Source organism: Bradyrhizobium sp. ISRA442 (assembly GCF_038085055.1).
Classification (GTDB): domain Bacteria; phylum Pseudomonadota; class Alphaproteobacteria; order Rhizobiales; family Xanthobacteraceae; genus Bradyrhizobium.
The window spans coordinates 111,101-165,573 of record NZ_JALGCN010000011.1 but is presented as its reverse complement, the minus strand read 5'-3'; the positions used below and the strand labels follow the sequence as shown (position 1 = coordinate 165,573).

At 64.2% G+C, this 54,473-nt stretch carries 57 protein-coding genes and 1 pseudogene (2 of these 58 running past the window's edge); 28 read left to right on the top strand and 30 right to left on the bottom strand.

Going from position 1 to position 54,473, the window contains the following annotated elements; translation table 11 throughout:
• Nucleotides 1-1,539: the 5' portion of a serine hydrolase gene (locus MTR72_RS23420; protein ID WP_341511113.1), read on the bottom strand. Its footprint begins 276 nt before the window's first position; 1,539 of the gene's 1,815 nt are visible here — the first part of the coding sequence; the start codon lies at nt 1,537-1,539; its stop codon lies off the left edge, out of view.
• 391 nt (nt 1,540-1,930) lie between these two features.
• Here MTR72_RS23420 and MTR72_RS23415 point away from each other — a divergent pair, with 391 nt between their 5' ends.
• Nucleotides 1,931-2,269 carry a phasin family protein gene (locus MTR72_RS23415; protein WP_280970453.1) on the top strand — a complete coding sequence of 113 codons (339 nt, stop codon included), beginning with the start codon at nt 1,931-1,933 and terminating at the stop codon, nt 2,267-2,269.
• 100 nt (nt 2,270-2,369) lie between these two features.
• Here the strand turns inward: MTR72_RS23415 and MTR72_RS23410 are convergent, their stop codons facing one another.
• From MTR72_RS23410 to MTR72_RS23400, 3 genes are read right to left on the bottom strand one after another with little or no spacing between them, the layout of a single operon-like run.
• On the bottom strand, nt 2,370-2,963 hold the full coding sequence (locus MTR72_RS23410) for a TadE/TadG family type IV pilus assembly protein (protein ID WP_341511112.1): 594 nt from the start codon (nt 2,961-2,963) through the stop codon (nt 2,370-2,372).
• Entirely contained in the window at nt 2,960-3,520 is a 561-nt protein-coding gene (locus MTR72_RS23405) for a TadE/TadG family type IV pilus assembly protein (RefSeq protein WP_341511111.1), read from the bottom strand. Before MTR72_RS23405 ends, MTR72_RS23410 begins: the two co-directional genes overlap by 4 nt.
• A gap of 9 nt (nt 3,521-3,529) precedes the next feature.
• Entirely contained in the window at nt 3,530-4,933 is a 1,404-nt protein-coding gene (locus MTR72_RS23400) for a TadE/TadG family type IV pilus assembly protein (RefSeq protein WP_341511110.1), read from the bottom strand.
• Nucleotides 4,934-5,419: 486 nt separating this feature from the next.
• On the opposite strand from MTR72_RS23400, the gene clpS reads away from it, so the two are divergent.
• The 4 genes from clpS to MTR72_RS23380 all read left to right on the top strand — a co-directional run bounded on the left by clpS (nt 5,420) and on the right by MTR72_RS23380 (nt 9,751).
• The gene (clpS, locus tag MTR72_RS23395; RefSeq protein ID WP_280970955.1) at nt 5,420-5,752 is read left to right on the top strand and encodes an ATP-dependent Clp protease adapter ClpS; all 333 of its coding nucleotides are present in this window, start codon (nt 5,420-5,422) and stop codon (nt 5,750-5,752) included.
• A gap of 280 nt (nt 5,753-6,032) precedes the next feature.
• On the top strand, nt 6,033-8,441 hold the full coding sequence (gene clpA, locus MTR72_RS23390; protein WP_280970457.1) for an ATP-dependent Clp protease ATP-binding subunit ClpA: 2,409 nt from the start codon (nt 6,033-6,035) through the stop codon (nt 8,439-8,441).
• Between the two features lie 142 nt (nt 8,442-8,583).
• Nucleotides 8,584-8,958 (top strand): hypothetical protein, encoded by a 375-nt coding sequence (locus MTR72_RS23385; RefSeq protein ID WP_280970458.1) that lies wholly within the window; start codon nt 8,584-8,586, stop codon nt 8,956-8,958.
• A gap of 151 nt (nt 8,959-9,109) precedes the next feature.
• Nucleotides 9,110-9,751 carry a glutathione S-transferase family protein gene (locus tag MTR72_RS23380; RefSeq protein ID WP_341511109.1) on the top strand — a complete coding sequence of 214 codons (642 nt, stop codon included), beginning with the start codon at nt 9,110-9,112 and terminating at the stop codon, nt 9,749-9,751.
• Between the two features lie 173 nt (nt 9,752-9,924).
• On the opposite strand, the gene MTR72_RS23375 is transcribed toward MTR72_RS23380, so the two are convergent.
• Both MTR72_RS23375 and MTR72_RS23370 read right to left on the bottom strand, forming a co-directional pair.
• Complete coding sequence (locus MTR72_RS23375; RefSeq protein ID WP_341511108.1) at nt 9,925-10,161, bottom strand: hypothetical protein; 237 nt, start codon at nt 10,159-10,161, stop codon at nt 9,925-9,927.
• A 94-nt stretch (nt 10,162-10,255) separates the two neighbouring features.
• Nucleotides 10,256-11,212 carry an AraC-like ligand-binding domain-containing protein gene (locus tag MTR72_RS23370; protein ID WP_341511107.1) on the bottom strand — a complete coding sequence of 319 codons (957 nt, stop codon included), beginning with the start codon at nt 11,210-11,212 and terminating at the stop codon, nt 10,256-10,258.
• Nucleotides 11,213-11,412: 200 nt separating this feature from the next.
• Here MTR72_RS23370 and MTR72_RS23365 point away from each other — a divergent pair, with 200 nt between their 5' ends.
• Together MTR72_RS23365 and MTR72_RS23360 are read left to right on the top strand one after the other, a co-directional pair.
• A complete protein-coding gene (locus MTR72_RS23365; RefSeq protein ID WP_341511106.1) occupies nt 11,413-12,429 on the top strand; it encodes a carbon-nitrogen hydrolase family protein in 1,017 nt (338 codons plus the stop codon).
• A 39-nt stretch (nt 12,430-12,468) separates the two neighbouring features.
• Nucleotides 12,469-13,509, top strand: coding sequence for a phenylacetaldoxime dehydratase family protein (locus MTR72_RS23360; protein ID WP_341511105.1), 1,041 nt, complete (start codon nt 12,469-12,471; stop codon nt 13,507-13,509).
• A gap of 3 nt (nt 13,510-13,512) precedes the next feature.
• On the opposite strand, the gene MTR72_RS23355 is transcribed toward MTR72_RS23360, so the two are convergent.
• Both MTR72_RS23355 and MTR72_RS23350 read right to left on the bottom strand, forming a co-directional pair.
• The gene (locus MTR72_RS23355; RefSeq protein WP_341511104.1) at nt 13,513-14,151 is read right to left on the bottom strand and encodes an HAD family hydrolase; all 639 of its coding nucleotides are present in this window, start codon (nt 14,149-14,151) and stop codon (nt 13,513-13,515) included.
• A gap of 69 nt (nt 14,152-14,220) precedes the next feature.
• Complete coding sequence (locus MTR72_RS23350) at nt 14,221-15,240, bottom strand: TRAP transporter substrate-binding protein (protein WP_341511103.1); 1,020 nt, start codon at nt 15,238-15,240, stop codon at nt 14,221-14,223.
• A gap of 160 nt (nt 15,241-15,400) precedes the next feature.
• On the opposite strand from MTR72_RS23350, the gene MTR72_RS23345 reads away from it, so the two are divergent.
• From MTR72_RS23345 to tsaA, 4 genes are all read left to right on the top strand, one after another.
• Nucleotides 15,401-16,378 (top strand): lytic transglycosylase domain-containing protein, encoded by a 978-nt coding sequence (locus tag MTR72_RS23345; RefSeq protein WP_341511102.1) that lies wholly within the window; start codon nt 15,401-15,403, stop codon nt 16,376-16,378.
• 235 nt (nt 16,379-16,613) lie between these two features.
• On the top strand, nt 16,614-17,354 hold the full coding sequence (locus MTR72_RS23340; protein ID WP_280970956.1) for an AzlC family ABC transporter permease: 741 nt from the start codon (nt 16,614-16,616) through the stop codon (nt 17,352-17,354).
• Nucleotides 17,351-17,701 (top strand): AzlD domain-containing protein, encoded by a 351-nt coding sequence (locus MTR72_RS23335; RefSeq protein WP_341511101.1) that lies wholly within the window; start codon nt 17,351-17,353, stop codon nt 17,699-17,701. Before MTR72_RS23340 ends, MTR72_RS23335 begins: the two co-directional genes overlap by 4 nt.
• Nucleotides 17,702-17,730: 29 nt before the next feature.
• The gene (gene tsaA, locus MTR72_RS23330; RefSeq protein ID WP_341511100.1) at nt 17,731-18,222 is read left to right on the top strand and encodes a tRNA (N6-threonylcarbamoyladenosine(37)-N6)-methyltransferase TrmO; all 492 of its coding nucleotides are present in this window, start codon (nt 17,731-17,733) and stop codon (nt 18,220-18,222) included.
• Nucleotides 18,223-18,339: 117 nt separating this feature from the next.
• Here the strand turns inward: tsaA and MTR72_RS23325 are convergent, their stop codons facing one another.
• From MTR72_RS23325 to MTR72_RS23310, 4 genes are all read right to left on the bottom strand, one after another.
• The gene (locus tag MTR72_RS23325) at nt 18,340-18,768 is read right to left on the bottom strand and encodes an HIT family protein (RefSeq protein ID WP_280970468.1); all 429 of its coding nucleotides are present in this window, start codon (nt 18,766-18,768) and stop codon (nt 18,340-18,342) included.
• A gap of 50 nt (nt 18,769-18,818) precedes the next feature.
• Complete coding sequence (locus MTR72_RS23320) at nt 18,819-20,060, bottom strand: GNAT family N-acetyltransferase (RefSeq protein ID WP_341511099.1); 1,242 nt, start codon at nt 20,058-20,060, stop codon at nt 18,819-18,821.
• 176 nt (nt 20,061-20,236) lie between these two features.
• Nucleotides 20,237-20,983: a glycerophosphodiester phosphodiesterase gene (locus tag MTR72_RS23315; protein ID WP_280970470.1), complete on the bottom strand. Its 747-nt coding sequence runs from the start codon at nt 20,981-20,983 to the stop codon at nt 20,237-20,239.
• 18 nt (nt 20,984-21,001) lie between these two features.
• On the bottom strand, nt 21,002-21,469 hold the full coding sequence (locus MTR72_RS23310; RefSeq protein ID WP_280970471.1) for a RidA family protein: 468 nt from the start codon (nt 21,467-21,469) through the stop codon (nt 21,002-21,004).
• 249 nt (nt 21,470-21,718) lie between these two features.
• On the opposite strand from MTR72_RS23310, the gene MTR72_RS23305 reads away from it, so the two are divergent.
• The 3 genes from MTR72_RS23305 to MTR72_RS23295 all read left to right on the top strand — a co-directional run bounded on the left by MTR72_RS23305 (nt 21,719) and on the right by MTR72_RS23295 (nt 23,570).
• Nucleotides 21,719-22,564: a cell envelope integrity EipB family protein gene (locus tag MTR72_RS23305; RefSeq protein WP_280970472.1), complete on the top strand. Its 846-nt coding sequence runs from the start codon at nt 21,719-21,721 to the stop codon at nt 22,562-22,564.
• Between the two features lie 180 nt (nt 22,565-22,744).
• Complete coding sequence (locus tag MTR72_RS23300; protein WP_280970473.1) at nt 22,745-23,146, top strand: RidA family protein; 402 nt, start codon at nt 22,745-22,747, stop codon at nt 23,144-23,146.
• A gap of 268 nt (nt 23,147-23,414) precedes the next feature.
• Nucleotides 23,415-23,570 carry a hypothetical protein gene (locus MTR72_RS23295; RefSeq protein ID WP_198024740.1) on the top strand — a complete coding sequence of 52 codons (156 nt, stop codon included), beginning with the start codon at nt 23,415-23,417 and terminating at the stop codon, nt 23,568-23,570.
• Nucleotides 23,571-23,587: 17 nt separating this feature from the next.
• Here the strand turns inward: MTR72_RS23295 and MTR72_RS23290 are convergent, their stop codons facing one another.
• Both MTR72_RS23290 and MTR72_RS23285 read right to left on the bottom strand, forming a co-directional pair.
• Nucleotides 23,588-24,877 (bottom strand): DNA polymerase IV, encoded by a 1,290-nt coding sequence (locus MTR72_RS23290; RefSeq protein WP_341511098.1) that lies wholly within the window; start codon nt 24,875-24,877, stop codon nt 23,588-23,590.
• On the bottom strand, nt 24,874-25,185 hold the full coding sequence (locus tag MTR72_RS23285; protein ID WP_280970475.1) for a DUF3572 domain-containing protein: 312 nt from the start codon (nt 25,183-25,185) through the stop codon (nt 24,874-24,876). Before MTR72_RS23285 ends, MTR72_RS23290 begins: the two co-directional genes overlap by 4 nt.
• A gap of 241 nt (nt 25,186-25,426) precedes the next feature.
• Between MTR72_RS23285 and MTR72_RS23280 the strand changes: the two genes are divergently transcribed.
• Both MTR72_RS23280 and MTR72_RS23275 read left to right on the top strand, forming a co-directional pair.
• The gene (locus MTR72_RS23280) at nt 25,427-25,792 is read left to right on the top strand and encodes a response regulator (RefSeq protein WP_280970476.1); all 366 of its coding nucleotides are present in this window, start codon (nt 25,427-25,429) and stop codon (nt 25,790-25,792) included.
• Nucleotides 25,793-25,802: 10 nt separating this feature from the next.
• A complete protein-coding gene (locus MTR72_RS23275) occupies nt 25,803-27,176 on the top strand; it encodes a PleD family two-component system response regulator (protein WP_341511097.1) in 1,374 nt (457 codons plus the stop codon).
• A 276-nt stretch (nt 27,177-27,452) separates the two neighbouring features.
• Here MTR72_RS23275 and MTR72_RS23270 read toward each other — a convergent pair whose 3' ends face one another.
• Nucleotides 27,453-28,061: a TetR/AcrR family transcriptional regulator gene (locus MTR72_RS23270; protein ID WP_341511096.1), complete on the bottom strand. Its 609-nt coding sequence runs from the start codon at nt 28,059-28,061 to the stop codon at nt 27,453-27,455.
• 131 nt (nt 28,062-28,192) lie between these two features.
• Here MTR72_RS23270 and MTR72_RS23265 point away from each other — a divergent pair, with 131 nt between their 5' ends.
• The 3 genes from MTR72_RS23265 to MTR72_RS23255 all read left to right on the top strand — a co-directional run bounded on the left by MTR72_RS23265 (nt 28,193) and on the right by MTR72_RS23255 (nt 30,610).
• Nucleotides 28,193-29,425: an MFS transporter gene (locus MTR72_RS23265; protein WP_341511095.1), complete on the top strand. Its 1,233-nt coding sequence runs from the start codon at nt 28,193-28,195 to the stop codon at nt 29,423-29,425.
• Nucleotides 29,426-29,588: 163 nt separating this feature from the next.
• Nucleotides 29,589-30,080 (top strand): hypothetical protein, encoded by a 492-nt coding sequence (locus MTR72_RS23260; RefSeq protein ID WP_341511094.1) that lies wholly within the window; start codon nt 29,589-29,591, stop codon nt 30,078-30,080.
• A gap of 323 nt (nt 30,081-30,403) precedes the next feature.
• The gene (locus tag MTR72_RS23255; protein WP_341511093.1) at nt 30,404-30,610 is read left to right on the top strand and encodes a hypothetical protein; all 207 of its coding nucleotides are present in this window, start codon (nt 30,404-30,406) and stop codon (nt 30,608-30,610) included.
• Between the two features lie 245 nt (nt 30,611-30,855).
• Here the strand turns inward: MTR72_RS23255 and rpmG are convergent, their stop codons facing one another.
• From rpmG to topA, 6 genes are all read right to left on the bottom strand, one after another.
• Nucleotides 30,856-31,023, bottom strand: coding sequence for a 50S ribosomal protein L33 (gene rpmG, locus MTR72_RS23250; RefSeq protein WP_007603295.1), 168 nt, complete (start codon nt 31,021-31,023; stop codon nt 30,856-30,858).
• Between the two features lie 123 nt (nt 31,024-31,146).
• The gene (locus MTR72_RS23245; protein WP_341511092.1) at nt 31,147-32,472 is read right to left on the bottom strand and encodes an LLM class flavin-dependent oxidoreductase; all 1,326 of its coding nucleotides are present in this window, start codon (nt 32,470-32,472) and stop codon (nt 31,147-31,149) included.
• 247 nt (nt 32,473-32,719) lie between these two features.
• Nucleotides 32,720-33,469 (bottom strand): NUDIX hydrolase, encoded by a 750-nt coding sequence (locus MTR72_RS23240; protein WP_341511091.1) that lies wholly within the window; start codon nt 33,467-33,469, stop codon nt 32,720-32,722.
• 30 nt (nt 33,470-33,499) lie between these two features.
• Nucleotides 33,500-33,940 carry a DUF983 domain-containing protein gene (locus MTR72_RS23235; protein ID WP_341511090.1) on the bottom strand — a complete coding sequence of 147 codons (441 nt, stop codon included), beginning with the start codon at nt 33,938-33,940 and terminating at the stop codon, nt 33,500-33,502.
• Nucleotides 33,928-36,267 (bottom strand): ribonuclease R, encoded by a 2,340-nt coding sequence (gene rnr, locus MTR72_RS23230; RefSeq protein WP_341511089.1) that lies wholly within the window; start codon nt 36,265-36,267, stop codon nt 33,928-33,930. Before rnr ends, MTR72_RS23235 begins: the two co-directional genes overlap by 13 nt.
• A gap of 7 nt (nt 36,268-36,274) precedes the next feature.
• Nucleotides 36,275-39,043: a type I DNA topoisomerase gene (topA, locus tag MTR72_RS23225; protein ID WP_341511209.1), complete on the bottom strand. Its 2,769-nt coding sequence runs from the start codon at nt 39,041-39,043 to the stop codon at nt 36,275-36,277.
• 227 nt (nt 39,044-39,270) lie between these two features.
• On the opposite strand from topA, the gene MTR72_RS23220 reads away from it, so the two are divergent.
• The gene (locus tag MTR72_RS23220; RefSeq protein WP_280970486.1) at nt 39,271-39,510 is read left to right on the top strand and encodes a hypothetical protein; all 240 of its coding nucleotides are present in this window, start codon (nt 39,271-39,273) and stop codon (nt 39,508-39,510) included.
• A 191-nt stretch (nt 39,511-39,701) separates the two neighbouring features.
• Here the strand turns inward: MTR72_RS23220 and MTR72_RS23215 are convergent.
• A pseudogene (locus MTR72_RS23215) lies at nt 39,702-40,124 on the bottom strand (DUF5939 domain-containing protein); the annotation flags it as partial.
• A 23-nt stretch (nt 40,125-40,147) separates the two neighbouring features.
• Entirely contained in the window at nt 40,148-40,615 is a 468-nt protein-coding gene (locus tag MTR72_RS23210; RefSeq protein WP_341511088.1) for a winged helix-turn-helix transcriptional regulator, read from the bottom strand.
• 120 nt (nt 40,616-40,735) lie between these two features.
• Here MTR72_RS23210 and MTR72_RS23205 point away from each other — a divergent pair, with 120 nt between their 5' ends.
• Together MTR72_RS23205 and MTR72_RS23200 are read left to right on the top strand one after the other, a co-directional pair.
• A complete protein-coding gene (locus MTR72_RS23205; RefSeq protein ID WP_341511087.1) occupies nt 40,736-41,509 on the top strand; it encodes an SDR family oxidoreductase in 774 nt (257 codons plus the stop codon).
• Between the two features lie 174 nt (nt 41,510-41,683).
• Nucleotides 41,684-41,866, top strand: coding sequence for a hypothetical protein (locus MTR72_RS23200; RefSeq protein WP_280970489.1), 183 nt, complete (start codon nt 41,684-41,686; stop codon nt 41,864-41,866).
• A gap of 70 nt (nt 41,867-41,936) precedes the next feature.
• Here the strand turns inward: MTR72_RS23200 and MTR72_RS23195 are convergent, their stop codons facing one another.
• Entirely contained in the window at nt 41,937-42,545 is a 609-nt protein-coding gene (locus MTR72_RS23195) for an FMN-dependent NADH-azoreductase (protein WP_341511086.1), read from the bottom strand.
• 83 nt (nt 42,546-42,628) lie between these two features.
• Here MTR72_RS23195 and MTR72_RS23190 point away from each other — a divergent pair, with 83 nt between their 5' ends.
• Entirely contained in the window at nt 42,629-43,039 is a 411-nt protein-coding gene (locus MTR72_RS23190) for a winged helix-turn-helix transcriptional regulator (RefSeq protein WP_341511085.1), read from the top strand.
• On the opposite strand, the gene dprA is transcribed toward MTR72_RS23190, so the two are convergent.
• Nucleotides 43,036-44,178, bottom strand: coding sequence for a DNA-processing protein DprA (gene dprA / locus MTR72_RS23185; RefSeq protein WP_341511084.1), 1,143 nt, complete (start codon nt 44,176-44,178; stop codon nt 43,036-43,038). The genes MTR72_RS23190 and dprA overlap by 4 nt on opposite strands.
• Nucleotides 44,179-44,268: 90 nt before the next feature.
• Between dprA and MTR72_RS23180 the strand changes: the two genes are divergently transcribed.
• On the top strand, nt 44,269-45,513 hold the full coding sequence (locus MTR72_RS23180) for an amidase (RefSeq protein ID WP_341511083.1): 1,245 nt from the start codon (nt 44,269-44,271) through the stop codon (nt 45,511-45,513).
• On the opposite strand, the gene MTR72_RS23175 is transcribed toward MTR72_RS23180, so the two are convergent.
• From MTR72_RS23175 to MTR72_RS23160, 4 genes are all read right to left on the bottom strand, one after another.
• Entirely contained in the window at nt 45,505-46,722 is a 1,218-nt protein-coding gene (locus tag MTR72_RS23175; RefSeq protein ID WP_341511082.1) for a patatin-like phospholipase family protein, read from the bottom strand. The two genes, MTR72_RS23180 and MTR72_RS23175, sit on opposite strands and share 9 nt — an antisense overlap.
• Nucleotides 46,723-46,870: 148 nt before the next feature.
• On the bottom strand, nt 46,871-47,467 hold the full coding sequence (gene plsY, locus MTR72_RS23170; protein WP_341511081.1) for a glycerol-3-phosphate 1-O-acyltransferase PlsY: 597 nt from the start codon (nt 47,465-47,467) through the stop codon (nt 46,871-46,873).
• A 20-nt stretch (nt 47,468-47,487) separates the two neighbouring features.
• Nucleotides 47,488-48,789, bottom strand: coding sequence for a dihydroorotase (locus tag MTR72_RS23165; protein ID WP_280970959.1), 1,302 nt, complete (start codon nt 48,787-48,789; stop codon nt 47,488-47,490).
• 5 nt (nt 48,790-48,794) lie between these two features.
• Nucleotides 48,795-49,742, bottom strand: a complete 948-nt coding sequence (locus MTR72_RS23160; protein WP_280970496.1) for an aspartate carbamoyltransferase catalytic subunit — start codon at nt 49,740-49,742, stop codon at nt 48,795-48,797.
• 252 nt (nt 49,743-49,994) lie between these two features.
• Here MTR72_RS23160 and MTR72_RS23155 point away from each other — a divergent pair, with 252 nt between their 5' ends.
• The 4 genes from MTR72_RS23155 (at nt 49,995) to MTR72_RS23140 (ending at nt 54,177) form a co-directional block, all read left to right on the top strand.
• Complete coding sequence (locus MTR72_RS23155; protein ID WP_445819622.1) at nt 49,995-50,759, top strand: M15 family metallopeptidase; 765 nt, start codon at nt 49,995-49,997, stop codon at nt 50,757-50,759.
• A gap of 20 nt (nt 50,760-50,779) precedes the next feature.
• On the top strand, nt 50,780-52,423 hold the full coding sequence (locus MTR72_RS23150) for an acyl-CoA dehydrogenase family protein (protein ID WP_341511080.1): 1,644 nt from the start codon (nt 50,780-50,782) through the stop codon (nt 52,421-52,423).
• An 84-nt stretch (nt 52,424-52,507) separates the two neighbouring features.
• On the top strand, nt 52,508-53,278 hold the full coding sequence (locus MTR72_RS23145) for a CPBP family intramembrane glutamic endopeptidase (RefSeq protein WP_341511079.1): 771 nt from the start codon (nt 52,508-52,510) through the stop codon (nt 53,276-53,278).
• Between the two features lie 269 nt (nt 53,279-53,547).
• Nucleotides 53,548-54,177, top strand: a complete 630-nt coding sequence (locus tag MTR72_RS23140; RefSeq protein ID WP_341511078.1) for a CPBP family intramembrane glutamic endopeptidase — start codon at nt 53,548-53,550, stop codon at nt 54,175-54,177.
• On the opposite strand, the gene MTR72_RS23135 is transcribed toward MTR72_RS23140, so the two are convergent.
• On the bottom strand, nt 54,174-54,473 hold the final stretch of the coding sequence (locus MTR72_RS23135) for an AEC family transporter (protein WP_280970501.1). Its footprint extends 630 nt past the window's final position; only the last 300 of its 930 coding nucleotides appear in the window; the start codon falls outside the window, past its right edge; it ends in the stop codon at nt 54,174-54,176. The two genes, MTR72_RS23140 and MTR72_RS23135, sit on opposite strands and share 4 nt — an antisense overlap.

Below are 54,473 nucleotides of genomic sequence, written 5' to 3'. Positions count from 1 at the left end.
CTGGATCGGCTGCGGCGCCGGATCGTTGGAAGCGACCTTCGGGGCTGGCGCGGGAGCGTTGGCGGCCGGGAGCACGCCGAGGATGCCGTTGCCGGTGCCAAAGCCCGGCGGCTGCGGCGGCAGTTCGGCGCGGGCCGGGGCCTCCGGCTTGCTGATGACTTCGGGCTTGTTGACGAGGTCCGCCCGCGCGACGACTGCGCCGGAGGTCTCGGCGACATCGGCACGCGGCTGAATGGTGTTGGTAACCGGCGGCGCGGCTTGCACCGGGGCGGCGGAGGCGACCTTCACTGGGCCGGCCTTCACTTGGACAGTCTTTACGCGGACCGGCTTCATCGGCTCGGAGGAGCCCGGGATGATCGACAACGGCTGGCTCGCGATCACGCCATTGGTAAGCGGGGCAGGCTCGATCCTGGTTTCGGCAGGCTTGGCCTCAGGCCGGGGCTGGGCCGGCGGCATCGCGGCCGTGGCGGCAGCAAGCGCCGACAGGCGCGAGGCTGGACGCGGCGCGGCCGCTTCGGAAGCAGGAGCGGCCGCGGCCTGGATCTGCGGAGCGGAGCGGGCCGGGGTCTCGGAGGCGTCGGCAATATCAGTGTCGGAGCTGGAGCCGTTGCGCTCGGTGATGGCGGCAACGGTGCGGGTAGCCGCCCCCTTATCGAGGTTCTCCGCGAGCAGGTTGCGCATGATGGCGTCACGCGAGCCGCCGCTGCGGCCGCCCAGGACCACGCCGATCAGGAAGCGGTTGCCGCGGTGCAGTGAGCTCACGAGATTGAAGCCGGAGGCGCGGGTGTAGCCGGTCTTGATGCCGTCGATGCCCTCGACGCTGCCGAGTAGGTGATTGTGATTGCGGATCGACTGCCCACGGAAGTTGAACGAGGCGGTCGAGAAATAACGATAGTAACGCGGGAAGCGGTCCTGGATGGCTCGACCGAGAGTGGCTTGGTCGCGGGCCGTCGTCACCTGCTCGTCGTTCGGCAGGCCCGAGGCGTTGCGATAGACGGTCCTGGACATGCCGAGCGCGCGCGCCTTGCGCGTCATCATCTGGGCGAAATCGTCCTCGTCGCCGCCTATCGCTTCGGCAATGACGACGGCCGCGTCGTTGGCAGAACGGGTGACGAGACCCTTGATCGCGTCCTCGACGCGGATGCTCTGGCCCGGACGCAGGTTGAGCTTGGTCGGATCCTGGTCGGCGGCGTGCTGGGACACCGGCATTTCGGTGTCGAGCTTCATCTTGCCGGACTCCAGACGCTCGAACAGCAGATAAAGCGTCATGATCTTGGTGAGCGAGGCGGGATGGCGAAGCCCGTCCGGGTTCGTCGACTGCAGCACCGCACCGGAATTGCCATCGACGATGATCGACGCGAATTTCGTGTTGGAGCTCTCGGACGCATCGCGCTGCACCCGGTGGTGCGCGTACTGACGATGCCGATGGCGGCGCGCCTCGGCGGCATCGGTGGTGACGATGACCGCGGTGGTGACTGTAAGAAGCCCGAAAACCCCAACCCGCGCCAAGCGCGAGGAAGACAAGCTTTTACGAAGCATGGAAACCCCGTCCCCGTTTCTGACTTGATCACCGGCCCGTGAGGCGAAATTGTGCCCAATGGACCCGGGACCATTACCTGCTCAAGCCGTCCTCCCGCCGATGCGTGCTGCGAGAGCGGTGGGCCTGAGCCGCTGTTCTGGCTAAGGTTATGTTCTCGAACGGCTTTTGACCGTCTGCGAAAGCTGAACACGTCCAGGGAATGAGGGTAGGGGCGCGCGGTTTCCAAAAGCTTAAGGAACCCTTGCGGGAAAACCCGGAAATCATCGCAACGTCTATCGAATTTTGTGCGACGCACCAAGATTCTTGACTTTTTTGTGCAATGCACTAATTGTGGGCAAATGTCAGGGAGCCGGGGCTTCCCGACGCATGCCAGGGAAAAAGGATTCCGAAATGTTCAAGGTTGAAGACTTTCAGAACTACGGGAAAGAGCAGTTCGAGCAGTGCGTTGCCTCCGCGACCTCGGTGCAGCACGGCCTCCAGGCGATCGCCAGCGCATATGGCGACTACACCAAGAAGTCATTCGAGGACACCAAGTCCTTCGTCGAGAAGCTGTCCGGTGTGAAGTCCCTGGACAAGGCGCTCGAGGCGCAGACCGATTTCGCCCGTTCAAGCTACGAGACCTTCGTCGCGGAATCGCAGAAGATCGCCGGCCTCTACAGCGACCTCGCCAAGCAGGCGTTCAAGCCGGTCGAGACCATCGTGGCGAAGTTCACCCCGGCCGCTCAGTAATTTTCCGCAAAGTCCTGGAATCAGAAGAGCCCGGCTCGTCGAGCCGGGCTCTTTTCGTCGGTGTCGATCTGCACGGTGATGCTGAGGCCGCGAGGGCACGTCAAGAGCTTGGACAGGACGTCCCTGGGACGGGCGGCGTTGTCCCGCTTGTGATGGTCGGGACGAAAGCCGTTTGGCGCGGATACAGGTAGTAGCGATCGCCGAGCGCAACTGTCCCGCTGATCGTGTAGCCGAGGTTGGGCGTATAGAAATACGTCGCCTCGCCAAGGATGAGCCCGCTTGTGGTCGGCACCCCCGCCAGGGACGTCGGCAGGTTGACGCTTGTCCCGGCGGTCCTCGCCGTGCCGTTGAGCGACTGGCTCCATATCACCTTGGCCGTGGCGTTGTCGCCGTTTGGCTGCACCTCCGAAACGGTCACCACGGCCTTGCTGATGTCATAGGGTGCCAGGACTTTCGACGACGCGTTGAGAATGCCGGTGACGTCAGCCGTGGTCACGCACTTGTTCTGCGAAAGGATGTCGGCGACGGTGTGAACCGTATCCGTCAGCTTGACGTTGATCGCGAGGCCGTTGCCGAGCTCGATCCCGCCGATGCAAAGCAGCAGCATGAACGGCAGCACGATGGCAAACTCGATTGCCGCCACGGCATCTTCGTTGGCCCGGAATTTCCTGAGACGTACGGACAGGGTGGTCATTGATAGGGCTCATTCTGGAAGGCGGCGGACGCCGTGATCTGGCGATTGCCGTTCGGCAGGTTTGACAGCGTAAAGCCGAGCGGCCCGCCAAAGACCGGCCATTGGTAGATGACCTCCAGGATCACCTTGTCGGTCGGGCCTCCCGGGTTGTAGGGCCAGGTGTTGTTGACATTGCCGTTGGCATCGAAAGTCAGGGTGGGTGCAGCCGCGCTCAACGTGGACCAGTCGCTAGATGACTGCACGCTGATCATCAATTTGTTGCAGTCGAAGATGATGCGCACCTGCGAGCAGACGACGCTCGCAAATTGAGTCTTTGACATCCCAGCCGCCTGCACCTGGCCGGTCATGATCTGTCGAGCCGACTGCTGCACGACCTGCTGGAGCAATTGCTGGCCGAAGAAGACCAGAAAGATCTGGATGATTCCGACCAACAAAGCGATGAACGCCGGCGCGACGAGGGCGAATTCGACCGCGTTCGCGCCTTTCGTATCTTTGAGGAAGGCTGCGAACGTCTCCCGAAGGCGCCGCTTTCCGAATGCTGCTCGCGACTGGGGCATGACGTTGACTCAGTTGGTCAGGTGTGGGGCCGTTTGCACGACCTTCAGGAATAGGGCCTTCAGCGCTGCGGTGATGTCACCACCCGATTGTACGTCATAGAACAGGCCGGGTGATGCGCAGGATTGCGCATTTTGTGCGATCTGCCCGGTGGACGACGAAGGGTTGTTGAATGGCGCGATATAGGTATTGTACCAACTATTGGTCGGTAGCGGCAGGTACTCGGTATAGAGAACCGCGATGCGAATTCCCCGGTTCTTGATCGTTGTGCATATCGACGTGTTGATTGGTTGCTGGCACCGATATTTGGAGCCAACGGCAATCGGCGTACCGCTGCAGGACGAGCTGAACGATACGATCTTATCGTCAACCCCGTCGGTGACGAGGAATACCACTTCCTGAGGCGTATCTCCGGTTTGATTGGTCCCGCCTCCGGGCGTGGGCATGAGGGCGTTGACCTTCGTTAGCGCATTTTCGATGTCTGTGCCGTAGTCTGTAGTGCAACTACCCGAGATGACGCAGTTCTGATGGTCGACCGTGAGAAGCGAAATGTTATTGGCGGCTTGGATCGCTGCGGTCGACAGATCGGCGGATGGCAGCCCCGACGGGGCATAAATTGTGTTGAAGCCGTAGTCGAACGTATAGATCGCAGCCTTATAGGTGTTGTTCTGCGTCGCTTCCGTGGCTAGCGCCGTGCTCATGAGGCTCGCTGTGGCTTGAGCAACGAGGTCAATCCGCAGTGTAATATTGTTGTTGCGTGCGATGGTGAGGTTATCCTTGGTCGTAGAGGATGCACCGCTGTCGAGATTGGGATGCGCTTCATGGCAGGCGAATGCACAGTTCGCTGAGCCGGAAGGTTGATTTTTTGTAGCGGTGATCAGGTTGGCGATATCGGTCGAGGTCGCTGCGATCCCCATCGAAGGCGAGTCGTCAAGCAGCAGATAGAAATTGATATTCGGCGCGCCTGAGGCGCTGGCCGTCGCTCCGCCCTTGATCGGCCACGCGGGGGCGCCGAGCAGGCTCGGAAAGTTGTTGGTGGAGTTCGCGGTGTAGCTGACGGTCGCAGTCCGCACCAACCCGACATTGCCGACGGTCACCGTCAAATTCGGCGTCCCTGTCAGGCTGCCGGCGATGGCGTTCGCGGTCGCATTGAAGATGTTCGTGGCGGTCGTCTGTGCGACCGTCGTGCTCTGCGACATCATCGACGGCGTCACGGCCGCGATGGCAGCGGCATCTGCTGCGGCGTTTAGCTGCGATTGCCGGCGTTGGGCCTGGGTGTAGTCGAGCGCCATGCCCAACAGATAGATGGTTGGGAACAGCATGATCGCAAAGATGACGGCGACGTTGCCTTGCTCGGCGGCTGCGAAATGGGCCAGGTGCCGGCGGAGCCGACGGACAACGGGCAGGCGAGACATGGGGATCCCCGGAATCTTGGTTTTGCCCAATTTCGAGCCATGCGATTGAAGACCGGGTAAACTCGACCGTAGAAAACCGGGGATATGGGCGCGCCGATTGCCGCGGCCCGGCAAAGGATGGTTTCCTGGTAAATGTTCCCTCAGTTGGCCTATCTATTTTTTGTCAAATTGGTCCGGATTGATTAACCTTGCCCCGGATCGCCGGACCGGGAATCGGCGAGCCCGCGGCCGCATCGGCTTGAGTCTCTGCACGCTTGCGGCGGGCGGGGAGCCGGCCCATATTCTCACTTGCCGACCCGGCCGAGACCGGACCGGATCGGTCGGGAACGGCGATTCGACGTAACGGTGCGCCTCAGCGAGGCCTCGAAGAGCGAGGCAGCGGGCGAGCCGCGATCCGCTTCCGTGGGGATTTTGAACGCCTGTGCCATGCCGCTATTGACCAACCGCCTCGATCCGTCCACGTCAGCCGTCACCCGTGCTCCCCGGATGAGCAATGAGGAAAACCGTCCCGGCAATGGCACGGGGCCGACCACCTCGGTCATCACCAAGGTCAAGCCCAAGACCAAACGGCCGAACCTTTACCGCGTCCTGATCCTGAACGACGACTACACGCCGATGGAGTTCGTCGTGCATGTGCTGGAGAAGTTCTTCAACAAGGACATCGAGGCCGCGACCAAGATCATGCTGCACGTCCATCATCACGGGATCGGGGAGTGCGGCGTGTTCACCTACGAGATTGCCGAGACCAAGGTCACGCAGGTGATGGATTTTGCCCGCAAGCACCAGCACCCGCTGCAATGCGTGATGGAAAAGAAGTAACCGCACCTTCGAAACCGGCTCCTTCTTCCGCGGCATTGATCGGTGCGTACGCGTCTTCCTCCCGGCCGGCAAAACTACGGGAAGATGCGTCGGCGCCAAACTTGGCCAAATCCTTGCCCAAATCGGAACGGGTTTTGCATCGAGAATTCCCTGGATGCGTAAGCCCTCAAGTCGCGGAACCGGTCTTTTGCCGCGATCTTGTATAACTATATGTGACAAAGGTTGTTGTTGCCTGACCGGGCGATGGCGATCATGATGGTGGGGGCCATAGAGGACGCGAATGCCGACTTTTTCCCAAAGCCTTGAACAATCCCTGCATCGTGCGCTGGCGATCGCAAACGAGCGTCATCACCAATACGCGACGCTCGAACACCTTCTGCTGTCGCTGATCGATGACTCGGATGCGGCTGCCGTGATGCGTGCGTGCAGCGTTGATCTCGACAAGCTGCGCACGAGCCTCGTCAACTATCTTGAGACCGAATTCGAAAATCTGGTGACGGATGGTGCCGATGACGCCAAGCCGACCGCCGGCTTCCAGCGCGTGATCCAGCGCGCGGTGATCCATGTGCAATCCTCCGGCCGCGAAGAGGTGACCGGCGCCAACGTCCTGATCGCGATCTTCGCCGAGCGCGAGAGCCATGCCGCGTATTTCCTGCAGGAGCAGGACATGACGCGCTACGACGCGGTCAACTACATCAGCCACGGCATCGCCAAGCGTCCAGGCGTCTCGGAGGCGCGCCCCGTTCGCGGCGTCGACGAGGAGACCGAGGCCAAGGGCAACGAGGACTCCAAGAAGAAGGGCGAAGCGCTCGAGACCTATTGCGTCAACCTCAACAAGAAGGCGCGTGACGGCAAGATCGATCCGGTGATCGGACGCAATTCCGAAATCAACCGGGCGATCCAGGTGCTGTGCCGCCGGCAGAAGAACAATCCTCTGTTCGTGGGCGAGGCCGGCGTCGGCAAGACCGCGATCGCCGAAGGCCTTGCCAAGCGCATCGTCGACAGCGAGGTGCCGGAAGTCCTGGCGGCCGCTACCGTGTTCTCGCTCGACATGGGCACGCTGCTCGCGGGCACCCGCTATCGCGGCGACTTCGAGGAGCGCCTGAAGCAGGTGTTGAAGGAGCTCGAGGCCCATCCCAACGCCATCCTGTTTATCGACGAGATCCACACCGTGATCGGTGCCGGTGCGACGTCGGGCGGGGCGATGGATGCGTCGAACCTGCTCAAGCCCGCGCTGGCCTCGGGCACGATCCGTTGCATGGGCTCGACGACTTACAAGGAATACCGCCAGCACTTCGAGAAGGACCGCGCGTTGGTGCGGCGCTTCCAGAAGATCGACATCAACGAGCCGACCGTCGAGGACGCGATCGCGATCCTCAAGGGTCTCAAGCCGTATTTCGAGGATTACCACCGGCTGAAATACACCAATGAGGCGATCGAGGCCGCCGTTCAGCTCTCCTCGCGCTACATCCACGACCGCAAGTTGCCGGACAAGGCGATTGACGTGATCGACGAATCCGGCGCGGCGCAGATGCTGGTCGCCGAGAACAAGCGCAAGAAGACCATCGGCATCAAGGAGATCGAGACCACGATCGCCTCGATGGCGCGGATCCCGCCGAAGAGCGTGTCGAAGGATGATGCCGAGGTGCTTAAGCATCTCGAGCAGACTTTGAAGCGCGTCGTGTTCGGTCAGGACAAGGCGATCGAGTCGCTCGCCGCCTCGATCAAGCTTGCACGTGCTGGCCTGCGCGAGCCGGAGAAGCCGATCGGCTGCTACCTGTTCTCGGGTCCCACCGGCGTCGGCAAGACCGAGGTCGCAAAGCAGCTCGCGGCGTCGCTCGGCGTCGAGCTGTTGCGCTTCGACATGTCCGAATACATGGAGCGGCACACCGTGTCGCGCCTGATCGGCGCGCCTCCCGGCTATGTCGGCTTCGACCAGGGCGGCCTGCTCACCGATGGCGTCGACCAGCATCCGCATTGCGTGGTGCTGCTCGACGAGATCGAGAAGGCGCATCCCGACCTCTACAATGTGCTGCTCCAGATCATGGATCACGGCCGGCTCACCGACCACAACGGCAAGCAGGTCAACTTCCGCAACGTGATCCTGATCATGACCACGAATGCGGGCGCGTCGGATCTCGCCAAACAGGCGTTCGGCTTCACCCGCTCCAAGCGCGAAGGCGACGACCACGAGGCGATCAACCGGCAGTTCGCGCCGGAATTCCGCAACCGCCTCGATGCCATCGTCTCGTTCAGCCATCTCAGCGTCGAGGTGATCGGCACGGTGGTGGAGAAGTTCGTGCTGCAGCTCGAGGCCCAGCTCGGCGACCGCGACGTCACCATCGAGCTGTCCGAGCCGGCCAAGGCCTGGCTGGTCCAGCACGGTTACGACGAGCAGATGGGCGCACGTCCCATGGCCCGGGTGATCCAGGAGCACATCAAGAAGCCGCTGGCCGACGAGGTGCTGTTCGGCAAGCTCAAGGGCGGCGGCCACGTCCGCGTCGTCCTGGTCAAGGACGAGGCCGACGAGACCAAGGACAAGATCGGTTTCGAGTTCGTCGAGGGCCCGGTCACGCCGAAGCAGGAGAAGCTGCCCGGCACCCGCAAGCGCCCGCCGGGCAAGTCCAAGCCGGGCGGCCCCGGCGGCTCCAAGGGACCGACGTCCAAGGGTCCGCTGGTCAAAGCCTGACAGCGCGCATCATGAATCGAAAAGGCCGGCTGCAAAGCCGGCCTTTTTTCTGGCCTGCACGCGGACCAGACTAGGACGTGTACTCGAGGGCACGCGCCTCGCGGGAGTGCACGAAAGGGAGACGTCCGAAATGAGGAGTACTATGCGGTTCTTCAGGATCGTGACCTTCGCACTTATCGTTGGAGCAACAAACTCAACGTCGGTGCCATTAGCGCTTGCCGCTGCTGAATGTTCAAAGCTGGCAGGACTGGCGGATCTGGGGGAGAACTCCACTGCCGATATTAGCGTCGCATCAGGGGGAAGTTGTCAGTTTTCGATCCCCGTGCGGGGCACCGTGAGTAGTTCCGACATTTTGCAGAAGCCGGCACACGGCAAACTGAAAAAGCTCAATCCGACTACTTACGAATACAAGTCCAAACGTAGGTATAAGGGGAGCGATGCATTCGTTATCAAGGCTATGGGACAGGGCTCGAAGGCTTCCGCATCGGTAGTTAATGTGAACGCGACGATCAACTAGGTTGTGAACCCATAAAGTGGGAAGGGCCCGCACAGTAGGATGACGAATATGCGCCAAGCGTTGAGTGCATTATGCGCCATCGATAGTCCGTTGCGCGACTGGCTTACCTCTGCGAGTTAGTACATCTAGCCCAATCCAGGAACGCTTAACTATGCTCACCGTCTATGGCGAAGGTCGTGGCTTCCGTGTTGTTTGGCTGCTCGAGGAATTAGGATTGGCTTATCGGCTGCGCCCGGTCGATCTGCTCGCAGTCGAGAATGATCGCGATTTCCTCGCGATCAACCCCGCCGGCTTCATTCCCGCACTGCAGGACGGCGAGACGATCATGGTCGAATCGATCGCGATTCTTGAGTACCTGCTCGCCCGCCACGGCTCAGGTTCGCTTGCCGTCGCGCCGGACGATCCCGCCTTCGCTTCCTATCTGCAATTTCTCCACTTAGGCGAGGCCGGGCTCGCCGGGCCGATGAACGCCGTCTTTGTCGGTCGCGAACTGGCGCCCGAAGCCGAGCGAGATGCCCGGGTTACCCGTTGGGCTCTCGAGACCTTCGAGAGCCGGCTGGGGTTGGTTATCCGCCGCCTGGCGGATTGCCCCTATCTCGCTGGCGACCGATTCACTGCTGCCGATATCTCGGTGAGCTACGCCCTCCTGCTCGGCGTGCGAACTGGCAACTATGTCCCCGGTTCTACCGAGCGGGACTATCTCGCCCGCACGACGGCACGCCCTGCCTACGTCCGAGCGATGGAAAGCTGCCAGGCCACCAAGGCTTGGGCGGCGAGATCACCGGGATTGTAGTGGTCGCTTCATCGGAGCGGCCAAGCGCCTGGTTGAGTAGTTGCGAAGAGTTCCTCATGGACGCCTACCAATTGGGGGCTTCCAGCTTGCACTGAACTCTGATTCACGCGCGGCATGACCCGATATGATCTAACCGATTTCGAGTGGCATGCCGGCCTTGCTGAGCAATGGCCCTAGTCGTGCCGGAGCATGTCGTCCAACGCGGAATCTCCGACTTGCAAGCTCGTCACCTGCGGCGAAGTCTGTGCTTCGATCCTTGTTGCGACCGAGGGAGTGCAAGCGAACTCGCCATCACGAGCGTGCCGCGGCAGCAGAACGAGGCTCCAGCCTGCCAGGACCAGCACCGCGAGCCGGATCGCGATCACCGTCAGCAACATTTCCGATCCGCTCATCGTGGAGTCGGTCTTCATCGCACCAGCTTGATGCATGCCGCCGGGCAAGACAATCTGGAATTGCCGAGCCCTGTCTTCGTCCGGAGCGAAGGCAAAGGCGGATGGCTCGCGGCTAGTGCCGCAACAGGCTCTGCCTGAACTCGCGCGGCGACATGCCGAAGTGCTCGCGGAAGACGCGGCCGAAATGCGAGAGGTCGTTGAAGCCCCAGGCGAAGGCGATCTCGCTGACGTGGCGGTGGGCGAGCAGCGGCGAGGCGAGGTCGCGCCGGCATTGGGCGAGACGCTCGGCCAGGACGTGGCGCTGGAACGAGGTGTCCTCGTCTGCGAGGAGATCGTTCACGTAGCGCGGTGAAATGCCAAGCGCGGCCGCGGTTTCCTGCAGCGAGAGGTCGGGATCGGCGAGGTGCGCGCGGATGTGTGCTTTCAGCCGGTAGAGCAGCGCCGAGCGATGGGTCGAGGAAGGCAGCGACGTCTTGCCGAGCCGCTCACTTAGGGTCATTGCCAGCAGGTCGACGGCTTGCTCGGAGAGGATGGCGGCGTTGCCTGGATCGATCCGGTCCGCGCTCTGGCACAGTCTGTAGATGAAGTCGTAGGTGATCTGTTCGAGCGGTGCGTCCGCGCCGAACGATATCGCCGTCAGCGTCTCACTCCCGCCGAGCCGCCGCTGCAACATCTGTCGCGGCACCATGAAGATCGTCTGCGTGAAGGCGTGGTCGAACTTCAGTTCGTAGGGACGTGTGGTGTCATAGAGCGCGAATTCACCGGGACGGATCACGGTCTCGCGGCCGTCCTGCACCACGCCGCCGGCGCCGCGATCGCCGAGTGCGATCAGGATGAAATCCTGGTCCGAGCGCGCGATGCGGGAAGGCGTGCGGAAGACGTGCTGGCGGTCGGAACGGACCTCGGAGCACACCGCCTTGCCGAGCGTGCCTCGCGTGACCGAGCCGTGAAAGGCGCTGCCGAGGTCGGACTTGCAGTCGAGCCCGACGAAGACGTCGCAGACGATATCCTGCCAGAGGGCGAGGCGCCGGTGACCGGGGCTGCCGTCCGTCGTGAACTGGATGGTCATCAGCGGGCCTCCCTTTCACATCTCAAACCGCATGCAGGCGTCGATGCCGGCTGCAAATTCCGGACCGCCGTTCCGGTCGAATTTTCGTGCCGTGGCGGTCGAGCGGGCGCCGTCCGGCCGTGGCCCAATAGACTGCATCGGGCGTGTACCGTGATCAACCGGAAAGCGGTGCTGTCCCAGTGCACATGATGGAGGCGGGAATGGGCATCGAACATCCGAAATACAAGGTCGCCGTGGTGCAGGCAGCACCCGCGTGGCTCGACCTCGACGCGTCCATCGACAAGTCGATCGCGCTGATCAGGGAGGCGGCCGAAAAGGGCGCGAAGCTGATCGCCTTTCCGGAGGCCTTCATCCCCGGCTATCCCTGGCACATTTGGCTGGACTCGCCGGCCTGGGCAATCGGCCGCGGCTTCGTGCAGCGCTATTTCGACAATTCGCTGGCCTATGACAGCCTGCAGGCCGAGCGGCTGCGCGAGGCGGTGCGCAAGGCCAAGCTGACGGCGGTGCTCGGCCTCTCCGAGCGTGACGGCGGCAGCCTCTATCTCGCGCAATGGCTGATCGGACCCGACGGGGAGACGATTGCCAAGCGCCGCAAGCTGCGGCCGACCCATGCCGAGCGCACGGTCTATGGCGAAGGTGATGGCAGCGACCTTGCCGTCCACGCCCGGCCCGACATCGGACGCCTGGGCGCACTGTGCTGCTGGGAGCATCTTCAGCCGCTCTCTAAATACGCAATGTATGCCCAGAACGAGCAGGTGCATGTCGCGGCCTGGCCGAGCTTCTCGCTCTACGATCCCTTCGCGCCGGCGCTCGGCGCCGAGGTGAACAATGCCGCCTCGCGCGTCTATGCGGTGGAGGGCTCCTGCTTCGTGCTGGCGCCTTGCGCGACCGTCTCGCAGGCGATGATCGACGACCTCTGTGACCGGCCCGACAAGCATGCGCTGCTGCATGCCGGCGGCGGCTTTGCCGCCATCTACGGACCCGACGGCAGCCAGATCGGCGACAAGCTCGCGCCCGATCAGGAGGGCCTTCTGATCGCCGAGATCGACCTCGGTGTCATTGGCGTTGCCAAGAACGCGGCCGACCCTGCCGGGCATTATTCGCGCCCCGACGTGACGCGCCTGCTGCTCAACAACAAGCCGTACAAGCGCGTCGAGCAGTTCGCGCTGCCTGTCGACACCGTCGAGCCCACGGAGATCGCTGCCGCGGCGAATTGATCTGCCGCAGCCGCAAGACATCACGGGGAGGGCATGAGCATGGAATCCGCAATTCCTCCACATCTTCAGACGGAGCGCTCGCGCCACAAGCGCGTGCCGGATGACTATCGGCCGCCGTATCCGTCGTTCGTGGCGCGCTACAAGCCGAACGTTGGCCGCGTCGCGATGGCCTATTTCGGCGTGCAGTATCGCGGCGCGCCGCCGGCCGCCGCGACCGACGCACTGGCCGAGATCGACCGGCGTTTTGTTGCGACCGATGGTCCGTCACATTGGGATCGCGCGCATTATGTCGACCAGTCCGGCCATGCCAACGTGGTCTCGGTCGCCTATTGGGACGACATCGCGCGCTTCGACGCCTGGTTTGCGCCGGCACGCGAGGCGTGGACCGGCAGCGCACGGGAAGGCATTGGCACCTTCATCGAGGTGTTGCGGCCGGCCGTGGCACGGCACGAGACGCTGTTCTCCTCACTTGGCCGGCCCGAGGGCGTCGCTGTGATCGCGGATAGCATGAGCGGCGAGGTGCAGGAGCACGCCTATTGGGGCGGCATGCGCGACCGCATTCCGCTATCGCAGACCGAGGCGATGGCACCCGGCGGCGATCCAAAACTCGTCCGCGACGGTGCGCGGCTGCGCGTGATCGCAAACGACAATCTCTGCCTGATCCGGTCCGGGCAGGACTGGAGCGACACCGAGGCATCGGAGCGAAAACTCTATCTCGATGATGTCGAGCCGGTGCTGCGCGAGGGCATGGATTTCCTGCGCGACAACGGGCTCACCATCGGCTGCTACGCCAACCGCTACATGCGCGTGCTCGGCGCAGACGGCAGGCCAAGCGAAAAATCCTACGGCCAGAGCTGGTGGAAGAGTCTTGCCGCGCTGGAGCGCTGGGCGGAATCCCATCCGACCCACGTCCGGATCTTTGGCGCGGCGATGAAGTATCTGTCGACGCTGGGGCCGTCTGCAAAGCTGCGGCTCTATCACGAGGTCACGGTGGCCGCCGCGGACGAACAGTTCTTCGAATACCTGAACTGTCATCCCAAGACCGGCATGCTGGCGGCCGTCGAGACCGTCGGCGCGTGAGGTTTATGCGATGCAGTGACTGAGCAGCTCCGGGTGCGCGGCGCAGATGTGATGCGCGCCGGCATCCCTGAGCTCGGCCTCGCTGCCATAGCCGTAGAGCACGCCGATGGCGGTCATGCCGTTGGTCCTGGCGCCGACCACATCGTGGCTGCGGTCGCCGATCATGATCGCGCTGTTAGGATCGACCTTCGCCTCGTCGAGCGCGTAGCGCAGCAGGTCGCGCTTGTCGACCCGCGTGCCGTCGAGCTCGGAGCCGAACACGCGCTCGAAATAAGGCCGCAAGCCGAAATGATCGATGATGCGGTTGGCGTAGACTGCGGGCTTGCTGGTGGCGACGAACATCCGCTGGCGTGTCGCTGCAATCCTCGCCAGAGTGTCCTTGATGCCGGAATACGCCTCGTTCTCGAACAGGCCGACTTCACTGAATCGCTCGCGGTAGAGCAGCAGCGCCCGGTCGGCGAGCTCGTCGGTTCCGGTAAGCTTCTTCAGGCTGGCATGCAGCGGCGGCCCGATGCACCAGGTCAACTCGTCCTCGCTCGGAACAGGCTTGCCGAGTCGCTCCAGCGCATACTGGATCGAGCGGGTGATCCCCGGCTTGGGGTTGGTCAGCGTGCCGTCGAGATCGAAGTAGATGGTTTGCATCCGGGCCGAGCCTGCGTTGATGTCGCCCCGTTGCTAGTTGCATCGGCTCTCAAGTCAAGAGCCGATGCGTCATTGCTGCCGGGCCCATTCGACGATCGCTGCGGCATCCGCGCCGGCCTGGGTCTCCCAGGTGGTGATTGCGGTCGTCGCCGCCTTCCGGAGCGCCGCGATGAGCGACGGCGGCGCCGGCTCAGCGATGCGGACGCCATTGTCGCGCATGCGCGCATAGTTTTCCGAAGTGCGATGGGTGAGTAGCGCGAGCTGGCTTTGCTCGGTCTCTTCAGCCGCAGCCAGCACCTCGCGTTGCATCGGCTCGGACAGCTCAGTGAATGCATCGCTGCGGACGAAGGTGATCGAGACCGGCATCGCGTAGTTGATGGCCGTGAAGTAGGGCAGGAAATCCCAGAGCTTGCGTGCCGCGCCGCCATCGCCGGAGGTGAGGAAGGCATTCAGCCGATGTTCCTTCAGACCCGCGAGCGCGGCGTCCATCGGCAGGAACTGCGCATTTGCGCCGGCCGCGCGCATGACCTCGCGGGAATTAGCATCGTAAGCCCGCAAATTCAGCTTCGGCAGGTCGTCGGCGCCTTCGAGCGAACGCTCCGACCAGAGGCCTGTTGCTGGCCAGATCGTCACATAAAGCAGTTTGAGGCCGCGCGCCGCGAGCGCCTTTTCATAGAGCGGGCGTGCCCGCAAGTTGGCGGCACGGGCGGCGTCAACCGATTGCACGAGGAAGGGCAGGGTGGAAAGACCGAGTATCGGGTCGATGCCGGAGAGCGCGCCTGCAAAGGCGTCGCCACCGACGATCCGGCCGTCCTGCGCGGCGCGCGGCATCTCGCCCGAGCTGATCTTGAGCTCGTTGTCGAAGGCGTTGGTGACGGTCACGAAGCCGTTGGTGCGCGCGGCGACGCGGCTGGCGAATGTCGTGAGTCCGATCCCGGAAATGTTGTTCTGCGGGTATTCCGTGGTCATCCGCCAGGCAACTTGCGCGGTCGCCGGGACGACGCTGAGGACGACCCAGAGGAAGAGGGCGAGGATGGTGCGGATCCGTTTGGTGGGGAAAAGCATTGGGAGGGGCAGACCAGGGAGCATTCGGCGACGTCTCTAAGCCATGTCACGATGCCACAGTTTGGCACAGTACCTTGTGGCACGCCGCGCACGCGCATGCCACAGATATGCTTGCGCTCTGTCGAGGCTGATTGCATTCTTCTCGGGCCGCTCACTCCGGCTGGCAGCTCTCGGGACCGCGCGCATGCCACCTCTCTCCGCCGCGCGCAGGCCGCTGCGCATGTTTGCCGCACTGCTCCTGTCGGCGACGCAGGCGCTGGCAGAGGATGCGTCGCCCGCAAAGACCGATGTCGCTGTCCCAAGCGTCGAGGAGCTGGCGCGGCCGCCGGAAAAGCCGGCTAGCGCGCGAGAGAGCGATACGCGGGAGTCGATCTGTCTGATCATCGAGGCCGCGGCGCGCGACGCTAACCTGCCGCTGGAATTCTTCGCCCGCGTGATCTGGCAGGAGAGCCGCTTCCAGACCGACGCGGTCGGGCCCGTGACGCGCAGCGGCGACCGCGCGCAGGGGATCGCGCAGTTCATGCCAGGCACGGCGAGCGAGCGCGGCCTGCTCGATCCCTTCAACCCGGTCCAGGCGCTGCCGAAGTCGGCCGAGTTTCTCAACGAGCTGCGCAACCAGTTCGGCAATCTTGGCCTCGCTGCTGCCGCCTACAATGCCGGTCCGCGGCGGGTGCAGGAGTGGCTTGCGGGCACCGGCGGCATGCCGGAGCAGACGCGCCACTACGTCGTCGCCATCACCGGCGCGACCGTCGAGGACTGGGCGAAAGCGGGCAGCACCGGAAAGGGACCGCCGAGCGCGCCGCCGACGAGCTGCCGCGACCTGATGGCGCTCTTGAAGCGCGCGCCAAATCCCTTCGTGGCCGAGCTCGAGCAGCATGTGCAGCTTGCCGCCGCAAAAGTCTGGGGCGTGCAGCTTGCCGCCGGGTTTGATCGCAACAGGGCGCTGGCGATGTATTCCCGTGCGATGACGCGCCTCAGCGCCGTGATCGGTGACCGCGATCCAAGCATTCTGAGCTCGGTGATGCGCAGTCGCGGCACGCACGCTTTCTACCAGGTGCGCATCGGCGCCGATACGCGCAGTGAGGCGGACGACCTCTGCAACCGCATCCGGAAGGCAGGCGGCGCCTGCTTCGTGCTCAAGAACCGGGGCGTGAGCGGGTAGGGGAGTCTCTCTCCGCAGTCATTCCCGGGCGCGACGAAGTCGCGAGCCCGGAATCCATTGTGCACCGATCCCAGAGGCCTAATGGATTCCGGGCTCGCGCCAAGGGGCGCGCCCCGGAATGACGGCGGTGGTGATTGTGGCCCGCGTGCATGCCAGCCCCGCCGCCGGCTTCCTTGACGCCAGCCTGCGCATTGCCCGTTATGCGGGCACGATTCCTCACCCCGGCCAAACTCCCGTGGCGCTTCCTCCGCTCGATTCTCCTCAATGGCACAGCCCCTGGCGCGCCTTTGCGTGGGGGCTGCGCTCGATCACGCAGACGATCCTCACCATCGTCCTGTTCGTGACCTATCTCGGCATCGGCGCGCTCGCCCATGACACCCATTTCAGCCTGCTCTGGGCGCTGGCTTCGACGCTGTTCGTCTGGGCGGGGCCGGCGCAGATCATTCTGATCACAACGCTCGGTTCGGGCGCGACCATCATCCAGTCGGCGATTGCGGTCACCGTCAGCGCGATCCGCCTGTTTCCGATGGTGGTCTCGGTGCTGCCGCTGATGCGCACGCCAACGACGAAACGGCGCGAGCTGATCTTCGCCGCGCATCTCACCGCCGTGACGCTCTGGGTCGAGTGCCACCGCTTCCTCCCGCAGGTGCCGCGAGAGCGGCGAATCGCCTTCGTCCACGGGCTCGGCTTCGGCCTGGTCTCGGTGTGCCTCACCGCCAATACGGTGGGCTATTTCCTCGCCGCCAACCTGACGCAAACGCTGGGCGCGGCGATCCTCCTGCTTACGCCGCTGTCCTTCCTGTTCTCGACCGCGCGCAACAGCCGCGAGATCGCCGACGTCGTCGCGCTCGCGCTGGGCATCGTGCTCTATCCCTTGGCCGCGAAGATGAACAGCGGCCTCGATATCCTCGTCAGCGGTGTTGCGGCCGGCACGATTGCCTATGGCGTGCATTGGTGGCGCGAGGTGCGCGCATGAGCCTCTCCCAGCTCATCGGCGATTGGCACGCGCTCGCTGTGCTGTTCGTCGCCGGCGTTATTCCCAACCAGATATGGCGCATGCTTGGCCTGTGGTTCGGCGGCGGTATCGACGAGGGCTCCGAGCTCCTGGTCTGGGTGAGGGCGGTCGCGACCGCGATTCTCGCCGGCGTCATCGCCCAGATAGTTGTCGAGCCGCCGGGTGCGCTGACGAGCGTGCCGGACGGCTTACGCTACGGCGCAGTAGCCGCCGGCCTCGTCGTGTTCCTCTTGAGCCGCCGCTCGATTTTCGCCGGCGTCGTCACCGGCGAAGTCTTCATGCTGGCCGGACAGTGGTGGCTGGGCTAAAACCCTCGCGAACAGCAAGGAACGACACAATGGTTCGCGAAAACGAACTCCGCGAGGGCGAAGTCGCCATTGAGCTGCCGCCGACGGAGGATGCCGGCCTCGTCTTCATTGGCCGAATCCGCACGCCATGGAGCTCACGGCTGGAGACGCCGCGGCAGGGCCGTCTCGACGGCCCGGTGTGCCGGCTGGAGATCTTCGAGCCGTTCGTGCCGGCGATCAAGGGCGTCGACTTCTACAGCAATCTCGAAGTGCTGTACTGGCTCGACCGCTCCCGGCGCGACATCATTCTGCAAAGCCCCAAGAACAACCAGAACACCCGCGGCACCTTTTCGCTGCGCTCGCCGGTCAGGCCCAATCCGATCGGCACCTCGATCGTGAAGCTGGTCGGCGTCGAGGGCAACACGATCCTGGTGCGCGGGCTCGACTGCATCGACAACACGCCGTTGATCGACATCAAGCCTGATCGCTGCGAGTTCACGCCGCTTGCCGCGCCGCAGCCGGGGGATTTTGAGTCGGAGTGAAGGTACGACGGCCCAACCTCGTCATTGCGAGGAGCCCTTGCGACGAAGCAATCCAGAGTGTCTCGCACGGAAGATTCTGGATTGCTTCGCTTCGCTCGCAATGACGAGCGGAAAAACCTAACCCGCCTTCAGCTCCGCGATTAGCTTGGCCGCGTGCTCTTCCAGCACCTTGCCGTCTTCCTTGCGGCTCGCGGGCGGAAGCAGCGCGACACCGTCGTGACGCGGCATCACGTGCATGTGCAGGTGAAACACTACCTGACCGCCGGCGGGCTCGTTGAACTGTTGCACCGTGATGCCATCGGCCTCGAACGCCTTCATCGCGGCGGCCGCGATCTTGTGCGTGGCGCGGGCAACATGGGCGTAGTCGTCCGGGTTGATGTCGAGAATGTTGCGGGCAGGGGCTTTTGGGATGACGAGCGTATGGCCGGGCGAGCGCGGCATGATGTCGAGGAAAGCGAGCACGTGCTCGTTCTCATAGACCTTGTAACACGGGAATTCGCCGCGCAGGATTTTCGCGAAGATATTATTGGGATCGTAAGCGGTCATACGGCTGCTCCTGAAGTTGCGGCCTTACTGTCATCACCTCGGAGAAGCCGTCAAGGCGCCTCGTCCGCGTCCTTCCGGAACGGCCCGAGCTCGGCGAGCTCGCGGCCGGCTTCAGCGACATAGGCGCGCTCGCGCTTGAGATAGTCGTCGATGGCGCGGCGGAGGCCGGGATCGGCGATGAAGTGGGCGGAATGGGTCGTCCGCGGCAGGTAGCCGCGCGCGATCTTGTGCTCGCCCTGCGCGCCGGCCTCGACATGCGTGAGGCCGTGTTTGATCGCGAAATCGATGGCCTGATAGTAGCAGACCTCGAAATGCAGGAACGGATGATGCTCGATTGCTCCCCAGTTGCGGCCGAACAGCGTGTCCGCGCCGATGAAGTTGATCGCGCCCGCGATCCAGCGGTGATTGCGCCGGGCCATCACCAGCAGCACGTCGTCGCTCATGGTCTCGCCGATCAGCGAGAAGAATTCACGCGTCAAGTACGGCCGGCCCCATTTGCGCGAACCGGTCTCCATGTAGAACGCGAAGAACGCGTCCCAGGCATCCTCGGTGATCTCATTGCCCCTGAGCCAGTGGATGCTGACGCCGGCGGCAAGCGCATCGCGCCGCTCGCGCTTGATCGATTTGCGGTGGCGCGAGTTCAGCGTGCTGAGGAAATCATCGAACGTCGCGAACCCCTGGTTGTGCCAATGGAACTGTTGGTCCGTCCGCTGCAAGAAGCCGTGGCTTGCGAGCAGCTTCCACTCGGCCTCGCGCGCAAACGTGACGTGCACCGAGGAGGCTTTGCTGACGCCGCACAGCGCCACCAGCCCGCTCGCCAGCGCCTCCGCGATGCGGTCGCGATCGACGCCGTCGCGGATCAGGAGCCGCGGTCCGGTCGCCGGCGTGAAGGGAACCGAAACCTGCAGCTTCGGATAGTAGCGCCCGCCGGCGCGCTCATAAGCATCCGCCCAGCCGCGGTCGAAGACATACTCGCCCTGCGAATGCGATTTCAGATAGCAGGGCACGACGCCGGCGACGCGGCCGTCGATCTTGGCCACGAGATGCCGCGGTCCCCAGCCGGTGCGCGGGGTCGCCGAACCCGAATTCTCAACGGCGGAGAAAAACGCGTGTGAGACGAACGGGTTATAGGTGGGTTTTGAGAGAGCAGCGGAATCGCCTGAGAGCCCGGATGAGGTTCCCGGGCCAGACCCATTGCATCTCCCGCCCGGGTTGGCGCATGCGTCCCAGTCCTCCGGCGAGACTTCGCCAATGGATGGTACGGCCTCAAGCGTGATTTCGGATGATGCCATCGCGTGTCTTGAAAATCCCAAGCCCAAGATCGTGCATCGCAGCAGCGACTTCAAGGGGGCGGGAACTCGAGGGCTGCGAATGCAATGTCTCGCTATTCGCGCAGCCCCAACCAAGCGTCGTCCTGGCTGAAAGCCAGGACCGACTTTGGGGAGGCGCTCGCAATGGCAACGGGCCCTTACGGCACGAACCCCTCAAAGATCATCTGATCCGCATATTGCCCGGCGCGCGCGCGCTGTTCGGGCGTGCGCACGGTCCAGCCGAGCAGGGCGCAGCCGAACACATTTCGCGCGATCCAGGGCGCGGGCGCGGGGAGGTGGTCGACCTTGAAGGCGACGAAATGCGGCTGGGTCTGAATGCCGTGGCGCAGATACAGCATGCTGTCGCGCTGCCCTTGCGTCAGGTAAGCCCAATACTCGTCCTCATAGGTCCGCTGCGCGACGATGCCGCGCGGGCGCGAGGGCAACAGCTCGCGCAGCGCCAGTACCTGGTCGGGATCGAAGGACATGCCGACGGCCGGACCGTCATAGGACGACAGCACCTCTGCCATCCGCTTCACCAGCTTGCGGTCACCGGCAAAATGGCTCTTCACCTCGATCACCAGCGGCGCGCGGCCGGCGACGAGGGCGCAGAGATCGGCCAGCGACATCATCCGCTCGGACGTGTCCTTGAATGCGACGGCCTTCAGTTCCGCCGCGGTCTTCTTGATCAGCTCGCCGGTGGCCTCGGTGAGACGGCCGAGCGCATGGTCGTGATGCACCATGGCTTCGCCGTCGGCGCTGAGCTGGATATCGACCTCGATGGCGAAATTGCCCGCGATCGCCGCCTGCACCGCGCCCGGCATGTTCTCGACGACGCCGCGCGAAATGTCATGCAGGCCGCGATGCGCGACCGGCCGCGCTGTCAGCCAATCCGGGGCTCGCACGCTGCTTGCTCCCTTACGTCAGGCGACCTCGAACAGGCCTTCGACCTCGACCGCCGCATCGGCGGGCAGGGAGGCGACGCCGACGGTGGTGCGGGCGTGGCGGCCCTTGTCACCGAACGCCGCGACCATCAGATCGGAGGCGCCGTTCAAAACCTTCGGTCCGTCGACGAAATCCGGCGCTGAGTTGATGAAGCCGCCGATGCGCACCACGCGCACAACCTTGTCGAGGTCGCCGAGGGCAGCCTTGACCTGGGCAAGCAGGTTGATGGCGCAGCCGCGCGCCGCCGCCGCGCCCTGTTCGATCGTCACGCCGGCGCCGAGCTTGCCCTTGGCGATCAGCTTGCCGGCAGGGTCGAAGCAGACCTGGCCGGAGACGAACAGCAGGTTGCCGCTGCGCACAAACGGCACGTAGTTGGCCACGGGGGTGGGGGCCTCATGCAGCTTGATGCCCTGTTCCGCCAGTTTCTGTTCGACCGTGCCAGCCATGTTCGACCTCAATGTCCAAGTCCGAGAATTCATCCGCCCCGACGCTCTTGGCTTGCGGCCGGGCCGGGCCTGTTTCGCCCATTGCGCAGCCACATGCAAGCAAGCCGACGGGGCGGGTGGGCGATGCATTTTGTTGAGGCAGACCAGGAGGTTCAAGGCGAGGGCGCAACTTTACGTGAAACGGCCGCAGTTGCGACGCAATGGGACGGCCATTAAGCTGTCGAATCTGTATTTCCCCAGGGAATAGACATGGTGCACCTTTTCCGGACTTCGCTCGGTGTGATGGCGCTCGTGGCGGCCGCTTTCGGTCAGAGCAGCGGGGCACACGCCGCCGGCGGTTCATTCCTCGCGCACCAGGCGCTCTATGATCTGAGCCTCGTCAAATCGCGCTCGAACTCGGTCAACAGCGCGCGCGGCCGCATCCTCTACAATTTCACCGGCAATTCCTGCGAGGGCTACACCTCCGAGTTCCGTCAGGTCTCCGAGCTCGATAGCGGCGAGGGCAAGGTAACCCTCAGCGATCTCCGCTCCAATTCCTGGGAGGATTCGGCCGGCAAGAGCTACCACTTCAAGATCGAGACGCGGATGAACGAGACCGAGGCCAGCAGGGTCGACGGTTCCGCGGAGCGCGACGGCGACCATATCAACGTCAAGCTGAAGCTGCCGGCGCCGAAGAGTTTTACCCTCGACGGCAAGATCGTGTTCCCGACCGAGCAGATCCAGCGCATCATCGCCGCTGCCAAGGACGGCAAGTCGCTGCTCGAGCTGTCCGTCTATGACGGCTCCGACGACGGCCAGAAGGTCTACAACACGCTGACCGTCATCGGTCAGCCGATCCCCGCCGACCGCGTCACATCGTCCGACCCGTCGACCACGGACGAGCACATGAAATCGCTCAAGCGCTGGCCGGTCACCGTGAGCTATTTCGACCGCGACGTTCAGCAGAAGGAAGGCGAGCAGACGCCGGTCTATGCGATGTCGTTCGAACTCTACGAGAACGGCGTCTCCCGCCAGCTCGTGCTCGACTACAACGATTTTGTGATTTCCGGCGCGCTCGGCAAGTTCGATGTGAAGGACAGCAAGCCGTGTAATTGACGGCTTCAGCGTCCGCTCTTCCACCGTCATTGCGAGCGCAGCGAAGCAATCCAGAATGCCACCCCGGACAGATTCCTGGATTGCTTCGCTGCGCTCGCAATGACGAATCCGATGGGCTAGCCCTCCGCACCATCACCCGCTACGCTCCCTCCCAACCACAAACCTCCGGGAGGCAGCACCATGCCCAAGCTCGACCATCTCCGTCCCAGCGGCCTGCATCACAATCCGGCTTATTCCCACGTCGTCACGGCCTCCGGCGCGCGCACCATCTACATTTCCGGACAGGTCTCGGTTGACGAGGAGGGGCGCGTGGTCGGTGAGGGCGATCTCGCCGCGCAGACCACGCAGGTGATGCAGAATCTCGGCCTGGCGCTGAAGGCGGCCGGCGCGAGCTACGCCAACATCGTCAAGATCACGACCTTCGTCGTGAACTACAAGCCGGAGCTGCGTCCCATCATCGGCAAGGCCCGCTCGGTCTTCTTCGAAGGCATGGAGCCGCCCGCCAGCACTCTCGTCGGCGTCTCCGCACTCGCCGCGCCGGAATGGATGATCGAGATCGAGGCGGTGGCGGTTGCGGATTGAGCGTGTAGGATGGGTTGAGCTCTTGCGAAACCCATCATCCTTCGTCGTCGGACAGCAATCTGATGGGTTTCGCTTCGCTCTACCCATCCTACGACGTGGGCATCTCCTGCAGAACAGCATCAGCGCCGCAACTGACAGAGTCCTCGCCAACATACCTTTGTATATCTCCTCTATTCCTTCTCATACGCTGCTCTTACGCTTGTACAATTGAGCGATGGCGGGCGATTCTTTCATTCTGAGCCCACTCGGGTCAGTGCGAGGAGGCTCAATGAACGTGATCATTCGACAGCTCAACGGCTTGTGGCACCTCATCGTCGGGTCTTGCCAGATCCGAACTCCGTTCCTGGCGACCCAGGACCGGCATCTGGTCGTTCAGTATGCCCGCCGCGTCTATCCGGGCGCCAGGATCTTCGAACACGACTGACTTCAGCCGGGCTAAAGTCACTCCTCGGCCTTCTCGGGCCCGTCATAAGCGATGCCGCGGATCACCGCGGCGTTGCCGAATTTCTTGCGCAACCCGTCGATCGCGCGCTCGGCGTGGGCGGCGCGGCGGTCGAGCATATCGGTATCGTCGGCGGCCGAGCCGGTGCGCAGTGCGCTGACGCCGGCGCCCATCAGGCGGAACGCGGTGCCGTCGATCTCCTTGGCCAGCATCTCGCGGCAGATTGCGAAGATCTTTGCGGCGAGCTGCGTCGGCCCCGCGATCGACTGCGAGCGCGTGCGCTGGCGGAAATCGGCGGTCTTCAGCTTCAGCGTGATGGTGGTGCCGGCAAGCTCGCTGCTCTTCAGGCGCGACGACGTCTTCTCACAGAGCCGCCACAGGATCCGCTCAAGCGTCGCGAAATCGCGGATGTCGGTCTCGAACGTGGTCTCGCTGGATATCGTCTTGGCGCCGCGGTCCGGCTCGACGCGGCGGTCGTCGATGCCGCGCGCAAGCCGCCACAGCCTACGGCCCTCGCTCGGAAACTGCCGCATCAGCTCGATCTCGTCTGCCTTCTGCAGATCGGCGATGTTGCGGAAGCCGCGCTGCGTCAGCCGCTCCTGGGTCGCCGGTCCAACGCCGAAGATGAAGCCCACCGGCTTCTCCGCCAGCATGATCCGCGCTTCGTCCCGGTCGAGCGCGGCAAAGCCGCGCGGCTTGTCGAGGTCGGAGGCGATCTTCGCCAGGAACTTGTTGCAGGACAGGCCGACCGAAACTGTGATGCCGATATCGCGCTCGACGTCGCGGGCGAAGCGCGCCAGCACCTTGGCCGGAACCATGCCGTGAACCCGCTCGGTGCCGGAGAGGTCGAGAAAGGCTTCGTCGATCGAGAGCGGCTCGACCAGCGGCGTCAGCGCCTGCATGGCCTGGCGCACCTCGCGGCCGACGCGGACATATTTGGCCATGTCGGGGCGGATCACGGTCGCATGCGGGCAGGCCTCCAGCGCCTTGAACATCGGCATGGCCGAGCGGACGCCAAAGGTGCGCGCGATGTAGCAGGCGGCCGACACCACGCCGCGCTTGCCCCCGCCAATGATGACGGGCTTGTCGGCGATCTCAGGATTGTCGCGCTTCTCCACCGTCGCGTAGAAGGCGTCGCAGTCGATATGGGCAATCGTCAGCGTCGAAAGCGCGCGGTGGCGGACCAGGCGAGGGGAACCGCAAGTCCCGCAGCGCCGCGCGCCCATGTCCAGATCGGCCAGACAATCCCGGCAGAAGCAGCGGGGCCCGGCCGCCTCTAGGCTGCTCACGGCACGTCGCGCTCCCAGGACCGGTCGCCGAGCGCATCGCCCAGCACCTGCCGCGCTGCGGCAATATTGGTCGGATGCAGTTCCGAGGCGGCCGCGAAGGCCTTCACAGTCGCGTCATCGCGCAGCACGAAATCGAGCACGCTGAGGAGGAAATTCGGGTCCGAGGCGGCGCTGCGGAGCGTCTCCGGTCCGACGCCGGTCTCGGCCAGGAACAGGCCCAGCCGCTCAGGCTCGCCCGCCACGAAAGAGAGCGCTTGAATTGCAACGATTTCAGCCACTTCGCGTGGGTTTTGAACTGGCTTTTTCAATGGCCCGATTTGCCTTTCCGTTAACTTTCGGTCTCTAATTTGGAATCATCATGCCCGAGTCTCGTGCCTGAGTCTTGCGACCCCAGACAAGCAACTGGAAACCACATCGCAGAAAGTCGGCCCTCGGGTTTAACGAAACTAGAGCGAATCTGGGGCTAGTTTGATTCCAGTTTTTGAAGCGCCGATGAGAGGCGCCTGAGGCGTCATATGTATCGGTCTCCTTGCCAATCGGGAGGACGGGATGGCTAAGACCGTCCTGATCGTGGAAGACAACGAGCTCAACATGAAGCTCTTCCGCGACCTGTTGGAGGCGCACGGCTACCAGACGTCGGGCACCAGCAACGGGTACGAGGCGCTCGATCTCGTTCGCAAGATGCGGCCCGACCTCGTGCTCATGGACATCCAGTTGCCGCAGGTGTCGGGCCTGGAGGTGACGCGCTGGATCAAGGACGATCCGGAGCTGCGCACCATTCCCGTCGTCGCGGTCACGGCCTTCGCGATGAAGGGCGATGAAGAACGCATCCGCGAGGGCGGCTGCGAAGCCTATTTGTCCAAGCCGATCGCTGTCGGCAAATTCATCGAGACGGTCCGGCGTTTCATCGGGTAGGGAGTGAATTGTGTCCGCGCGTATCCTGGTCGTCGATGACGTCCCTGCCAACGTCAAATTGTTGGAGGCCCGCCTCTCTGCCGAATATTTCGACGTGATGACCGCCGCGAACGGCGCCGAGGCGCTGGCGATCTGTCGCCGCGCCGAGTGCGACATCATCCTGCTCGACGTGATGATGCCCGACATGGACGGTTTCGAGGTCTGCCGCCGGATCAAGACCGATCCGGCCACCCATCACATCCCGGTCGTGATGGTGACTGCGCTCGACAGCCCCGCCGACCGCATCCGCGGGCTGGAAGCCGGCGCCGACGATTTCCTCACAAAACCCGTCTCCGACGTCGTGCTGATCGCGCGCGTGCGCTCGCTGACGCGGCTGAAGATGATGACGGACGAGCTGCGCATGCGCGCCATCACCTCGCTCGAGATCGGCGTGCAGGCGCCTGAGCGTAGCGCGGTGGCCGACACCGGCAAGGGCGGCCGCATCCTGCTGGTCGACGACCGGCAGTCCTCCTACGAGCGGCTGGCGACGCTGCTCGCCGCCGAGCACACCGTCGATGTCGAACCCAACCCGACGGAAGCGCTGTTCCATGCGGCCGAGGGCAATTACGACCTGCTGATCGTCTCGCTCGATCTCAATAATTTCGATGGCCTGCGGCTATGCAGCCAGGCGCGCTCGCTGGAGCGCACGCGGCACGTGCCGATCCTCGCGATTGCGGATGCCGATAACTCGACGCGGCTGCTCCGTGGCCTCGAGATCGGCGTCAACGACTATTTGTTGCGCCCCGTAGACAAGAACGAGCTCTTGGCGCGGGCGCGCACCCAGATCCGCCGCCGCCGCTACACCGATCACTTGCGCGACAACGTGCAGAACTCGATCGAGATGGCGATCACCGATGCGCTCACGGGCCTGCATAACCGCCGCTACATGGAGAGCCATCTGGCGACGCTCGCCGAGCAGGCCTCGACCCGCGGCAAGCCGCTCGCGCTGATGATCCTGGACATCGACTATTTCAAGTCGATCAACGACAATTACGGCCACGATGCTGGCGACGACGTGCTGCGCGAGTTCGCCGTGCGCGTGCGCAAATCGATCCGCGGCATCGATCTCGCCTGCCGCTACGGCGGCGAGGAGTTCGTCATCGTCATGCCCGAGACCGATCTCCACGTCGCCGGCATGGTCGCCGAGCGCCTGCGCCGCTCGATCGCGGGCGAGCCGTTCGCGATCCACAAGGGCACCAAGCGCATCGAGGTCACGATCTCGATCGGGCTGACCACGCTGGAGAAGAAGGGCGAGGCGGTCGCCGATGTCCTCAAGCGCGCCGACACCGCGCTCTACCGCGCCAAGCACGACGGCCGCAACCGCGTGGTGTCGCAGGCGGCGTGAGGCGGTGCGGCACAAAAAGTGCGAAAACAACCCCATGCACAGTAGCCGACGCTAGTCGGATCAATGGCTTATGCGGGCAGCCAGCCGTTTGACACGTCGGGCAAAACACCGGCATTTTGCTATCATCGCGCATTGGTTCCGCAAGGTCCGCTGTCATTCCCCGCGAAAGCGGGGAATCCAGTACGCCGCGGCGTCTCGGCTCTAGCTTCACTGTCTCTGGAATACTGGATCACCCGCTTTCGCGGGTGATGACACCGCGCGATACGGTGACAGCGCTCAGTGTGGCGTGCGCCTGTCTCGCTTCGCGGGCTCAGTCGTACCATCCCCCACATCCACCCCTGCATTGCGCAGCAGCACCATCGCAGCCTCCTTCGCGGCGCGCGCCATCCCAGGATCGTCGCGCACGAGATCCTGCGTGATCGAGCCGTCGACCAGCAGTACGAGCTGGGTCGCCAGCGCCTCCGCATCCGCGACGCCGAGCTCGTTCAGCCGGTTGCGAAACCAGACGCGGCGGCTTTCCTTGAAGGCCACTGCGATCTTCTTCACCGCGCGGTCTTGGGCGCCGAGTTCTGCCACCGCATTCACGAACGGACAGCCGCGAAAATCCTTGGCCGCAAAGCGCCGCTCCAGCGCATCGAAGGTGGCGAGGATCTGCCCGGCCGGTGGCTTGTCGGACGGGCGCGGCTGCACGAAGCGGCGTTCCAGATAGGCCGCGATCAGCGCGTCCTTGGACGGGAAGTGGTTGTAGAGCGTGCGCTTGGAGATGCCGACCTCGGCCGCGATGGTGTCGACGCCGATCGCGCGAATGCCTTGCAGGTAGAACAGCTTGTCGGCGGTCTCGAGAATCCGCTCCTTCATCGTCTGTTGCTTGGGCGGGGGAGCCATGCGGCGGTGAACGTCCTCTTCGCTTGACAGCACCTGCCTTCTTATAGCCTAAGTACACAGGTCTGTGTAATCAAAATCAACGGGAATCTCAGACGACGGCTATCGCGCCGCGCCCATGAGGGAGAACAAAAATGCCCCTGTTGCAGGTCCTGCGTCCGACGTTGCCCATCCTGATCGGCGCCTCGATCATGCTCACGCTGAGCATGGGACTGCGGCAGAGCCTCGGCATCTTCCTGCAACCGCTGACGCATGACATCCAGATCTCGGTGTCGGACTTCACGCTTGCGCTGGCCGTGCAAAATCTCGCCTGGGGCTTTCTCCAGCCGCTCGCCGGCGCGCTCACAGTGCGCTACGGCTTCCGTCCGATCATGATCGCGGGCGCGCTGATGTATATTGCGGGCCTCGCCTTGATGGCGAGCGCAGGCGGCCTCGTCAGCGTGATGATCGGCGGCGGCGTGCTGATTGGAACGTCGCTGGCCTGCACCGCGGCCGCAATCGCGATGTCGGTCGCGGCGCGTGCCGTGCCCGAAACGGTGCGCTCGACCGTGCTCGGCATCGTTTCCGGCGCGGGCTCGCTCGGTGCGCTGTTGTCGGCGCCGATCGGGCAGTTGCTCAACGAGGGGTTTGGCTGGCGCATCGGGCTTGCCGGCTTTGTCATCATGTCGGTGCTGATGATTCCCGCCGCCTGGTATGCCGGCCGCATCGACAGGATTCCGCTGCCGAAGCCCGCCGCCGACGACATCGGCGATGCTTCCGCCGCGATGGCAGTGAGGGCAGCGTTCGGCAATGCCTCGTTCGTGGTGATGACTTGCGCCTATCTCGTCTGCGGCATGCAACTCGTGTTTCTCACCACGCACTTGCCGTCCTACCTCGCGATCTGCGGTCTCGATCCGATGCTGAGCGCGCAGACGCTCGGCATGATCGGTGGCTTCAACGTGCTGGGGTCGCTGTTCTTCGGTTGGGCCGGCCAGCGCTGGAACAAGTTGGCGCTGCTGGGGGCGATCTACATCCTGCGCTCGCTCGCGCTCGCCTGGTATTTCATGCTGCCCGCGACTTCAGCCTCGACGCTGCTGTTCGGCGCGATCATGGGCTTCCTGTGGATGGGTGTCGGCCCGCTGGTCGCAGGTGCTGTCGCCGAAATGTTCGGCCTGCGCTGGCAGGCGATGATCCAGGGCCTTGCCTTCATGAGCCACCAGATCGGCAGCTTCCTCGGTGCCTACGGGGGCGGGGTGCTGTACGACGCGCTCGGCTCCTACACCATGGCCTGGCGCATCGGCGTGGCGCTGGGCCTGGCCGGCGGTATCGTGCAGGTCGCGTTCGCACTGACCCGGCCGTCGCAGCCGCCGGTGTTGAAGGTGGCGTAGGCTGGCGTGCTCTCATGAGCGTCCGAGTTTACAGCGGACGCAGCGCTGCTTGTCCGCGCCGCTGCCCGCCGCTCGTCGTCGCGATATCTCCCGTCATGCAACTGTTTAACCACCCATTAACCATAGCTATTCATGATAGTGCTCGGGTGTGTTCGCGACGAGCATGAACTGCATGACGCAGCGTGGTTCCAGAGCGCTAGTTGGAGGGGATGAGGACGTCCTGAGCTTTCCCTCACCGCTGGCGCCAGACAAGGGAGCAACAGCCCTCGGTCTGGTATATCAAGCGGCCGATGTGTTCCGCGATATGGAGAAGCGCGCCCGCGAGACCGAAGCCCGTGCGCAATCGCTTTGCACGAACGCCTTAGAACGATTGCGGTTGGCCGAAGCGCGCGCGGAGGCCGCCGAGCGGGCACAGCGTGAACTCACCGTGACCGCCGAACGCAAGCTGCAAGATGCTTGCCGAGCGCTGGAGCAAGCCCAGTGCTGCATTGAAGCTCAGAAGGATAAGTTGACGGCCGTAGAGCTTCGTGCCGAGGTTGCGGAAGCCGAAGCGCGACAAGCCAAGGAAGCACTCGCGCTCGTTGAAGAGGCCATTCGCAAGCGTCTGCTCTGCGCAAACCCGCATGCCGACGGCAGGTTGGCAGCGGTAGCCTGATCGATTGCGGACTGCAATGGCTCACTGTGTTCTACCGCGCGCGCAGGCGCCGCACGGGCGAACTCACCCCTGCTGTGAGCCTGGCGGTAGCCGCCTCCTTTAGCATTTGAAATCGGGTGGGATGGGGGGCGACTCCAATAGGGTCCAGTGCGGCCTGAGGCTCATTTTGCTTGCGGGACCAAATGCGCTTGACCCGCGCGCACCAATTCACGCGACGGAGCCACGCGATAACTAATTATTAACCATGTTGGGCTATCTGGAGAACTGGGCATTCGGGGCGCGTGTGCTGGCTTGGTGCCAGCCGGTAGTGTAGGCGTGGACCCATGGCCCTTGACCCGGAAGAGCTCGTTACCCTGACAGATCACGGCTCGATGAAACTGCGCGCGGCAGTATTGCGCGCGATGACGTTGCTTCCCAAGGAACGCAAGCGGACGACAATCGTCCGCGAGGGTGAACCGGCGATCCTCAAATTCGAGCAGATCAAGAAGCTTGCGGCGCAGTGGGACAAACGACTCGTGCCAATCGACTGACTAGTTTAGCTGTACTGGTCTCAATCGGGAGGTGCATCGCCTCCAACCCGCGCACGGCCGCACGACCCCACCATTGCAGTCGGAGAAGGTACGGTCGGGGCCCATATCTCCGCATCGCGCTGTGTTGCTTTCTGGGTCCCGGCTCTGGGGAGCAGCGTTACACGCTGCGCCGCGTCCGGGACACGAGAGGGACAAACAAAACGGGGCCACAAGGGCCCCGCAAAAGTCTTCAGCGTACCGCGATCTTACTTGATCTTGGCTTCGCGGAATTCGACGTGCTTGCGCGCCACCGGATCGTACTTCTTCTTGACCAGCTTGTCGGTCATGGTGCGCGAATTCTTCTTGGCGACGTAATAGAAGCCGGTGTCAGCCGAGGACACGAGCTTGACCTTGATGGTGACCGCTTTGGCCATGTTCAGGACCTCAAATTGAAGGGAATCTGGAGCCGGCCAAACGGCCCGCGTTGGCCGGCAACCTAGCCACAAACCGCCTGATGTCAAGGTTTTAGGGTCAAGAAACCACTCAAATCGGCCGGATCAGGCCCTAAAGAAGCGGTTTTTCGGCCGCGGCAGGCCCAGATTCTCCCTCAAAGTGGCCCCTTCGTACTCCTTCCGGAAAATCCCGCGCCGTTGCAGCTCCGGGACGACCTTGTCGACGAAATCGTCGAGGCCCGCAGGCAGGAATGGGAACATGATGTTGAATCCGTCCGAGCCATGCCCGACCAGCCATTCCTCCATCTGGTCGGCGATGGTTTTGGCGGTGCCGACGAAGGAGAGCCCGCCATAGCCGCCGACGCGCTGGGCGAGCTGGCGCACGGTCAGCTTGTCGCGCTTCGCAAGATCGACCATCCGCTGCCGGCCGCTCTTGCTGGCATTGGTTTCGGGGATTTCGGGCAACGGCCCGTCGGGATCGAAGCCGGATGCGTCGGTGCCGAGGATGACGGAGAGCGAGGCGATGGCGCTGTCGTAGTGCACGCGGCTGTCGAGGAGGGCGCGCTTCTCCTTGGCCTCATCGACGCTGTCACCGACCACGACGAACGCGCCGGGCAGGATCTTGAGGTGCTCGGGATCACGGCCGATCTTCTCCATGCGGCCCTTGATGTCGGCATAGAGCTTTTGTCCGTCGGCGAGGCTGCCGCCGCCGGTGAACACCGCTTCCGCCGTTTCGGCTGCGAGCTGCTTGCCATCCTCCGAGGCGCCGGCCTGCACGATCACCGGCCAGCCCTGCACGGGGCGGGCGATGTTGAGCGGGCCGCGCACCTTCAGATATTTGCCGTTGTGGTCGAGCACGTGCATCTTCGTGGGCTCGAAGAACAGGCCCTCTTCGACATCGCGCACGAAGGCATCGTCGGCGAAGGAGTCCCACAGGCCGGTGACGACGTCATAGAACTCGCGGGCGCGCTTGTAGCGCTCGGCGTGCTCCATGTGATCATCGAGGCCGAAATTCAGCGCCGCGTCGGGGTTCGATGTGGTGACGATGTTCCACCCCGCACGGCCGCCGCTGATGTGGTCGAGCGAGGCGAAGCGGCGTGCAACGTGATAGGGCTCGTCGAACGTCGTCGAGCCCGTCGCGATCAGGCCGATCCGCTCGGTCACGGCCGACAGCGCCGACAGCAGCGTGAACGGCTCGAACGACGTCACCGTGTGGCTGCGCTTCAGCGCATTGATCGGCATGTTCAGCACGGCGAGGTGATCGGCCATGAAGAAGGCGTCGAACTTGCCGGCCTCGAGCTTCCTGATCAGCGTCTTGATGTGGCCGAAATTGAAATTGGCGTCCGGCCACGCCCCCGGATAACGCCAGGCGCCGGTGTGGATGCTGATCGGGCGCATGAACGCGCCAAGCTTCAGTTGCCGTTGTGCCATCGCGCCGTGTCCGTTCTGGGGTGTCGGTCGATATGACATAGGTGCGGTTGGGAACTCCGCCATCATCGGAGCCGGGAAGATTATTTTGTTTTTCGATCCACTCTCAGCACGTCATTCCGGGGCGCCGCGTTCGCGGCGAGCCCGGAATCCATCGTGCAGCGGGGATTGTCGAGGCATGGATTCCAGACTCGCGCCAAGGGGCGCGCCCTGGAATGACGGGAGGAGGAAGCTCTCCAGTGAGAGCTGATCAGCCCAAGATGTCCTTGTGCATCTTGCCGCCGTAGAAATGGAAGAACGGCACCGGCGCGTCGTGGCGAAGCGGGCCGGTGGCGAGGCGGGTGTCGAGCTCGTTGAGTACGTTGCGCGTCATCGGATGCAGGTCGGCGAGCGGCTGTGAGCCGAGCTCGACCCATACCAGCTCGACGAGCTCCGCATCCGCATGCACCACGCCCTCGACGCGGTGGGCGATCGCCGAGGCATCCGCGGTGAAGAAGCGGGTATCGAAGCGCTTGACGCGGCCGGGCGGGGTGATGGCGCGCGCGATCAGGAACAGTCCGGACGGGTCAGGCAAGAGCCCTGCGTCCGCGAACGGCTTCCACGGCCCCTCGAGCTTCGGCACCTTGCCCTCGGCCCTGCGCCCGAGACAGAGGCCGGTCTCCTCGCACGCCTCGCGGATCGCGGCAATTGCGAGCGATTTTGCGCGCGAGGCGGGCGTCTTCGGGCTGCCTTTGGCGAGATTAGCTTCCAGCTCGGCGGTGACTGGTGCCGCACACGGCACGCGATAATCGGCCTTGTCGACGCGCCCGCCGGGGAAGACGAACTTGCCGGGCATGAACACGACGTTGTCGTGGCGCTTGCCGACCAGGACCTTTGGGATGGTGCCGCTGCGATCGACCAGGATCAGCGTCGCGGCATCCTTGGGACGGAAATAAGGATGATGATCAGGCTCCTTCTCGTCGTGAACCTTCGCTTTCTCCGCCTGCGCCGTATCCGTCATTTCCTCACCCAACTGCTTGCTTCTTCTTGATTACACCGGCGGAATACCATCCGGAGGGTTGTCGTCAAAGCCGTGCATGCGCAGAGCCCATTGCAATCCGACCACGGCGCCCTTCACCGGCTGCAACAGCGCGAGCGAGGCGAAGAACGTGAAGGGCAGGTAAGCCGCGAAGCTGAGCCAGACCGGCGTCGTGTAATTGGTCTCGATCCAGAGAATGGTCGGCACCACGATGTGGCCGACGATGACGATCACGAGATAGGCGGGCAGATCGTCGGCACGATGCGGTGTGAAGTCGAGGCCGCACGTCGCGCAATTGTCTGATGTCTTGAGAAAGGCGCGGAACAGCTTGCCTTCGCCGCAACGCGGGCAGCGCCCGCGAAAGCCGCGCTTCATCGCGCTCCAGACGTCGCGCTTCTCGACGAGGCCGGTCTCGCGCGTCCAGACTTTCGGGGCCGTGCTCATCGCGTCCATGCCTTGCCCTTTGCGCCTTTGCCCTTCCTGCCCTTGCCGGATTTCTTCTGCTTCTCCGGCCTGCGCTTCTTGTCCTTCGGACTACGTCCGGGATGCGCCTTGAACGATTTACGTTGGGGACGGAAATCCCCGCGGCTTCGCGGCGCGCTCTCGCCTGCCGACAACAGCTCGAAGCGCAGCGCACCGGCAACCGGAGCTGCTTCTATCAGACGGACGTCGACCACGTCACCCAACTGGTGCATGGCACCGCTGCGCGTGCCAACGAGGGCGTGGCGGCTCTCGTCATAGTTGAAATATTCCGTGCCGAGGGATCGGATCGGGATCAATCCGTCGGCGCCGGTCTCATCCAGCTTGACGAACAGGCCGGCGCGCGTGACGCCGGAGACGCGGCCCTGGAAGGTCGCGCCGATACGGTCGGCGAGATGATGTGCGATCAGCCGGTCGACGGTCTCGCGCTCCGCCTTCATCGCGCGCCGCTCGGTCAGCGAAATATGCGCGGCAACCTCGCCAAGCGTTTCCGGCGTCTCGCTCTCGGGCAGCGCACCTTCGCCAAGGCCCAAGGCGCGAACCAGCGCGCGGTGTACGATGAGATCGGCGTAGCGACGGATCGGCGAGGTGAAATGCGCGTAGCGCCGCAAGTTGAGGCCGAAGTGACCGTAGTTCTCTGCGGAATATTCGGCCTGGGCCTGGGCGCGCAGCACAACTTCGCTCACCAGCGGGAAGTAGTCGTGGCCCTCGAGCTGAGCCAGCACGCGGTTGAACATCGTCGGGCGCAACGCACCGGCCTTTGCAAACGGTACGTCCAGTGTTTGCAGGAACTCCTGGAGCGCGTGGACCTTTTCCAGCGTGGGCTCGTCATGCACGCGATAGATCAGCGGCAGCGATTTCTTCTCCAACGTCTCTGCTGCCGCGACGTTGGCGAGGATCATGAATTCCTCGATCAGCTTATGTGCATCCAGCCGATCCGGCACGATGACGCGATCGACCGTGCCGTCGCTCTTGAGCAGGATCTTGCGCTCGGGCAGGTCTAGGTTTAGCGGATCGCGCTCGTCTCGCGCGCGCTTGACGCAGGCGTAGGCGGCATAGAGCGGCTTGAGGATCGGATCGAGCAGGGGGCCGGTGACGTCGTCCGGCCGGCCGTCGATCGCGGCCTGCGCCTGCGCGTAGTGCAGCTTCGCCGCCGAGCGCATCAGGATGCGGTGGAATGTGTGCGAACGCTTGCGGCCATCCGGGCCGATCACCATCCGCACCGCGAGCGCGCCGCGCGGCTCGCCCGGCACCAGCGAGCAGAGATTGTTGGAGATGCGCTCGGGCAGCATCGGCACGACGCGGTCCGGGAAATAGACGGAATTACCGCGGTCCAGCGCATCGCGGTCGAGCGCAGTGCCCGGCCGGACGTAGAAGCTGACATCGGCGATCGCGACGTTGACGATGAAGCCGCCCTTGTTGTTGGGATCGTCATCCGCTTGCGCATGCACCGCATCGTCATGATCCTTGGCGTCGGGCGGATCGATGGTGACGAGCGGGACGTCGCGCCAATCCTCGCGTCCCTTCAGGTTGGCGGGCTCCGCTGCCTCCGCCTCGCGCTCGGCGGCGGGCGAGAATTGCAGCGGGATGTCATGGGCGTAGATCGCGATCAGGCTGATCGCCTTCTCCGACTTGACCGAGCCGAGCTTCTCCTTGACCCGGCCCGAGGCGAGGCCGAAGCCGCGCGAGCGGACGATATCGACGCTGACGAGATCGCCGTCCTGCGCTCCTTGCGTCTCGGTCTTCGCAATATTCAGCTCGCGGTCGGCGAACTTCTTGTCGACCGGGATCAGCCGTCCGCCGCCTTCGGGAAGGCTGCGGAACACGCCGAGGATGCGGCTCTTGGCCTTGTCGATGACCTTGATGATGCGGCCGCGATAGGCGGGGCCTTCCTCCTCGTCCGAACGCTCGACGCGCAGCAGCGCGCGGTCGCCGACGCCGGCCGTCGTGCCCGGCTTGGGCCGGCGCGGCATCTCGATGAGGATATTTGGCGGTTCGCCGCTTTCGACCTCGTCCCATTCGGCGGGGGAGGCGATCAACTCGCCGTCGGGGTCGCGGCCGGTGATGTCGGCGAGCAGCGTCGGCGGCAGGCTCTCCGGCTCCGAAATCTTGTGACGCTTCTTCTTGATGACACCCTCGTCGGCGAGCTCGCGCAGCATGCGCTTGAGCTCGACGCGATCGGCGTTCTTCAGGCCGAACTCGCGCGCGATCTCGCGGGTCCCGACCTTTCCCTGATTTGCCTTGATGAAGGCGACGATGGCATTCCGGTCGGGAAAGCCACGGTCATTCTTGCGTTTCACTTAACCTCTAATTCTTGCCGGCACTCTTCTTGGCCGGAGCCTTGTTGGCAGACAATTTGGCGGCGCTGGCTGCCTTGGTCGCCGACGTCTTGGCCGTCGAGGACACGGCAGCGCGCGCCTTGCTGGTGGATTCGGATTTGGTTTTGGCCGCGGCTTTTTTCGCGGCCGGTTTCTTGGTCTTCGGCGCGGCTTCCTCGCCATCGGCGCCCTTGGCAGCCTTGGTCGCCTTCTTGGTCTCCTTGGTGGCCTTCTTCGCCTTGGTCTTGCCGCCACCCTTGGCTGCGCGCTCGTCGATCAGCGCGATCGCCTGCGGCAGCGTGATCGCGTCTTTCTCGATCTCGCTCGGGATCGTGGCGTTGACGCCACCGGCGGTGACGTAGGGGCCATAACGGCCGCTCTTCACGGTGACCGTGCCCAGCGTCGGGTGATCGCCGATCGCCTTGCCGGGATCGGCGCCGAAGCGGCGGCTCGGGCCCTTGGCGGCCTTTTCGGCAATCAGCGTGACCGCGCGATTAAGGCCGATGTCGAAGACCTCGTCGCCGGCCTCTAGGCTGGCGTAGGTCTTCTCGTGCTTCACGAACGGCCCGAAGCGGCCGAGACCTGCGGTGATCGGTTGACCGGTTTCCGGATGCTTGCCGATCTCGCGCGGCAGCGACAGCAGCTTGAGCGCGAGCTCGAGGTCGACGTCTCCGGGCGAGGTGCCCTTCGGGATGCCTGCGCGCTTCGGCTTCTCGCCTTCGGCATAGTCCTTCTGCTCGCCGAGCTGGATATAGGGTCCGAAACGGCCGGCCTTGACCCAGACGTCGAAGCCTGTGTCGGGATCCTGGCCGAGCGAACGGTCGGCGCTCGCCTCGCTGTCGGCGGCGAGCTGACGGGTGTAGCGGCACTCCGGATAGTTCGAGCAGCCGACGAAGGCGCCGAACTTGCCGGCCTTCAGGTTAAGCCGGCCACTGCCGCAGCTCGGGCACTGCCTGACATCGCCGCCATCCGCTCGAGGCGGATAGATGTGCGGCCCCAGCATCTCGTCGAGCACGTCGAGCACTTGCGCCACGCGCAGGTCCTTGATGTCGTCGACGGCGCCGATGAAGTCGCGCCAGAAATCCTTCAGCACCTGCTGCCAGGAGATCTCGTTGTTGGAGATGCGGTCGAGCTGTTCCTCGAGATCGGCCGTGAAATCGTATTCGACATAGCGGCTGAAGAAGCTCTCCAGGAACGCGACCACGACGCGGCCCTTGTCCTCGCCGTGCAGGCGCTTCTTCTCGAGCTTGACGTAGCCGCGGTCCTTCAGGACCTGGAGGATCGAGGCATAGGTCGAGGGCCGGCCGATGCCGAGCTCTTCCATGCGCTTGACGAGCGAGGCCTCGGAGAAGCGCGGCGGCGGCTCGGTGAAGTGCTGGGTGACGGCGAGCGACTGCCGCTTGAGGGCTTCGCCCGCGCTCATGCCCGGCAGGCGGCGGGAGTCCTCGTCCTCCTCGTCGTCGCGGCCTTCCTGATAAAGTGCGAGGAAGCCGTCGAACTTGACGACCTGGCCGGTGGCGCGAAGCTCCAGCGTGCGACCGCCGGCCTTCGCCGTGATGTCAATGGTGGTGCGCTCGAGCTCGGCCGCTTCCATCTGGCTCGCAATGGTGCGCTTCCAGATCAGCTCGTAGAGCTTGGCCTGATCGGCATCGAGCTTGCGGGCCATAGCAGCCGGGCGGCGGGAGAGGTCGGTCGGGCGGATCGCCTCATGCGCTTCCTGCGCATTCTTGGCCTTGGCCTGGTACTGGCGGGGCGCGTCCGGCACGTAGGCGTTGCCGTAGTCCTCGCCGATCACCTTGCGCGCCTGAGTGATCGCTTCGGTCGCGATCTGCACGCCGTCGGTACGCATATAAGTAATGAGTCCGGTGGTCTCGCCGCCGATGTCGATGCCCTCATAGAGCCGCTGCGCGATGCGCATCGTGTGCGCCGGTGCGAAGCCGTATTTGCGGCTGGCTTCCTGCTGCAGGGTCGAGGTGGTGAATGGGGCCTGCGGATTGCGCCGGGCCGGCTTGGCGTCGACCGCAGTGACCGCGTAGCTAGCGAGTTCCAGCGCCTTCTTGAAGTCTTCGGCTTCGGCACCGGTTCCGATGTCGAGCCGCTGGATCTTCCTGCCGTCGGCGCCGACCAGGCGCGCCTCGAAGGCTTCGCCGCGCGGCGTGAGCAGCGTCGCGATCAGCGACCAATATTCGCGGGGCACGAATTTCTCGATCTCGAGCTCGCGGTCGCAGACGAGCCGCAGCGCCACTGACTGCACGCGGCCGGCCGAGCGGGCGCCCGGCAGCTTCCGCCACAGCACGGGGGAGAGGGTGAAGCCGACCAGATAGTCCAGCGCGCGGCGCGCCATATAGGCGTCGACCAGCGCGCCGTCGATCTGGCGCGGGTGCTTCATCGCTTCCGAGATCGCCTGCTTGGTGATGGCGTTGAACACGACGCGCTCGATCTTCTGATCCTTCAGCGCGCGCTTCTCTTTCAAGACCTCCAGCACGTGCCAGGAGATCGCCTCACCCTCGCGATCAGGGTCGGTGGCCAGAATCAGGCGCTCTGCGCCCTTCAGGGACTTGGCAATGTCGTTGAGCCGGCCGGCCGCCTTGGGGTCGACCTCCCAGATCATCTTGAAATTCTCGTCCGGATCGACGGAACCGTTCTTGGCCGGGAGATCGCGGACGTGACCGAATGAGGCCAGAACCTCGTAGGACGAGCCCAAATATTTGTTGATCGTCTTGGCTTTCGCCGGCGACTCCACGATGACGATATTCATGTAGTTCCAGTAACTTGCGGGAAAATCTTGGGCCGAATTCGAAAGGACTCGCATCGGCCGTTTCGACCCGAACATGGGTGGTGAGGCCCCCGGTGTCAAATCGAGGGGTGTTGAAAGCCCTTGAAACAAGAAAAATTTCATATCCCGAAAGTTGTAAAATACCACCTTGGAGTTGCGGTTCTTATCGGCGTAAAGTTTCCGTGGGCATGGATTCGGGGTGGGGTCTGGTGGCGAAGCCAGCAAGGAAACGGGCGCGCGCGGCTTCAGGCGCGCACAGGCGCTCGCGCAGCGAGGAACCGGGCGAGGGTGGAGCGGATGAGGCGGTTGCCTTCATCGCCGAGCAGGTGGCGGCGCTGCGCAAGCTCGCCGATCGCCACAAGCTCGATGTGCTGCGTCATCTTCTGGGCATGACGCAGCTCGAAGCCGACGAGCATCTGAGACTGCGGACCAAGCGCAAGCTGTCGTGAGGCGGCGGCGCTTTTGAGGCGGCCAATGACGTCTCCCCAATCTCGTCATTGCGAGCGCAACGAAGCAATCCAGAGTCTTTCCGCGGTGACGGTCTGGATTGCTTCGCTGCGCTCGCAATGACGGAGCAAGATGCGACAGCGTCATTCTCCAACTCGCATCAGCGTCCTTCGCGCTTACGTGTCCGTCACGCGATAGACGCACGCATTTCCGTGGTCGAGCCCGGAGGCAGGAACGAAATACCGCGAACGAGGCTGCGCAAAACGTCAAGCAAGCGGATCGGCTGACCAGGCAAGCGCGCGTCGGCGAGAAAGCGGGCCTTCCAGTGGAAATCTTCGACCGAAAGCTGCTCGAGATCGTGGAAGGGAAGTCTGCGAAGCTGCGGCGACACCGTGAAGGTCACTTCGATGAAGTCATCGAGGTCGGTGTCGCCGCTGACATCGCACAGACCGCAGACGTAGTGGGTTTTCAGGGTTCGCAAGGCGCCGAAGCTGTCGAGCACCATGCCTGATTGGGGACAGACGACGTCCCAGCTCATGTCGAACAGACCGCTGCGCGTGGCATGGAGAAACAGGTCGATGCTCTCTGCTTCGCTGATGGCGCGGTCGCGTGCAAAGCGGGTCCGAGCCGAGGCAGGAACTAACCTGCGCTCCGGCTCCGCCGCGGCCTTGGCTTCAGCGTGGTGTCGGCAGGGCTGAGCGCCCGGCCATCCTCCGCGCGCAGCTCGAGCTTCCGGACGGGGCGGCCCTTGTCGCGATCGACCAGTATGGTCGCGATCTCTTCAGGGCGGTCGTCGAACTCCTCGCTCCATTGCCGCAGCGCCACCAGGATCGGGAAGACGCCGCGGCCCTTCGCCGTCAGCACATATTCAGAATAGGCGCTGCCGTCGGAGGCGGGGGCGGTTGCCAGGATGCCGTGGTCGACCAGCGCGCGCAGCCGCACGGCTAAAATGTTCTTCGCCATCCCGAGCTTGCTCTGAAACTCGCCGAAGCGGCGCGCGCCGAGCAACGCCTCGCGGATGATCAGGAGCGACCACCAGTCGCCGATCGCTTCCAGCGATCGTGCGATTGGGCAGGCATCGCCTGCAAAGCTCGTTCGTTTCACCATCGTCTTGGTCCCGTCGCGTCTGCCGGTCCCGGCAGCGATCACGCGCTTGTGTGGTTGCATTATAAAACCATGCGCCCTAGATGGCAAATTAGTTTCATTATGCAACCACTGGAGGCGAGCGTGAGGCTGAAGAACAAGACGGCATTCATCACCGGCGGCAACAGCGGCATCGGACTTGCGACGGCAAAACTGTTCGTGGCCGAGGGCGCCAGGGTGACGATCACCGGGCGCAACAAGGAGACGCTGGCGGCTGCCGCAAACGAGCTCGGCCCGAACGCGCTCGCCGTCGTTGCCGATGCTACTGACATCGCCGCGACCGAAGCTGCGATCAAGCAGGGCGCCGAAAAGTTCGGCAAGTTCGACATTGTGTTCGCCAATGCCGGGATCGCCGGCGGGACGCCGCTCGGCTCGGCGACGCGCGAGATCTTCGAGAAGGTCATCAGCACCAACCTGACCGGCGTGTTCTTCACCGTTCAGTCGGCATTGCCCTACGTCAATGACAACGCCTCGATCATTCTCAACGGCTCGGTGATCTCCGTGCTCGGCATTCCCGGCTACTCGGCCTATGGAGCCGCGAAGGCCGGCGTGCGGGCGATGGCGCGGATCATGGCATCGGAGCTGTCGCCGCGTGGCATTCGCGTCAACGTGGTCGCGCCCGGTGCGATCCGTACGCCGATCTGGGGGCCAGCGACTGCGACACCGGAGGCCGAAAAGGCGTTCGAGAAACGGATCGCGCTGTCGACGCCGCTCGGTCGCATCGGTGAAACGGATCACGTTTCGAAAACGGTGCTGTTCCTTGCCTCGGATGATTCCGCGCATGTGCAGGGCCAGGAAATCTTCGTCGACGGCGGCGCCGTTGCCGCTCCAAGCGGCGCGCCGATTTATCGCGGTTGATCGTCTCAAGCTAAAATTGAAATGGCTCGGCGCAACGCGTTCGGTTGCGCCGGCCTGCTTCCGCGTCTGCGGCGTGTATTTGCTGAACCTTCCGTGATGCGTTGAACCTTCGCGCAAGCTGCACAGACATTTTTACGGGCAGGGGGTCATGAGGCCCATTTGAGGGAGCCCATTATGCCAAAAGCAGCTCGCATTTTTTCTGCGATTTCAGCACCACGCATTTACACTGAAAAATCCGCCATTCCGGCGAAGCGCTCCGATACCTCCGAACTGGTGGCGATCGCCATCTTCTCCGGCATCGGCCTGTTCGTTTCGCTGATCGCCGTCATCCTCGGCATGCAGGGAGTTTGGTTTTAGCTTTGCCGAGCGCGCCGGCCGATCAGCCGCCGCGGGAATTTTGGCGGCGGCTGATGATGTCGGCGTGGCCTCAGGCCGCGCGCAGGCTGGTCGCCGCCTGGAGCGCGCCCGCCAGCGCTTTCTCACGATGCTCAGGGCCAATCTGGATGCCATCGGCGACGATGAATTCGGGGTTTGTGATGCCGATGAAGGCAAGCACGCCGCGTAAATAGGTCTCAAGGTGCTCCAGCGCCGCAACCGGCGAGCCCGCGCCGTAATAGCCGCCGCGCGAAATCGCCACGATCACGCGCTTGCCACCCGCGAGCCCTTGGGGTCCCGCCGCGTCGTATTTGAAGGTCTTCCCCGCGACCAGGATACGGTCGATCCACGCCTTGAGTTGGCTCGGAATCGTGAAGTTGTACATGGGGGCGCCGATCACCACGATATCGGCATCGAGGAACTCGTTGAGCACGGCCGCGCTGGCTGCGAGGTCGGGACCGAGTTCTGCCGGTGCCGGCGCACCTTGCGCGACCGCGAGGTGCGATCCGGAAAGATGGGCGAGCGGGGTCTGGGTCAGGTCGCGATAGGCGACCTCGAGCGACGGCGTCGCCTGCCGCAGCCGGTCGACGATGGCGGCGGAAACCTGCCGGCTGACGGAGTGGGGGCCGAGCACGCTGGAGTCGAGATGGAGGAGTTTCATTAGAGTCACCCATGGTATAGATTTGTAACCCGCACTACATGAGTGACTGCCGAAATCCCCGCAAGAACGCACTTTTTTGAGCCATGGGCACATCTTTGAAACCGACACACACCGCTTTGCCTGCCGCGCCGATGCCGGATCCGAACCATGCGGATTGCCGCGGGGTCGCCTCCGTGCTGTCGCGCGTCGGCGACAAATGGAGTGTGTTCGTCATTATGATGCTCAGTGACGGGCCTCGGCGCTTCAACGAGCTCAAGCGCATGATCAACGGCATCTCGCAGCGGATGCTGACTCTGACCCTGCGTGGGCTCGAGCGCGACGGCCTCGTCACGCGCACGATCTTCCCGACCATTCCGCCGCGGGTGGACTACGAATTGACCGATCTCGGCCGCGGGCTGTCGCAGCCCGTGGAGGCGCTCGGCAAATGGGCGATGGAGCACCTGGCGCAGATCGAGGCGGCGCGGACGCGCTTCGATCAGCGCAACGATAGCTAGATCAGCGAGACCAGCCCGCCGCCGTGACGTTCGAGTTTTCCAGCAAGCTCGAGCTCCAGCAGCACCGTGCGCACGATCGCGGGCGATGCGCCGGACATCCGCACGAGATCGTCGATCGAGATCGGGGTAGGGCCGAGCAGGCCAGAGATTTGATCCCGGTCATGGGCCTGCGGATCGCTTTCGAACGGCTCGCTGTCGGGCTCGCCGGCCGGATGCATCAGCGGCCGCTCCATGATCGGCTGCACTGCGTTGATGACGTCGGCGGCCGCAGTGACGAGCGTCGCGCCCTGCTTGATCAGATCATTGGTGCCGGCGGCGCGCGGGTCGAGCGGCGAGCCCGGCACGGCAAACACCTCGCGGCCCTGTTCGGCCGCCATGCGCGCGGTGATCAGCGAGCCTGAACGGTGCGCGGCCTCCACGACGATGACGCCGAGCGACGCGCCGGAGATCAACCGATTTCGGCGTGGGAAGTCGCGGGCGCGTGGCTCGTGGCCGAGCGGCATCTCGGAAATCGCCGCGCCGTTCTGCGCGAGGATGGCGACGAGCAGGTCGCCATGCTCGGGCGGATAGATGCAGTCGTGGCCGCCGGCCAGCACCGCGACCGTGCCGCTCGCAATGCTCGTGCGGTGCGCGGCCTGGTCGACGCCGCGGGCAAGTCCCGAGATGATCACGAAGCCGGCGTCGCCGAGCTCGCGGGCGAGCTGGCCGGCAAACTTCAGTCCCGCGCCGGAGGCGTTGCGCGAGCCGACGATCGCGATCATCGGTCGCATCAAGGTTGTGCGATCGCCTCGTACGGCCAGTAGCGGCGGTGCATCGTCGAGCGTCGCCAAGCGTGCCGGATAGCCGTCCTCGCCGGGCGCGAGCCAGGCGATGCCGCGCCTTCGGCTCGCGGCAAGCTCGGCCTCCGCCTCATTCGCACTACAGATGCGTCCCGATCGCGCCGCGCCGCCGCGGCGCGCCAGATCGGGCAGCCGCTGCAGCGCGGCTCGCGCGGTGCCGAAATGATCGACCAGCGAACGGAAGGTGCGCGGCCCGACATTGTCGGACCGGATCAGCCTCAGGCGGTCGATCCTGTCGGCCTCGGTCAGCTCCACGTTGGAATTGATGGCGTCCACGGCGTCTCCTTGCGGGCAGAGCATGGAACAACCTGAGGGCGTGAGCAACAGGGGCTTAAGCTTGCGCCGCCTCGGCGCGATGCTAAAAGCGATCCCAATAAGAAGGATTGCCCCATGATTTCACTCGCCGACCTCCAGCGCCGCATCGAAGCCGGCGAGTTGTCACCCGATGCCGCGATCGCGCAATCGCTCGGGGCGATCGAGGCGCGGGAGAGGGATGTCCGGGCCTTCGTCCGCCATGACAAGTCCGCAAGAGCGCAGACCTCGGGTCCGCTGCGCGGCATCGCAGTCGGCATCAAGGACATCATCGACACGGCGGATTTCCCGACCGAGATGGGCTCACAGATCTATCGCGGCTGGCAGCCCCGCGGCGACGCGCCGGTCGTGATGATGCTCAAGCGCGCGGGCGCCACCATCATCGGCAAGACCACGACCACGGCATTCGCCTCGCGCGACCCGACGCCGACGCTCAATCCGCACAATGCCGGCCACTCGCCGGGCGGCTCCTCGTCTGGTTCAGCCGCGGCCGTCGGCGCCGGCATGATTCCGCTCGCGCTGGGCACCCAGACCGGCGGCTCGGTGATCCGCCCCGCGGCCTATTGCGGGGTTGCCGCGATAAAGCCGTCATTCCGCATGCTGCCGACGGTCGGCGTCAAGTGCTATTCCTGGGCGCTCGACACGGTCGGCTTGTTCGGGGCTCGCGCCGAGGATCTTGCACGCGGATTGTTGGCAATGACCGGTCGCACCGAGTTCTCCGACATTGCCGCCGCCAAATCGCCGCGCATCGGCATCGTCAGGCAGGACTTTGCCGGGCCGGTGGAGCCCGCAGCCGAGCAGGGGCTGCAAGCTGCGATCAAGGCTGCCGAGCGCGCCGGCGCCAGCGTCGAGACCGTCGACATGCCGGAGGCGGTGCGTGAGGCCTGGCGTATTCATCCGATCATCCAGGATTTCGAGGCGCATCGCGCGCTCGCCTGGGAATTTTCCGAGCGTCACGACGAGATCGCGCCGATGCTGCGCGCCAGTCTCGATGCAACGGTCGGCCTGACGCCGAAACAATATGACGAGGCGCGCCGGATCGGACGGCGCGGCCGCCGCGAGCTCGGCGAAGTCTTTGAGGGCGTCGACGTGCTCTTGACCTACTCCGCGCCAGGCACCGCGCCGGCGAAGGAGCTCGCCACCACGGGTGACCCCCGCTACAACCGGCTCTGGACGCTGATGGGCAATCCTTGCGTCAACGTGCCGGTGCTGAAGGTCGGAGGCCTGCCGATCGGCGTGCAGGTGATCGCGCGTTTCGGCAACGATCCCGGCGCGCTCGCGGTTGCGCGTTTCCTGGAAGAAGCGCTGGCGAAGTCAAACTAGCGCGGGCTCGGCGCGAACGGCCTTCTGATCGGGCGCTTTGGGCGAGGACTTGCTGACGCCCGCATCTTTCCGCAGCCAACGCTCCGCGGCTTCGCGGCCGCTCCGGTGCAACAAACGGATGAAGCCGCGGCCGAGATCGGCGGATGAGCGTTGCGCCAATCCCTCGATCTCATCTTCCGCTGCAAGCCGAAACAGGCGCAAATCCGGTGCGGCGTGCGGCCGCGCCCATTCCAGCGCCGCGACTTCCGCATTGAGGGCGGCATTGGCCGCGATCTGATCGAGCCGGCGATCGATCGCCGCGAGCGTGATCGGCACATAGCTGTCGCGTGCCGGCGTGACCTGTACCAGCAGGAGGTCGGAGGCCGTCGAATGCTGCGCCAGCCGCAGCAGCGGCGGGTTGCCGCCAAAGCCGCCGTCCCAATAGGCCTCGCCGTCGATCTCGACGGCGCAGTGAACCAGAGGCGGGCAGGTCGAGGCCAGCGCGACATCGGCGTTGATCGCGTCATTGCCGAAGATCTGCTGCTGCCCGTCGCGGATCCGCGTCGCCGCGATCAGGAGCTTTGGGCATCCCGCCTGGCACAAAGCGGCAAAATTGATGTCGCGCGACAGCGCCTGCCGCAGCGGATCGAGGTCGAACGGATCGAACTGTCCGGAGCGAAGCGTCGGCCCGAACGCGACCGAGCTTCCCGCCGGCGAAAACCCGCCGACCAGCATCAGCGAACGGAACGAGGCCTCATGCATCAGCCGGACCCAGAACCGGTTCAGCCGGGCGCGGGCAGCTTCGCGTCCGCCCTCGGCGAGACCGGAGGCGAGCAGCAGTGCATTGATGGCGCCGGCACTGGCGCCGCTGATGGTGTCGATCTCGATGGCTGGCTCTTCCAGGAGCCGCTCCAGCACGCCCCAGGTGAAGGCGGCGAAGGTGCCGCCACCCTGGAGCGCCAGCGACAGTGTTTGCGGAGGCCATTGCTCGGAGCGGACTCTCGTCGGCTTGCGCGCGGCGACGGCGGTCACGGAGACGATCGGAGCAGGTGCCTGCACCACAGGATCAGGCGTCCGCTGGTGCGGCGAGGAGGGAGCTGGCACCGGAGCGGGGGATGGCGAGGGGGCGCCGGACCAGATGTCCGCTGCGGCGAGCAGCATGCTTGCAGGCGTGCGCGCGGCACCCTGCAAACCACCTTCGTCATGCGTGCCGACAATCTTCTCGCTCATTCTGAGCTACCGCGTAACGCCATCTTCGCCGTCAGGATGACAGGCCCCGAACCCGTTGGCCACTCCAGCCGGGAATCGGCCGCGAGTTGCGAACAGGAATTGGCATATAATGCGGAGGGGGTGCGGCAATATCCGTACTTTTCAGGCCTTACGTTTTCTGCCCGATCCGGCTCTCGGTGCCGGACTGCAACCGCTTGATGTTCTCCCGGTGCATGTAGAACAGCAGCAGCGTCAGCACCGCGGCCAGCGATGCCAGGGCCGGGTGGCCGAACCACCACAGGAACAGCGGCGTGATGAAGCTCGCGACCAGAGCGGACAGCGAGGAGTAGCGCGTGGTGAAGGCGGTTGCGAGCCAGAGCAGGCAGAACACCACGGCACCCGGCCAGAACAGGCCGAGCAGGATTCCGATATAGACCGCGACGCCCTTGCCGCCTTTGAACTTGAGCCAGATCGGGAAGAGATGGCCGAGGAAGGCGCCGAGCCCCGCCAGCATCGCGGCATTGGGGCCTGCAACGTAGCCGGCGATCACCACTGCCGCAGTACCCTTGAGCGCGTCGAGCAATAGCGTTGCTGCAGCGAGTCCCTTGCGGCCCGTGCGCAACACGTTGGTGGCGCCGATATTGCCGGAGCCGATCGAACGCAGATCCTGCGTGCCGGCAAGCTTTGTCAGGACCAGTCCGAACGGGATCGAGCCGAGGAGATAGCCGACGACAAAGGCTACGGGGAGGAACGCTTCAAGCCCCATGGTCCACTCTCCATGCCAGCCTAGACATGCTCATAGACCGTCCTCCCGCCGACGATGGTACGCATCACGCGCCCTGTAAAGCGGGCTTCGTCGAACGGGGTGTTCTTGCATGGCGATTTGAGATCGACGGGATCGACGACCCAAGGCGTGTCGGGGTCGACCACGATGACGTCCGCCGGCGCGCCCGGGCGCAAGGTTCCACCCGGCAGGCCAAGCAGCTCGGCAGGCCGGGTCGACATCGCGCGGATCAGCGTCTTCAGTTCCATCTCGCCATTATGCACCAGCCTGAGACCCGCCGGCAGCATGGTCTCGAGGCCGACGGCACCGGAAGCGGCCTCTGCGAACGGCAGGCGCTTGACCTCGACGTCCTGCGGATTGTGGTCGGACATGATGACATCGACGAGGCCCGAGGCCACCGCCGCGACCAGCGCGCGGCGATCGTCCTCAGTGCGCAGCGGCGGCGACAGCTTCAGGAAGGTGCGATAGGGCCCGATGTCGTTCTCGTTCAGCGCGATATTGTTGATCGAGACCGAGGCGCTGACGGAGAGCCCAGCGTCGCGGGCGCGCTTCAAAATGTCGAGGGAGTCGATGCAGGACAGCGAGGCCGCGTGGTAGCGGCCGCCGGTCAGCGCGACGAGCCGCATGTCGCGCTCCAGGATCACCGCTTCTGCGGCGTTGGGGATGCCCATCAGTCCGAGGCGGGTCGCGAATTCGCCTTCGTTCATCACGCCTTCGCCGACGAGATCGGGGTCCTCGGTGTGATGCACAATCAGCGCATCGAAATCGCGGGCATAGGTCAACGCGCGGCGCATCACCTGCGCGTTGGTCACGCTCCTGTCGCCATCGCTGAAGGCGACGGCGCCGGCGGCCTTGAGCAGGCCGAACTCGGTCATTTCCTCGCCGCGCAGACCCTTCGTCAGTGCGGCCATCGGCTGGATATTGACGATCGCGGTGTCGCGGGCTCTGCGCATCACGAAATCGACGGTTGCCGAATTGTCGATGACGGGCGAGGTGTCGGGCTGGCAGATGATGGTGGTGACGCCGCCGGTCGCGGCCGCCTGGCTTGCGGAGGCGAAGGTCTCGCGGTGGCTGAAGCCCGGCTCGCCGACGAAGGCGCGCATGTCGACGAGGCCCGGGGCGACGATCTTGCCGGAGCAGTTGACGATGTCGGTGCCTTCGGGGACGCCGGCTGCGCCGATGCCGCGCCGGGTCTCGCGGATGATGCCATCGGCAATCAGGACGTCGCCGATGCCGTCGAAATCCCGTGAGGGATCGACGACGCGGGCGTTGGCGAGCAGGATGGGGCGGCGGTCGATCAGCATCGGCATCACGCGTTCGGCAAGTTGCGGGCGAGCGCTTCCAGTACGGCCATGCGCACGGCGACGCCCATTTCCACTTGTTCGCGGATCAGGGACTGCGCCCCGTCGGCGACGGCGGAGTCGATCTCCACGCCACGGTTCATGGGACCGGGATGCATCACAAGTGCGTCCGGCTTGGCGTAAGCGAGCTTCTTCTGGTCGAGCCCGAAATAGTTGAAGTACTCGCTTGACGACGGCACGAAGGAGCCGTTCATCCGCTCGCGCTGGAGCCGCAGCATCATGACGATGTCGGCGCCCTCCAGCCCCTCGCGCATGTCGCGCGCGACCTCGACGCCCATCCGCTCGATCCCGGGCGGCAGCAGCGTGGAGGGGCCGACGACGCGGACGCGGGCGCCCATGGTGTTGAGCAGGATGATGTTGGAGCGGGCAACGCGCGAATGCAGCACGTCGCCGCAGATCGCGACCACGAGTCCCTCGATCCGGCCCTTGTTGCGGCGGATGGTCAGCGCGTCGAGCAGGGCTTGCGTGGGATGCTCATGCGCGCCGTCGCCGGCATTGATCACGGAACCGTCAACTTTGCGCGCCAGCAGTTCCACCGCGCCGGAGGCGTGATGGCGCACCACCAGGATGTCCGGATGCATCGCGTTCAACGTGACCGCGGTGTCCATCAGCGTTTCGCCCTTGCGGATCGAGGACGATGACACCGACATGTTCATGACGTCGGCGCCCAGCCGCTTGCCGGCAAGCTCGAACGAGGACTGGGTCCGGGTCGAGGCCTCGAAGAACAGGTTCACTTGCGTCCGTCCACGCAGGACGGTGCGCTTCTTGTCAACCTGGCGGTTGAGCTCGACATACTCTTCGGACAGGTCGAGAAGGCCGGTGATGTCGGCCGCGGAAAGGCCCTCGATGCCCAGCAAATGCCGGTGGCCGAGGACGAAGGTCGATTTCGATGTCATTAAAAGCAGAGCTATAGGCGGGGATGGGTGAGGGGGCAAGGGCCAAAGCTGAGGAAGTGAGTTATCCCCCGATCAGTCCCGGGTGTCGTGCGGCGCGCCCCTATCTGATGTGTCGCAGTTCTCCGTCATGCCTGGGCTTGTCTCGGACATCCACGCCCTTTTTGCGTCAAATGCGATAGAAGATCGTGGACGGCCGGGCATAGGCGAGCGGAAGCGACGCCGTCCTTCGGACGGCTATGCCCGGCCATGACGATGTGGGGGCTTTCGTTGAAGACAACTCTGACAGCGCTCTTGGCCGCAATAACGATCAGCGCAGCCCACGCCCAGTCGCTGCCCGGCGGCTTCGTCTATTTACGCGACATCGATCCCACGATCATCCAGGACATCCGCTACGCCTCCGCCAACAATTTCGTCGGCCGTCCACTCAATGGCTATGGCGCGGGCGAGTGCGTGGTGAAGCGGGAGGTTGGGATGCGGCTGAAGGCGGTTCAGCAGGAACTCGCCAGCCAAAATCTCTCGCTCAAGATGTTCGACTGCTACCGGCCGGCGCGCGCGTCCCTTGACATGGTCGCGTGGTCGCAGAACGGGCGGGAGACGGCCGCCGAGCGGCGCTACAATCCAAAAATTCCCAAGACCGAGCTGTTTCGCCTCGGCTACATCGCGAGCCGCTCGCAGCATTCCACCGGCGCCGCGCTCGACCTGACGCTGGTCGATCTCAAGGCCGACAATTCCGCCAAATTCGATCGATCAAAAGCCTATGCCGACTGCACCGCGCCGGTCGAGGCCCGGCCACCCGAAGGCAGCGTCGACATGGGCACCGGCTACGACTGCACCGACGTGAAGGGCCACACTGCGGCACGGTCGATCACGCCGGAGCAGCGCGCCTGGCGCAAGAGGCTGGTGGCCGCCATGGCCAGGCAAGGCTTTGTGAACTATTCGAAGGAGTGGTGGCATTTTTCCCTGCCGGGGGCAGGCGGGGCGGCCTATGATTTCCCGATCCAGCCGCGGCGGAACTGATTCCGGTCCGAGGACACGCCATGACCCAGCCGAGCTTCGCAACCCACGAGGTCTTCAACCAGTCGCCGCCCTTCGAGGACGTCGATCTCTTTGGAACGGACCGTCCTCTGGTCGAGGCGGTGAAGGCCAATGGCGGTGCCGCCGCGGAACAGGAGCTCTCCGACTTCGGCAAGCACTGGGGCTCGGCGGCGATGGCCGAGCGCGGGCGCGTGGCCAACGAGAACACACCAAAGCTGCGCACCTTCGATTCCAAAGGCAACCGCCGCGACCAGGTCGAGTTTCATCCCGCCTATCATGAGTTGATGGCGCACAGCGCGCATGCCGGCGTGCACAATTCCACCTGGACTGTGGATGGGAAACCTTCGGGCGATGCTGCCGAGGTCATCCGCGCGGCAAGATTCTACATCGCCGCGCAGGTCGAGACCGGCCATCTCTGCCCGATCACGATGACGCGTGCCTCCGTCGCAGCGCTGGCGCTGCAACCCGACTTGCTTGCGCGCGTGATGCCGGTGCTGTCGACGCAAAGCTATGATCCTGCCTTCGCGCCATGGTGGCAGAAGCGCGGCATGACGCTCGGCATGGGCATGACCGAGAAGCAGGGTGGCACCGACGTCCGCGCCAACATGAGCCGCGCCGCGCGCGATGGGAACGCCTATCGCATCACGGGCCACAAATGGTTCATGTCCGCGCCGATGTGCGATGCCTTTCTCGTGCTCGCGCAGGCCGAGAACGGGTTGACCTGCTTCTTCATGCCGCGCTTTGCACCGGACGGATCGGTGAACGCGCTCCAGTTCCAGCGGCTGAAGGAAAAGCTCGGTAATCGCTCGAATGCCTCATCGGAGGTCGAGTTCGTCGGCGCCTATGCCGAACGGGTGGGCGAGGAGGGCAAGGGCATCCGCACCATCATCCAGATGGTGCAGCTCACGCGGCAGGACTGCGCGATCGCCTCCAGCGGACTGATGCGTTCGGGCCTTGCCCACGGGCTGCACCATGCACGTCATCGCAGCGTGTTCCAGAAGCATCTGGCCGATCAGCCGCTGATGCAGGCGGTGCTGTCGGACATGGCGCTGCATGTGGAAGCGAGCGTCGCCTTGGTGATGCGCCTCTGCCGCGCCTTCGATCGCACGCCGCGCGATCCGACCGAAGCCGCCTACATGCGGCTGCTGACGCCCGCGATCAAATACTGGACCTGCAAGAGCGCACCAGGCTTCCTCTACGAGGCGATGGAATGCCTCGGCGGCAACGGCTACGTCGAAGAGGGCATTTTGGCGCGCCACTATCGCGAGGCGCCGGTCAACGCGATCTGGGAAGGTTCGGGCAACGTGATGTGTCTCGACGTGCTCCGTGCGCTGGCGCGGGAGCCGGATGCGGCGATGGCGGTGCTGCAGGGTCTTGTTGCGGAGGCAAAGGGCTTGTCCGGAGCAGGTGAGGCCGCCGCTTTCATCGGCAACACTTTTCGCCGCGCGGATGGCGAGCGCGTCGCGCGCCTTGCGGTCGAGAAGCTTGCACTGCTTGCCGCCGCCGCCGCGCTCAACGGCGTCTCACCCCGCCACGGCGAGCTGTTCGCCGCCACGCGCCTCGCCGCGAACCACGCCAGCATGTATGGCGCGGTGGAGCTGGAGAGCGGAGATGTTCGGGCGCTGCTGGAACGGGCGCTGCCGTGAATTCTCCGGCGACTTGTTGCTCCGTCTTTCCGGATTTGCCCTTTGGGCGCCCCGGAATGACAGCTTCCTAACGAAAGCCTCCTGATGGACACCCTCAATCCCGAACACCCGCCACTGATCATGACCCCTGCGGAGCACGCGCCGCGCGTCTGGAAATTCTGGGGCACGGCGCTGTGGGGCCTCCTCGTCTTCGTCGCGATGTTCGTCGGGCAGGTCGGGGCGATCGTCCTTCTCGTGGCGCTTCGCGGCTACCCGATCAACCTGGCCTCGATTGAGCTCGTCGGGCACGAGCCTCAGGCGCTCGCGCTGTCGGTGATCATGGGCCTGCCGGCGACGCTGGCGGCGGTCTGGCTCGCCGTCCGCCTCAAGCGTGCATCCTTCGTCGACTATCTCGCGCTGCGCTGGCCGTCCTGGAAGCAACTCCTGGTCGGCGCCATCGGCCTCATCCTGCTGGTGCTGGCCTGGGAGACGATGTCCCGCGCGCTCGGCCGCGAGGCGACACCGGGCTTCATGACCGATCTCCTGAAATCGGGTCGCGACAAGGGAGCAGCAGTGTTGCTGCTGCTCGCCTTCAGCGTCGCCGCGCCGATGTCCGAGGAAGTGCTCGCGCGCGGTTTCCTCTATCGGGGCTGGTCGGCAAGCTTCCTGCGCGTGCCCGGCGCGATCATCCTGTCGTCGCTGGTCTGGACGGTCGTGCATCTGCAGTACGACATGTACTTCCTCGCAGAGGTCTTCACGATCGGCGTGTGGTTCGGCTATATGCGCTATCGCGCCAACTCGCTGTGGCTCACCATCGTGCTGCATGCGCTGAACAATATGACCGCGGTGGTGCTGACGATGTGGCTGGGCAGTTAGGCGGGCGCTTGCCACAAGTTCTGTGACGATCCGATAGGTACCTCGCCGCCACCGGCGCCATTGGTCATTGACGGCCGGCAAAACGGTTCTGTACTCTGGGTAGAGTAAATATTTTACTCTCTTAAGAGTTGTCTTTTATGGCGGATCTCAAAAACGTTAGCGGTCGCGTCCCAGTCTCGCCGTTGGCGCGTCGGACCTGGGACTTCTGGGAGACAACGCTCATAGCCTTGATCGCAGATGGCGCTTTCGTTCTGACGGGCGGAGTGGTCGTGAGCATCATCCTGGCCGTCAAAGCCGGGCCGAAGACATTAGCTCCAGGGGAACTCCAGGCGTTGGCGTCACAGGGGCGTTGGTATGGCGTCTGGCTCATCGCGGGGACGTTGCCTGCCATCGCGGTGCTCTGGATTGCGATCCGCATGGCCGGCAGAGAGTTTGGCGAGTATCTCGCTCTGAATTGGCCAACCGGCGGCGAGATAGTGCGCGCCCTCGCCATCACGACGATCTTTTTGTCAATCGAGGGATTCGTGCTCTCGAAGATGGGTGCGGCAGGAGGATATCAGCCCGATCCCATGCTCGTTGTCGGAGGGGCCGCGGGATTGCTCGCGTGGCTCATTGGAGGCTGTATCGCTGGACCTCTCGTCGAAGAGTTTGTTGTTCGCGGCTTCTTGTTCCGCGGCTGGTCGCAATCTTCTCTGGGCCCGATCGGGGCTATTGTCCTGACATCCGCAGTATGGGCAATGAACCATACCCAGTACGATTGGTTCGGGCGCCTGCTTATTTTCGCTTTCGGACTTGTTCTTGGCTACCTTCGATGGACCAGCAATTCCACATGGCCCACGGTGGTGGCCCATTCGGCCTGCAACACCTTCATCCTTTTTACATTGGGGCGCTACGTCTAGCGCGCAGCAACCAGCGCGATCGTGATCGGCATCGTCACCGCTGCCAAAATCGTCTGCAGCGTGATGATCTGCGCCAGCAGCGGCGCGTCGCCGCCCATCTGGCGGGCGAGCACATAGGCGCTGGGCGAGGTCGGCACCGCGGCGCAGATCGCGACGATCGCGAGGCTGTTGCCGGTCAGGCCGAACCAGGCGGCCAGCGCCAGTGCGAGCACGGGCATCAGCACCAGCTTGAACACCACGCCGATCGCTGCGCTCGCGCTGGGGCGAAGCAGGCCTTTGAGGTGCAGGCCGGCGCC

What these genes read in the sequence shown, in the direction of transcription:
- MTR72_RS23150 (WP_341511080.1), top strand. Translation starts at nt 50,780, where the DNA reads ATGACCCAGCCGAGCTTCGCAACCCACGAGGTCTTCAACCAGTCGCCG.
- clpS (WP_280970955.1), top strand. Translation starts at nt 5,420, where the DNA reads ATGAGCAATGAGGAAAACCGTCCCGGCAATGGCACGGGGCCGACCACC.
- MTR72_RS23260 (WP_341511094.1), top strand. Translation starts at nt 29,589, where the DNA reads ATGAACTGCATGACGCAGCGTGGTTCCAGAGCGCTAGTTGGAGGGGAT.
- MTR72_RS23195 (WP_341511086.1), bottom strand. Translation starts at nt 42,545, where the DNA reads ATGAAACTCCTCCATCTCGACTCCAGCGTGCTCGGCCCCCACTCCGTC.
- plsY (WP_341511081.1), bottom strand. Translation starts at nt 47,467, where the DNA reads ATGGGGCTTGAAGCGTTCCTCCCCGTAGCCTTTGTCGTCGGCTATCTC.
- MTR72_RS23345 (WP_341511102.1), top strand. Translation starts at nt 15,401, where the DNA reads ATGCCACCTCTCTCCGCCGCGCGCAGGCCGCTGCGCATGTTTGCCGCA.
- MTR72_RS23240 (WP_341511091.1), bottom strand. Translation starts at nt 33,469, where the DNA reads ATGACGGATACGGCGCAGGCGGAGAAAGCGAAGGTTCACGACGAGAAG.
- MTR72_RS23160 (WP_280970496.1), bottom strand. Translation starts at nt 49,742, where the DNA reads ATGACATCGAAATCGACCTTCGTCCTCGGCCACCGGCATTTGCTGGGC.
- tsaA (WP_341511100.1), top strand. Translation starts at nt 17,731, where the DNA reads ATGGTTCGCGAAAACGAACTCCGCGAGGGCGAAGTCGCCATTGAGCTG.
- MTR72_RS23355 (WP_341511104.1), bottom strand. Translation starts at nt 14,151, where the DNA reads ATGCAAACCATCTACTTCGATCTCGACGGCACGCTGACCAACCCCAAG.
- MTR72_RS23280 (WP_280970476.1), top strand. Translation starts at nt 25,427, where the DNA reads ATGGCTAAGACCGTCCTGATCGTGGAAGACAACGAGCTCAACATGAAG.
- dprA (WP_341511084.1), bottom strand. Translation starts at nt 44,178, where the DNA reads ATGCTCTGCCCGCAAGGAGACGCCGTGGACGCCATCAATTCCAACGTG.
- MTR72_RS23265 (WP_341511095.1), top strand. Translation starts at nt 28,193, where the DNA reads ATGCCCCTGTTGCAGGTCCTGCGTCCGACGTTGCCCATCCTGATCGGC.
- MTR72_RS23295 (WP_198024740.1), top strand. Translation starts at nt 23,415, where the DNA reads ATGAACGTGATCATTCGACAGCTCAACGGCTTGTGGCACCTCATCGTC.
- MTR72_RS23210 (WP_341511088.1), bottom strand. Translation starts at nt 40,615, where the DNA reads ATGGTGAAACGAACGAGCTTTGCAGGCGATGCCTGCCCAATCGCACGA.
- MTR72_RS23405 (WP_341511111.1), bottom strand. Translation starts at nt 3,520, where the DNA reads ATGCCCCAGTCGCGAGCAGCATTCGGAAAGCGGCGCCTTCGGGAGACG.
- MTR72_RS23370 (WP_341511107.1), bottom strand. Translation starts at nt 11,212, where the DNA reads ATGACCATCCAGTTCACGACGGACGGCAGCCCCGGTCACCGGCGCCTC.
- MTR72_RS23310 (WP_280970471.1), bottom strand. Translation starts at nt 21,469, where the DNA reads ATGGCTGGCACGGTCGAACAGAAACTGGCGGAACAGGGCATCAAGCTG.
- MTR72_RS23190 (WP_341511085.1), top strand. Translation starts at nt 42,629, where the DNA reads ATGGGCACATCTTTGAAACCGACACACACCGCTTTGCCTGCCGCGCCG.
- MTR72_RS23400 (WP_341511110.1), bottom strand. Translation starts at nt 4,933, where the DNA reads ATGTCTCGCCTGCCCGTTGTCCGTCGGCTCCGCCGGCACCTGGCCCAT.
- MTR72_RS23380 (WP_341511109.1), top strand. Translation starts at nt 9,110, where the DNA reads ATGCTCACCGTCTATGGCGAAGGTCGTGGCTTCCGTGTTGTTTGGCTG.
- MTR72_RS23245 (WP_341511092.1), bottom strand. Translation starts at nt 32,472, where the DNA reads ATGGCACAACGGCAACTGAAGCTTGGCGCGTTCATGCGCCCGATCAGC.
- MTR72_RS23335 (WP_341511101.1), top strand. Translation starts at nt 17,351, where the DNA reads ATGAGCCTCTCCCAGCTCATCGGCGATTGGCACGCGCTCGCTGTGCTG.
- MTR72_RS23410 (WP_341511112.1), bottom strand. Translation starts at nt 2,963, where the DNA reads ATGACCACCCTGTCCGTACGTCTCAGGAAATTCCGGGCCAACGAAGAT.
- topA (WP_341511209.1), bottom strand. Translation starts at nt 39,043, where the DNA reads ATGAATATCGTCATCGTGGAGTCGCCGGCGAAAGCCAAGACGATCAAC.
- MTR72_RS23145 (WP_341511079.1), top strand. Translation starts at nt 52,508, where the DNA reads ATGGACACCCTCAATCCCGAACACCCGCCACTGATCATGACCCCTGCG.
- MTR72_RS23175 (WP_341511082.1), bottom strand. Translation starts at nt 46,722, where the DNA reads ATGAGCGAGAAGATTGTCGGCACGCATGACGAAGGTGGTTTGCAGGGT.
- MTR72_RS23235 (WP_341511090.1), bottom strand. Translation starts at nt 33,940, where the DNA reads ATGGACGCGATGAGCACGGCCCCGAAAGTCTGGACGCGCGAGACCGGC.
- MTR72_RS23415 (WP_280970453.1), top strand. Translation starts at nt 1,931, where the DNA reads ATGTTCAAGGTTGAAGACTTTCAGAACTACGGGAAAGAGCAGTTCGAG.
- MTR72_RS23180 (WP_341511083.1), top strand. Translation starts at nt 44,269, where the DNA reads ATGATTTCACTCGCCGACCTCCAGCGCCGCATCGAAGCCGGCGAGTTG.
- MTR72_RS23165 (WP_280970959.1), bottom strand. Translation starts at nt 48,789, where the DNA reads ATGCTGATCGACCGCCGCCCCATCCTGCTCGCCAACGCCCGCGTCGTC.
- MTR72_RS23155 (WP_445819622.1), top strand. Translation starts at nt 49,995, where the DNA reads ATGTGGGGGCTTTCGTTGAAGACAACTCTGACAGCGCTCTTGGCCGCA.
- MTR72_RS23305 (WP_280970472.1), top strand. Translation starts at nt 21,719, where the DNA reads ATGGTGCACCTTTTCCGGACTTCGCTCGGTGTGATGGCGCTCGTGGCG.
- clpA (WP_280970457.1), top strand. Translation starts at nt 6,033, where the DNA reads ATGCCGACTTTTTCCCAAAGCCTTGAACAATCCCTGCATCGTGCGCTG.
- MTR72_RS23385 (WP_280970458.1), top strand. Translation starts at nt 8,584, where the DNA reads ATGCGGTTCTTCAGGATCGTGACCTTCGCACTTATCGTTGGAGCAACA.
- MTR72_RS23255 (WP_341511093.1), top strand. Translation starts at nt 30,404, where the DNA reads ATGGCCCTTGACCCGGAAGAGCTCGTTACCCTGACAGATCACGGCTCG.
- MTR72_RS23350 (WP_341511103.1), bottom strand. Translation starts at nt 15,240, where the DNA reads ATGCTCCCTGGTCTGCCCCTCCCAATGCTTTTCCCCACCAAACGGATC.
- MTR72_RS23320 (WP_341511099.1), bottom strand. Translation starts at nt 20,060, where the DNA reads ATGGCATCATCCGAAATCACGCTTGAGGCCGTACCATCCATTGGCGAA.
- MTR72_RS23360 (WP_341511105.1), top strand. Translation starts at nt 12,469, where the DNA reads ATGGAATCCGCAATTCCTCCACATCTTCAGACGGAGCGCTCGCGCCAC.
- MTR72_RS23300 (WP_280970473.1), top strand. Translation starts at nt 22,745, where the DNA reads ATGCCCAAGCTCGACCATCTCCGTCCCAGCGGCCTGCATCACAATCCG.
- rpmG (WP_007603295.1), bottom strand. Translation starts at nt 31,023, where the DNA reads ATGGCCAAAGCGGTCACCATCAAGGTCAAGCTCGTGTCCTCGGCTGAC.
- MTR72_RS23325 (WP_280970468.1), bottom strand. Translation starts at nt 18,768, where the DNA reads ATGACCGCTTACGATCCCAATAATATCTTCGCGAAAATCCTGCGCGGC.
- MTR72_RS23365 (WP_341511106.1), top strand. Translation starts at nt 11,413, where the DNA reads ATGGGCATCGAACATCCGAAATACAAGGTCGCCGTGGTGCAGGCAGCA.
- MTR72_RS23270 (WP_341511096.1), bottom strand. Translation starts at nt 28,061, where the DNA reads ATGGCTCCCCCGCCCAAGCAACAGACGATGAAGGAGCGGATTCTCGAG.
- MTR72_RS23200 (WP_280970489.1), top strand. Translation starts at nt 41,684, where the DNA reads ATGCCAAAAGCAGCTCGCATTTTTTCTGCGATTTCAGCACCACGCATT.
- MTR72_RS23375 (WP_341511108.1), bottom strand. Translation starts at nt 10,161, where the DNA reads ATGAAGACCGACTCCACGATGAGCGGATCGGAAATGTTGCTGACGGTG.